The sequence below is a fragment of the Corallococcus sp. AB038B genome (assembly GCF_003668955.1).
In the GTDB taxonomy this organism is placed as follows: domain Bacteria; phylum Myxococcota; class Myxococcia; order Myxococcales; family Myxococcaceae; genus Corallococcus; species Corallococcus exiguus.
Genome location: NZ_RAWO01000019.1, coordinates 56,585 through 114,255, shown reverse-complemented (window position 1 = coordinate 114,255; position 57,671 = coordinate 56,585). Strand labels below are relative to the sequence as shown.

Genomic DNA, 57,671 nt, shown 5'->3' with positions numbered 1-57,671 from the left:
TCCGGGCCGGGGGCTTTCCCCCGGCCCTTTGCGTTCCTAGCTGCCGGTCGCGGACGACGCGGACTGGCGCAGGAGCGGAGCCTCGGAGACGAACTTCAGCTCCGGGTGCTTGTCCTCGGCGTGCTGGAGCGCCCAGTCGTCGCGGAAGAGCACCAGGGGCAGCCCGTCGCGGTCCTGCACCGTCTGGCGGTTGCCTTCCCAGTCGAACGACTTCGGCTCGAAGTTCTGGCCCACCACCCACCGGGCGTGGCTGAAGGGCAGCCGGTCCAGGGCGATCTTCGCGCCGTACTCGTGCTCCAGGCGGTACTGGAGCACTTCGAACTGGAGCGCGCCCACCACGCCGACGATGGGGTCCTTCATGCCCATGGCCAGCTGCTGGAAGATCTGCACCGTGCCTTCTTCGGACAGCTGCTCCAGGCCCTTCTCCATCTGCTTGCGGCGCAGCGGATCCTTGGAGCGCACCACCGCGAAGAACTCCGGGCTGAAGCGCGGCACGCCTTCGAACAACACGTCCTGCGCGCCCTCCGCCAGCGAGTCGCCGATGCGGTACTGGCCCGGGTCGAACAGGCCGATGACGTCCCCCGGCCACGCGTCTTCGATGGACGTGCGCTCGGCGGCGAGGAACTGGCTGGGCTTCGCGAGCCGCACCTCCTTGCCCAGGCGCGAGTGGAAGGCGTTCATGCCCTTCACGTAGCGGCCGGACACCACGCGCATGAACGCAATGCGGTCGCGGTGCGCGGGGTCCATGTTCGCCTGGATCTTGAAGACGAAGCCCGCGAACTTCGGGTTCGTGGGCTCGCGCGGGCCCTGCGTGGTGGGGCGCGACGTGGGCGCGGGCGCCAGGTCCAGGAACGCGTCCAGGAAGGGCCGCACGCCGAAGTTGGTCATCGCGCTGCCGAAGAACATGGGCGACAGCTGCCCCACGTCCGACTTCTCGCGCGTGAACTCGTCTCCGCCGATGTCCAGCAGCTCGATGTCCTCCTGGAGCTTCGCCAGCTCCGACTCGGTGAGCACCGACTTGATTTCCTCCGAGTCGATGGACACCGAGCGCTCCGTCACTTCCGACTCGCCGTGCGAGCCCTCCGCGGAGAACACGTGCACCACGCGCGCCTGCCGGTCGTAGACGCCCCGGAACTCCGGCCCCATGCCGATGGGCCAGTTCATGGGGTACGAGCGGATGCCGAGCACCTGCTCCAGCTCGTTCATCAGCTCCAGCGGTTCGCGGCCGTAGCGGTCCAGCTTGTTGACGAAGGTGAAGATGGGGATGCCGCGCAGGCGGCACACCTTGAAGAGCTTCTTCGTCTGGGGCTCCACGCCCTTCGCCGCGTCGATGAGCATCACCGCCGCGTCGGCGGCGGACAGCGTGCGGTAGGTGTCCTCGGAGAAGTCCTGGTGGCCCGGGGTGTCCAGCAGGTTCACCGCGTGGTCGCGGTAGCTGAACTGGAGCACGGACGAGGTGACGGAGATGCCGCGCTCCTTCTCCAGCTCCATCCAGTCGCTGGTCGCGTGACGACGCGCCCGCTTGGCCTTCACGCTGCCGGCCAGATGGATGGCGCCGCCGTACAGCAGCAGCTTCTCCGTCAGGGTTGTCTTTCCCGCGTCGGGGTGGGAGATGATGGCGAAGGTCCGTCGCCGGGCGACCTCCCTCTCGAGCTCATTGGCCATGATCCGAGGCCAACTATCACGGGCGGTCGTTCCTTGCAGCTGTGCAAGCAGCGCCTGGAGGTCCGGCCGGGCTCCGGCCCTCCGGGGCAGCCCTCCCTCAGGCCCACATCGGAGCACGCCATGCAGCGCATCCTCCATGCCACCGGCACCCCCTGGGAGCCCCGGGTGGGATACTCGCGGGCAGTGCGCACGGGCCCCTTCGTGTCCGTCTCCGGCACCACCGCCACGGACGCGGACGGCCAGCTCGTGGGTGAAGGGGACGCATACCGGCAGGCGGCCCAGGCGCTCGCCAACATCCGCGCCGCCCTGGAGGCGGTGGGCGCCCGGGTGGAGGACGTGGTGCGCACGCGCATGTACGTCACCGACATCTCCCGCTGGGAGGAGATTGGCCGCGCCCACGGCGAGGTGTTCGCAGCCATCCGCCCCGCCACCTCCATGGTGGAGGTGAAGGCGCTCATCGACCCGCGGATGCTGGTGGAAATCGAAGCGGACGCGGTGGTGGCATCCGCCCTACCCTGACGGCCCAAGCCCCCGGACAGCAAGGAGCAGGACATGACCATCACCATCACCGCCTTTGAACGCTCGCCGGATCGCGGCAGGGGACTGGCGCGGGACATGCGGGTGCGCTGGGCGCTGGAAGAGGTGGGACAGCCCTACGACGTCCGCCTGCTGTCGTTCGAGGCGATGAAGCAGCCCGCGCACAAGGCGCTGCATCCGTTCGGTCAGATTCCAACCTACGAGGAGGGCGAGCTCTCCCTGTTCGAGTCCGGCGCGATTGTCTTCCACATCGCGGATCGCCATGCCGGCCTGCTGCCGGGAGATGCGAATGGCCGCGCTCGCGCAGTCGGGTGGATGTTCGCGTCGCTCAACACGGTCGAGCCGCCCATCTTCGACCGCAGCATGGTGATGATTCTCGAGCGAGACCAGCCCTGGTACGAGCATCGCCTGCGCGCGCTGGACGACATCATCCGGAAACGGTTGGACGATCTCTCCGCGCACCTCGGCGACGCCGACTGGCTCGACGGCGCGTTCAGCGCGGCCGACCTCCTCATGGTGACGGTCCTGCGCAGGGCGCAGGGGTCGGGCATCGTCGATGCGTATCCGAACCTCACCGCCTATATCGCCCGCGCCGAAGCGCGCCCGGCCTACCAGCGCGCCTTCGCCGCGCAGCTGGCGGTGTTCAACGCCGCCACTCCGACCGGGTAACGGCCGCCTGGTTTCGCCGAGCGGGCCGCCCTGGGCTCAGAAGTCGGGGGTGACGTCGGTGGGCACGTCGTCCGGCGCGCCGGGGTTGCCGGGCTCGGGCGTCACTGCGTCGCCGGTGCCCTCCGGGGGCGTCACGTCGCCGCGCAGCTCCACCGCGGGGCAGGCCTGGAAGCTGCCCACGCGGCTGCCGGCCACCTCCGTGCAGTTCTCCGGGCGGCTTGAGTCCGAGCACTGAAGGAGGACGCGGTAGACCTCCTTCTCCTGCGAGTCCCAGCAGGCGCTGCCCACGAAGTAGGTGTTCGCCGCGATGTCGCCGCCCCAGGCGCGCACGTCCACGCGGCCTCCGCTGCCGGGGATGTGGCGCACGGAGGAGAGCACCTTCTCCTTCGCGGAGGTCGCGGTGCCGGGCAGGTTGTACGGGCCGAGCACGCGCACGCGGGTGACGCCGGTGGCCTCAATCTTGTGACCCACGAAGGCGCCGGTGACGGCCTCGTGCGTGGCGGGGTTCGGGGTGAAGCTGGCCAGCCGGTACGCCAGCGACTTGCTGCCCTTGCCGAAGTGGGCGAACGACATCATCAGCTTGCCCTGGCCCGCGTAGGACGGGGCCACCGCCTTGAGGTTGTCCAGGGAGATGGCCAGCGTGCCCCGGCCGCGGTGCGCGTCGCCGCTGCGCTTGAGCGCGCCCGCGGCGATGAGCTTGTAGGCGACGTCGTCCTTGCTGTTCAGCGGACGGGCCTCCAGCTTCCACTGGTAGCGCCCACCCACGCCCTCGCGGATGGAGAGCATGAAGGTGGCGTTGGCGCGGTCGGTGGGGCCGTACACCAGCACCTCGCCGGGCTGCTCGTTGGCGGCCTGCTTCGCCATGTCCGCGATGGGCACCAGCACCTGCCGGAGCGTGTCGTTGAGCGCCTTCACCTCCAGGCGGGCGCCCTCCAGCATCGCGGCGCCCTGCCCGTCGAGCGACGCCTCCACCTGCATCAGGTCCTGGGCCACGAGCGCGGCGCCGTCCTGCGCGAGCGCGCTCGTGTTGATCTCCAGCGACGTGCCCGCGAAGTCCGGCAGGGACTCCAGCGCCTCCTGATCATCCACCCCACCGCACGCCGTCGAAAGCACCAGGGCCGCACCCACCGCCAACGTCTTGTTCCAGCGCATCGTCATCCTCCAGGTCGAATAGGTTCGCATGACTGCCTGCTGTTCCTTCCAACCCAGTGGACCGGGCGCGGTTGCGGGGCGGGGAATTTTCCCCGCGCGCGGCCGCCATGTACGCGGGTGTCGGCTCACGGGGTGGCCGCCCTCCCGGGGAGCCCCTACCTTTCAGGGACCATGGGCGTCGAATGGAAGAGCAACATCGACATCGCGGACGCGCTGGAGCGGGTAGCGGACCTGCTGGAAACGCAGGACGCGATGCCCTTCCGGATAGGGGCCTACCGCAAGGCGGCGGCGACCATCGCGAACTGGCCGGACTCTGTCGCGCAGGTGCTGGCGGCGGAGGGAGAGGCGGGCCTGCGGGCGTTGCCCGGCGTGGGAAAGAGCATCGCGGCGACGGTCGCGGAGTTGGTGCGCACGGGACACGTGGGGCTGCTCGAGCGGCTGGAGGGTGAAGCGTCCCCCGAGGGCCTGCTCGCCAGCGTGCCCGGCATCGGCCCGGAGCTGGCGAAGCGCATCCATGAAGCGTTGGACATCACCACGCTGGAGGCGTTGGAGCTGGCCGCGCACGACGGGCGTCTGGAACGGGTGGAGGGTTTCGGGCCCCGGCGCGCGGAGCAGGTGCGCGAGGTGCTGGCGGCGCGGCTGGGGCGCAACCGGCGCGAGCGGGAGCGGGGACGAGAGCACGGGCGGGAGGACGGACCGCGACCCACCGTGGCGCTGCTGCTGCGGGTGGACGCTGACTACCGACGGAGGTCCGAGGACGGAGAGCTGCGTCGCATCGCACCCAAGCGCTTCAATCCCTCCGGCGAGGCCTGGCTGCCGGTGCTGCGCGAGCACGTGGACGACTGGAACTTCCGCGCGCTGTTCTCCAACACGGCGCTGGCGCACCAGCAGAACGCCACGGATGACTGGGTGGTCCTCTACTACGACCAGGACAACGTGGAAGGTCAGTGCACCGTGGTGACCTCCCACGCCGGCCCGCTCAATGGCAGACGTGTGGTGCGCGGGCGCGAGGACGAATGCCTCGCGTACTACGCCCGCAGGGACGCGGCGCACGAAGCACCGCACGCGGGGGCCTGAACACGGGGCAGGCAGCGCATGAGCCCGCCCCGTGTGCCTCGCCTTACGGCGCCGGTGTGTACACGTCGACAGCGGAGCGCGCGCCGCCGCTTCCACTACCGCCCGCGACCAGCACTCGGCCCGAAGGCAGCAGGGCCAGCCCATGGTGCGTGTTGCGCGTGGACTGGACGCCCGCGGGCGTCCACGCGTTCATCGCGACGTCATACACCTCCGCGGAGTCGAGCACGCCCAACCCCGAGCCGCCCTCCCCTGTCACCACCAGCACGCGGCCCGTGGTCAGCGCCGTGGCGTGCGGCAGGTAGCGCGGCATGTTCATGGACGCCACGGTCTTCCAGGTGCCTTGCGCGACGTCGTACAGCTCCGCCGAGCGCAGCGGTCCATCCACGCCCCAGCCGCCCGCCACCAGTACCTGGCTGCCATTGCCCAGCGGCACCGCGATGTGGCCGTAGCGCGCCACCGCCATGGACGCCGTGGGTCGCCACGTGCCCGTGGCCGGATTGAACAGCTCCGCGCTCGCGGTGATGGCGTCCGCCCCGGTGGAGCTGCCACCCATCACCAGCACCTCGCCCGAAGGCAGCGGCACGGCTGTGTGGTACGTGCGCGCGTGTCCCATGGCGCTCGTGGCGCTCCAGGTGCCCGTGGCCGGATTGAACAGCTCCGCGCTGGCAAGCGTGGAGGACGTGCTCGAGCCCGACGCGCCGCCCGTCACCAGCACCTGGCCGGAGCCCGGGAGCAGCGTCGCGGTGTGGCGGGCCCGTCCCGTCCCCAGGTCTCCCACCAGCGTCCAGGTCCCCGTGGCCGGCGCGTACACCTCCGTGGCGGACAACCAGGTGGAGGCGTCCCGCTGCCCGCCGCTCACCAGCACGCGGCCGTCATTCAGGGGCGTGGCGGAGTGCAGGAAGCGCGCGGTGCGCAGCGAGCCGGTGTCCTGCCAACTGTTCGTCGCCTCGTCGTACAGCACGGCGCTCACGAGCGCGGCGCCCGAGGAGGACGCCCCGCCCGCCACCAGCACGTCGCCCGTGTTCAGCCGGGTGGCGCTGAGCTGCGAGCGCGCGGAGCCGAGGCTCGCGGCCGTGCTCCACGGCAGGATGGACGGGCGGTAGCGCTCCGCGGACGCACTGCGCGAACCCGCCTGGGGGACTCCGCCCAACACGAGGACCTCTCCCGTCGGGAGCAGCGCGGAGGCGTGGCTGATGCGGCGCGATGACATCGTCGACGTCGACGTCCAGAGGCCGGTGGCCGGAGTGTAGAGCGCGGCGCTGTCCAGGTAGGGCTGGCCGCCCGTGGAGCCTCCCGTCACCAGCACCTGCCCGGAGGTGAGCAGCGTCGCGGTGTGGAAGACGGACTGGGACGGCAGCACGCCCTGGGACATCCAGCTGCCTGTGCCCGGGTCGAACAACTCGGATGTGTTCGTGGCGAGGCTGCCCGCGAAACCGCCCGCCACCAGCACCTGCCCGGAGAGCAGCAGCGTCGCCGTGTGCCCCGTGCGCTGCGTGACCATGGAGCCCACCGTCGTCCACGCGCCCGTCGCGGGATCATAGCGCTCCGCCGTCGCGAGCACGTTCCCGTTGGCGCTGTCCCGGCCGCCCGTCACCAGCACCCGTCCATCCGGCAGCAGCGTCGCCGCATGGCCCAGCCGGGCCGCGTTCATCTGGCCGGTGACGGACCAGGACTGGGTCGCGGGGGAGTAGAGCATCACGCTGGACAGCGCATTGCCAAAGCCGCTGTCGCCGCCCGCCACCAGCACCCTGCCATCAGGGAGCAACGTCGCGGTGTGCTGGGTGCGGGGCAGGTCCAGTCCCGTCGCCGCGGACCAGCTGTTGGTGTCCGGGTCGAAGAGCTCCGCGCCGGCCGAGGCCAGCACGGAGGTGCCTCCGCCCACGACCAGCACCTTGCCCGAGGCCAGCAGCGTGGCGGTGTGGCGCTGGCGGCTCGTGGCCATGGCGCCCAGCGAGAACCAGCGGCTGGTGCGCGGATCATACAGCTCCGCGGCGGACGTACCCCCGCCCGCGACAAGCACATAGCCATTGCGCAGCAGGGTGGCGGTCGCGTCCACGCGCACGGAGGCCATGGTGCCGGCGCTGCCCCACGAGGACGCGTCCAGGCGAGAGGCGGAGGTGGAGGGAGCGTCAATGAAAGACGGAGCTTCGGGGGCACAGGCTGTCACGCACGCAAGCGCGAGCGCGGCCAGCAGGCCGTGAAAACGGATACGGGTCATCGAGGGGGACTTCCTTCACTTCATGGGGGATGCGGCTTTCACCGCATGGGGGGCGGCCCCTTAACCCAGACGAAGGAAATACAACAACGGAATTCCTATCAATCAGCACCCCCAGGTATCATTGGGATTCATGAGAATGATTCTCGCCGCCGCGCTGGCCGCCGTCCTGTGGGGCTGCGGCGCGACCCAGCCCGTCGTCGAGACCCACTACCGCTCCCGTTCCCTCCAGGAGCAGGGCGACCTCCGGGTCGGCGAATACATCTCCTCCCAGTGGTCACTCCAGACCGCGTCCTATTGGATTGAAGGTCCGGAGGGTCTGGTCCTCATCGACACGCAATTGCTGCCCTCCGCGCTGCGCAAGGAGCTGGCGTTCGCGAAGGACGTCACCGGCAAGGAGGCGAAGCTCGCCATCGTCCTCCACGCGAATCCGGAGAGCTTCAACGGCACGGCCCTGCTCAAGGAGTTGGGAGTCCCGGTCGTCACCTCCGGCCCGGTGCGCGAGCGCATTCCCGCCGTCCACGAGAAGTGGGCGCCTTCCCTCTTCAAGCAGTACTGGAACGGCCGCTACCCCCGGGAGCTCGTGCTCGCGGACAGCTTCGGCGACAGCACCCGGGAGCTGAGCGCGGCGGGCGTCACGCTGAAGGTCCATGTCCTGGGCGCGGGCTCCAGCGCAGCCCACGTCGTCGTGGAATGGGAGGGCCACCTCTTCACCGGCGACCTCGTCGCGCGGGACACGCACACCTGGTTCGAAGGCGGCGACACCACCGAGTGGCTCCAGCGGTTGGACGAGCTGCGCGCCTTGAAACCGAAGTGGATCCACCCGGGGCGCGGCCTGCCCGGCGGCCCGGAGTTGCTGGACGCGCAGACCGCCTACGTCCAGGCTGTGCGAGAGGAAGTGACCCGCGAGCGGCGCTCGGAACACCCCAGCGGGGATCCACTCGCGGCGGTGGAGGCGAAGCTGAAGGAGCGCTACCCCGGCCATGCCTACGCCAGGCTGCTCCCCCACCTGGTGCGCGCGGAGTGGGCCCGGCAGGCGCCCCGGCGGCCCTGAGGCATCAGCTGCTCGCGGACGTGTAGTGGCGGATGGACATCAGCCACACCCAACGCGCCATTGCCGCGAACGCCACCGAGCCCACCACCGCGCCCACGAGCCAGGTCCACGGCAGCCGGCCCAGCAGCGCGAGCGCCGGGAACGTGGTCATCAACGCCAGCGGGATGATGAAGGTGAACACCCACGCCAGCGAGCCTCGGAACACCGAGGACGGCCAGCGGGCCGCGTCGAAGATGGACGTGAACAAGTACGTGAGGTTGTCCACCTTCACCACGAAGAAGGCAGCACTCACCACGAGGATCCACATCGAATACAGGATGAGCATGCTCGTCCCGAGCAACACCAGCGACGCGAACACGCCCGGCAGCGACGGCCAGCGCCCCAGTGACACGAACGCATAGACGAACAGCCCCACGCCGGACAGCACGTTCACCGCGCGCCACGGAAGGAAGCGCTGCGTGGACACCAGGAACTGCGCGTCCGCGGGCTTGAGCAGCACGAAGTCCAGCGTGCCCTTGCGGATGTGCTCCACCATGCCCGTGAGGCTGGGGCTGATGGCGCCCTCCAGCACGCCCTGGAGCAGCGTGAACCAGCCCACCACCAGCAGCGACTCCTGGAACGTCCACCCCTCGATGCTGGGCCGCGTGCCGAAGACGACGAACAGCGGCGCCAGCGCGGTGAACGTCCAGGCGAGTGAAGTCAGTCCCTCCGCCAGGAAGTCCGCGCGGTACTGCAACGCCAGCAACCCGGAGGCCTTCAGCTGCACGCCCAACAGGCGCAGGTAGCGCTTCGCGTTCACCACCGCCCTACCCTCCGAACGCCGCGAAGCGCGCCAGGCCCCGCCGCCAAACAGTCAAGGACACCATGCCCAGCCCCAGCACCCACGTCCACTGCGCCCCGAGCAGCGCCCACGCCTCCTTCGTCGAATGCGCCCCCGTCATCAGCTCCACCGGCAGCCCCATCTGGTAGCGGAACGGCAACCACTCCATGACGGTGCGCACGCCGGGCGGGAAGAACTCCACCGGGAACATGTACCCGGAGCAGACGAAGAACAGCACCATGTAGACTTCCATCAGCTTCTGGCTGCTCTCCAGGAACAGGCTCAGCGTGCCCAGCAGCACGTTCAGATAGAACGTGATCAGCCACGCGCCCACGATGCCCAGCGCGAACAGCCCCCAGCCCCCCAGCGACGTGGGCACGGCACGCTCGGCGCCCACCACCCACACGCTGATGCCCAGCACGGGCAGGACGATGGCGACGCGCAGCGGAATGCCCGCCAGAACCTCCGTCGCGTACGCGAGCAGCGGGGAGATGGGCCGTAGCAGCCGCATCGCCAGCGTGCCCTGCTTCACCTCGTAGCTGACCAGCCACGCCACCCAGGAGCTGGTCATCTGCCGCACGCAGAAGGCCGCGAGGAAGTAGCCCGTGAACTCCGCCTGCCCGAAGCGCCCCACCGGCCCGCCCCGCGCCACCGCCGACCACAGCGCCAGCATGATGAGCGGCATGGTGGTGGCCAGCACCCAGATGATCATCTCCGCGCGGTAGGCCACCGCCTCGGAGAAGCCGATGCGCAGCATCGTGGGCAGCGCCTTGAGGGCCGTGCGCAGGCTCACGCCGTCACCGCCTCCCGGGCGGCCTCCGCCCGGCGTGCCTTGCTCTCCTGGAACAGCTCGCTCATCACCTCTTCCAGGGGCGCGTTCTCCACCGTCAGGTCCGTCACCGGCAGCGTGGACAGCGCGCGGCCCACCGTGGCGTTCACCGCGTCCTGCTGGACCTGGAGCACCGCCGAACCCGGCTCGTGCGACACCACCTTGCCCAGCGGAGCCAGCAGGCTTGCGTCCACCGGCTGGCCCAGCCGCAGCACCACGCGCTTCTCCGGGCGCACGCGCTGCACCAGCGCGTCCAGGCTGCCGTCGTAGGACAGCTGCCCCTTGTCGATGACGATGACGCGCGGGCAGAGCGCCGCCACGTCGTCCATGTAGTGGCTGGTCAGGATGAGCGTGGCGCCCGTCTGCTCGTTGTAGGCCTTGATGAACGCGCGCATCGTCACCTGCATGGACACGTCCAGGCCGATGGTGGGCTCGTCCAGGAAGAGCACCCGGGGGCGGTGGATGAGGGCCGCCGCCAGCTCGCACTTCATCCGCTCCCCCAGGCTGAGCTGCCGCGTGGGCTTGCCGATGAGGTCCCCCAGCTCCAGCAGCGACACCAACTCATCCAGCGTCTGCTTGTACTGGAGGCGGGGCACGTCGTAGATGGCGCGGTTGAGTTCGAACGTCTCCGACGGAGGCAGGTCCCACAGGAGCTGCTGCTTCTGCCCCATCACCAGCATGATCTTCTTGAGGAACGCCTCTTCGCGCAGCCGGGGCACGTGGCCATCCACGGTGACTTCACCCTCGGACGGGTGGAGCAGGCCGGCGAGCACCTTGAGCGTCGTCGTCTTGCCCGCGCCGTTGGGGCCCAGGAAGCCCACGCGCTCCCCGGGCTTGATGTCGAAGGAGATGCCGTCCACGGCCTTGACGGTCGTGTAGCTGCGGTGGACGAGCGAGCGCAGGGCCGCCTTCAGGCCAGGCGGGCGCTTGTGGACCTGATAGTGCTTGCGCAGTCCGCGGACGGAAATCATGGCGGGATGGGTTTAACGCGGTCGCCTCCGGGTGGCGACCCCTGATGTGAAGGCAACGATGAGCAACGCATACAGCAAGGACCTGGAGCGATGGCTGCCCCGGCTCATCTCCGTGTGGCGCGCGTCCCGAGGCCGGGAGGACGGGCCGGAAGGACGCCTCACGCCGCAGGAGGTCAAGGAGGTGGGCGCGGGCGTGAAGCAGCTGTCCCACGGCCTCACCCGCGAGCGCCAGCTGGCCGGCGCCCGTTACATGGACGACCCGCGCCTGTTGGGCGCCTACCTCCTCTTCTACTGGCCGGTGTCCTACGCCCAGGCACGCCAGGTGCTGGGCGAGCTGCCGAACCGCCCGAGGCAGGTGCTGGACCTGGGCAGCGGCCCGGGCCCGGTGGCCTTCGCCGCCATGGACGCGGGCGCCAGTGAAGTGACGGCCGCGGACCGCAGCAAGCCCGCGCTGAACCTGGCGCGCGAGCTGGCCACGGAGGCCGGCGAGGCCATGGCCACGCGCGAGTGGGATCCGATGAAGAAGAACGCCACGCTGCCGGATGGCCAGTACGACCTCATCACGATGGGACACGTCGTGAATGAGCTGTACGGCGCGACGGACGAAGCGCTGAAGCCGCGCGCGGCGCTGCTGGAGTCGGTGCTCGCGAAGGTGAAGAAGGGCGGCAGCCTGCTGGTGATGGAGCCCGCGCTGCGCGAGACGAGCCGCAACCTGCTCAAGGTGCGCGACCTGATGGTGGAGCGCGGCTACGCCATCCGCGCGCCGTGCATGTATCGCGGCGCGTGCCCCGCGCTGGTGAAGGAGACGGACTGGTGCCACGCCGAGCGCGCGTGGCCCATGCCTCGCGTGGTGGAGGAGCTGGCGCGCGTGGCGGGCTTCCACAAGGAATCGCTCAAGATGAGCTACCTGCTGCTGGCGCCCAAGGGCGAGCCGTGGCCGGAGCCGCCGCCGGGCCGGCTGTTCCGCATCGTCAGCGAGTCGCTGGAGGGCAAGGGCCGCCAGCGCTACATCGGCTGCGGGCCGGAGGGGCGCGTGGGCCTGGCGATGCAGGAGCGCCACCGCTCGGAGAAGAACGAGAAGTTCTTCCACCTCCAGCGCGGAGACGTCATCGAGGCGACGGACCTGGAGACGAAGGGCGACGGCTTCGCGCTCGGGGAGAACGCCGAGGTGCGCATGGTGGCCCAGGCCGGACGCGGCGTGCCGCCCGCGCCCAAGCCGCCTGAACCTCCGAAACCTTGAGCGGAGACGACCAGGGCACGGTGGCCGCTCCGTAGAGGGATGCAGTCCTTCCCCCGGAGGCCCCGTGCCCCGCAGTCGCTTCACGCTGCCCGTCCTCCTCGCCTCCGGTGTGAAATTTTCCAGGAGCGCGATGGCGGCCCGCATCAGCGAGGCACCATCCTCGAAGGAGGACCGTGGCGACTCGTTCTCGGGCTGACGTGGTATCTCTGAACGGCTCGCCCCGTGGGCGCCGTCTGTTGTTAGGTTGCGCCGCACCTCATTCCCAAGGAAGGAACCCCGTGCCCGCACCCACGCCGCTGCGAACGCTCTATCCCGCCATCGAGCCCTACCGCACCGGCCAGTTGAAGGTCACCGGTGGCCACACGGTGCACTTCGAGGAGAGCGGCAACCCGAAGGGCAAGCCCGTGGTGTTCGTGCACGGCGGCCCGGGCGGCGGCACCGACCCGAAGCAGCGCCGCTTCTTCGACCCCAGCGTGTACCGCATCATCCTCTTTGATCAGCGAGGCTGTGGCCGCAGCACGCCGCACGCCAGCCTGATTGAGAACACCACCTGGGACCTGGTGGCGGACATGGAGCGGCTGCGCGAGCACCTGGACCTGGAGCGCTGGATGCTCTTCGGCGGCTCGTGGGGCAGCACCCTGTCGCTCGCGTACGCGGAGGCCCACCCGGAGCGCGTCACGGAGCTGGTGCTGCGCGGCATCTTCCTGTTGCGCAAGCAGGAGATCGACTGGTTCTACCAGCGCGGCGCGAGCGCGATGTTCCCGGACGCGTGGGAGCACTTCCTCGCGCCCATCCCCGAGGAAGAGCGCGGCGACCTGCTCCAGGCCTACGCGAAGCGGCTGATGGGTGACGACAAGCATTCACAGCAGGAGGCCGCGAAGGCGTGGAGCGTATGGGAGGGCCGCACCAGCTGCCTGTACCCCAACGCGGAGCTCATCGCGCGCAACGCGGGCGACGACTTCGCCATCGCCTTCGCGCGCATCGAGTGCCACTACTTCGTGAACAAGGGCTTCCTGCGCACGGACACCCAGCTGCTGGACGACGTGCACCGCATCCGCCACATCCCCACCGTCATCGTGCAGGGCCGCTACGATGTCGTGTGCCCGCCGGAGAGCGCGTGGGCTCTGCACCGCGCGTGGCCGGAGGCCCAGTTCGTCATCGTGCCGGACGCGGGCCACTCCGCCAACGAGCCCGGCAACACCTCCGCCCTCATCGAGGCCACGGACCGCTTCCGCGGCCTGTAACGGGCCGCGGGCACGGGCCGGGACGTCACATGTCCTGGCCTTCGGGCTCCGGGTCGTCCGATTGCCACTCGCACTTGCGGGCGTTCCACACGAGATGGGCCACGTGCTGGCCCGCCGTGGAGACGTTGAAGCGCTTCCACGCCTCCGGTCCCGGTTGATCCGCCATGAGCTCCACCAGCGACAGGTCATCCGCCCCGGGCTCCGTCAGATAGGGCGACTCCACCAGCTTCCCGCAGCCCGGCGCCATCAGGACCCCATCCGGCTTCTTCATGCTCACGATGGACGAGCCGACGGCCACCACCGCCATGGGCATCCCCAGGTCGGTGATCACCTTCTGGACGCGTGCATCCCGGACCATGCAGCTCGTGGCACTGTCCTTGAGGAGCAGCTCCGCCGTCGTGCTGCCCTGCTTCGCCTGGGCCTGAAGCGCCATGACGCGCTCCTTCGCCTGGGCTTGATTTTCCGGCGTGCACGGCCCCACGCACTGACCCTTCATCAGGACCTCCGCCAGCACGGCCGGCCCCTGAGCCACGCGCAGCAGCAGGTCCGAGGACTGGCACTCCATCACCGTGCGCGGGTTCAACCGGTGCTCGGTAAGCACCAGGCCCGGAGCGTTCGGGAACGGATGTGAGGCCGCCGCCTTCGCGTCCGTCTTGAGCGGCGACTTCAGCGCGTTGGGCGTGGGGCACGACAGCGCGGCGGTGCCGGTGAGCTGCCGCACTGACGCGTCCTGCACCCATGGCCGCACCAGGGCCATCGCACGTTCCGCGTCCTCCTTCGTGCCGCACACGCCCAGCACCGCGAACTGCTGCCCTTCCTCGAGCCCCGGAAGCGCCTTCGCGGCCATCACCTTGGGGAAGCCCTTCGCGGGCTTCACCCACGCCAACGCGCGGTCCTTCTTCAGCTCGGCCAGCTGCTTGGACAGCGCGGGCGCAGTCGCGTCCTGCCCCAGCACGACGGCCCAGGGCGCTTCCGCTCCCAGGGCCCCCGTGGAGGACAGGACACAGCTCAGGACGGCGAGGACACTCCAGACGGGACGGGGTGAGCGCATGAAGCGCGCACTCCACCCCATTCCGCGCTCAGCCGCGAGGGGTCAGCGACTTCGCCAGCTCCTCATAGAGGTGGATGGCGGAGCGGATGGCCTTCTCCCAGTCGCCCAGGTGCAGGCTCTCGTTCTCCGAGTGGGCGTACGTGTACGGATCCTCCACGCCGATGAGCAGCGCGGGCACGCCGCCCAGCTCCTTCGCGAACGGCTCCACGAACGGAATCGAGCCACCGCACCCGATGGTGACCGGCTTCTTCGCGTAGCCCTTCTCCAGCGCGCGGAACGCCGCCTGGAACGCCGGATGCGACGAATCCGTGTACCACCAGCCAGATGCCTGGTCCTCGCGGATCTCCAGCTCCAGGCCCCACGGGCACACCTTCTTCAGGTGCGCCACCAGCCGGCGCTGCACGTCCTCCGGATCCATGTCCGGCACCACACGAATGCCCACGCGCGCCCACGCGGACTCCACCACGATGTTGCGCGCGTCCTTGCGGCTGCTGGCCTGGATGGCGTTGATGGCCAGGCTCGGCTGACGCCAGTTCGTCTCCCAGGGGTGCCGCCCACCGCCCAGCAGTTGCACGCCCTCGCGCAGGCCCACCTGCTCGCGGAAGGTCGAGTTGTCGCCGGGCAGCGCCTGGATGCTCTGGCGCTCCGCCTCCGTCAGCGGCTTCACCTGCTCCATCACGCCTTCAATCGCGATGGTGCCATCCGCGTGCGTCAGCGACGCCAACATCCGGCACAGCGCCATCGCCGGATCCGGAATGGGCCCGCCCCACATGCCGGAGTGCACCGCCTGCTGAAGCCCCCGCACCTCCACGTCCACCGTCACCAGCCCGCGCAGCGCCGTGGTGATGGACGGCAGGCCCGTGTCGAAGTTGGTCGTGTCCGTCAACACGATGGCGTCCGCCGCTACCAGCTTCGCGTGCTTCTGGAGAAATGCACCCAGGTGGTCACTGCCCGCCTCCTCCTCGCCCTCGATGATGACCTTCACGTTGAGTGGGAGTTGGCCGGTGCTCTTGAGCCACGCGTCCACGGCGGAGGTGTGCACGACGATACCCGCCTTGTCGTCCGCCGCGCCGCGTCCGTACAGGCGGCCGTCGCGCTCCTCGGGCTCGAAGGGCGGGCTCTTCCAGGCCGCTTCGTCTCCCGCGGGCTGCACATCGTGGTGCGCGTAGAGGAGGAGCGTGGGCCGGCCCGGCGCCTTGAGCACCTCGCCATAGACATACGGATGCGCGCCCTCGATTTCGAGCAGTTGAACGTTTTCAAATCCACGGTCCTTCAACAGGGCCGCGGTGGCCTCCGCGCTCTTGCGCACGAGAGCGGCGTCGAACCCCGGAAAGGACACACTGGGTATGCGTACGAGGGCCTTGAGGTCCTCCAGGTACGCGGCCTTGTGGGCCTCGAAATGGGACAGCGCGGGATTGGTGGACATGCCCACCCCTTAACCCAAAAGCCGAGCAGGCACGTGGGATGCGCGCGCCCAAACGTCGCGCGTCTTATGTATCCTCCCGCCCATGCCCGGACTACCTACCCTGCTGTTGGTGGATGACGACAGCTTCGTGCGTCGCATCCTCAAGGACGTCATCGCGGACACGGGGATCGACCTGCGGCTGCTGGAGGCCGCGGACGGGGAGGAAGGGCTGGCGCTGGCGGCGAAGGAGCAGCCGGCGGTGATGTTCCTGGACCTCTTCATGCCGAAGAAGAGCGGGCTGGAGGTGCTGGGCGCCATCAAGACTGTTTCACCGGATACGCGCGTGCTGGTCATCAGCAGCATGGACGCGGAGCCCGTGGTGGAGCAGGCCATCGCCGCGGGGGCGATGGGCTTCGTGGGCAAGCCCTTCCATCCCCTGGAGATCGCCGCCGCCGTACGCCAGGCGCTCGCGTCCTGATTCCGCTGAGGTCCTCGTGTCGTCATCCGTTGTCGGTTACTGGGTGGGAGATTCGCTCGGCCGCGTGCTGGGCCCCCTGCAACTGCAGGCCTTCCGCGACCTCATCGCCTCCGGCCGATTGAAGACAGCCGTGCGCGCGTCGCGCGACGGCACGAACTGGGTCGCGCTCCAGGAGCTCCCGGAGGTCCGCGACCTGTTCACCACCGCGGCGCCCACGCCCTCCGTCGAAAACCAGCAGGCGGAGCGCCTTCGCAACCAGCTGCGCGGACTGCTGCACCTGCCGCCGCACGAGGTGTTCGGGCTCAAGCCGCAGGCATCCCTCGATGAGTTCCGGCTCGCCTTCTTCCGCATGGCGAAGCGCTTCTCACCGGAGCACCTGTCGTCGGATCTGCATCCGGAGCTGCGCAAGGTCTCCGTTGAAATCTTCGACTTCCTCTCGCGGCGGATCCGCGAGGCGGAGACGCTCTTCCTCCAGGGCGCGATGCAGCCTCCCGCGCCCCCGCCGCCCCGGCTGGACATGGGCGGCGCGCAGCCCTCCGCGCCGCTGCCGATGAGTGGATCCGCGGTGCCCGCGCGTCCGCCGCCGGTGATGACGCCGCAGGCCGCCGCGATTCCACCGACGCCTGTTCCGGGTTCCTTCACACGTCCGCAGGCCGCCGCGATTCCGCCAACGCCCGTTCCGGGTTCCTTCACGCGTCCCGCGGCAGCATCCATTCCGCCGACGCCTGTTCCGGGTTCCTTCACACGTCCGCAGGCCGCCGCGATTCCGCCGACGCCCGTGCCAGGCAGCATGACGCGTCCGGGGGTTCCTCCCGCGCCGCCCCGGCCTCCGCCGGTGATGACGCCCACGACGCGTCCGGTGACGCCGCCGCCGCCCACGCCGGCTCCCGCACCGCCGCCGCCCGCGCCCATCCGGCGCCCCATGGCCACCCCAGCGCCCTCGTATTCGAGCGCCGAGTTCGTGGGCCTGGAGCGCCGGTCGGACGACCGGCTCCACGCGGACGTGAAGGTGTCGATGAAGAACATGGGCATCTTCACCGACCACCGCATCATCAACCTGTCGTCGGGCGGCCTGTTCATCGGCACGGACCGGCCACTGCGGCTGGGGACGCAGGTGGAGCTCACCTTGCGCTTCGATGATCCGGAGCGGGTGATGACCCTGCGCAGCTCCGTCATCTGGGAGAACTCCCTGGACGACGGCAAGAACCCCAAGGGCTACGGGTTGCGCCTGAGCTCGCTGCGCGCGGAGGAACGGGACTTCATCCAGCAGTACGTCCGCCGCCCCAAGAAGCCCTGACAGGTTCCCGGGCGGGTGGCTCCGCTCGGGATTAGAACAACTGGCCCAGGAAGACCGCGCTCATCGCCACGAAGGCGACCCACACGGCCATGACGGACTTCAATTCCAGGTCCCGGCGGTCCAACTCGTTCGCGAAGTTCATGGTGTCTCCTCCAGTGCTCAACGCCTTCATCCCTTCCTACGGCACACCCGCGCGGCGATTGCCTCCGGGCTCCCGTTCCCCTGGAACGCAGGGGCGGCGATGAGCGTCTCCGACTCGCTGGATGGCCTGCTGCCCGCGCTGCCGGTGCCGCTGTTCGTGATTCGCGGGGACCGGCTGGTGTTCGCCAACACCGCGCTGCGGACGCTGCTGGGTCTGCGCGAGGACGAGCTGCCGTCACTGCTGGAGTTCTCCGCGCGCTTCGGACCGGAGGAGCGCTCCTGGGTGGAGCCCCTGTGCGAAGCGCTGATGCGCGGCGAGCAGCCCACGCCGGTGCGGCCCGCGTTCGTGCGCATGCGCGGCGCGGATGGACGCCTGCACCTGCTCTCCCCCGTCACCGCGCCGGGCCGCGTGCCGGAGGAGCAACTGGTGCTGCTCCTGGACGCGGAGGGCGGGGACGCGGTGCGCACGCTGTCCACCATGCTGGTGGCCACCGCGGCGGAGCTCCTGCGTTGCCGCGACGAGGACGCGGTGTTGGAGCTGGCGGTGGACGCCCTTCACCGGCAGGGCTTCTACGTCTCCGTGATGTTGCTGGAGGGGGACTTCCTGCGCCACGGGCCCATGCGCCAGGAGGCGGAGAGCCTGGCGGCGGCGTCGCGGCTGTACGGACAGGACGTGCACGCGGTGCGCCTCCACCGCTCGGGGATGCCGCACCTGGCGGAGGTGCTCACGAGCCGCCGGGCGGTGTTCCATCCGGACGCGTTCAGCATGGCGCGGCGGCTGCACACGCCGGAGGTGGCGGACACCATCCAGCGCATCTACCCGCCGGGCTCACGCGCGCTGGACGCGCCCATCTACGTGGGGGACGAGCCCTTCGGCGTGCTGGCGGTGCAGTCCACCACGCTGACGCCCGCGAACGCGGGGGCGCTGGAGCTGTTCGCGCAGCTCATTGGCGGCGCGCTGGAGAACGTGCGGCACCACCGCGCTGCGGAGGCACGGCTCGCGGAGGTGTCCCGCCTGCAGAACGAACTCATCGCCAGCGAGCGGCTGACGGCGCTGGGCGAGGCGGCGGGCGTCGTGGCCCATGAGGTGCGCAATCCCCTGGGCGCCATCCTCAACACGGTAGCGGTGCTCAAGCGTGAACCCCGCCTGGGGCCCGCGGGAGCCTCCGCCGTGGAGATGCTGGAGGAGGAGGCCATCCGGCTGGAGGACATCGTGCGCGACCTGCTGGACGCGGTGCGCCCGCTGGAGCCCCGGCCGCGCCCCGTCTCGCTGGGCGAGCTGGTGCACCGCGCGCTCGCGCAGCTGCTCCACGGCCGTGAGGAGCTGCCCAAGCCGCGCGTGGCGTTCGACGAGGCGCCGGACGTTCCGGACCTGTCCGGCGACGAGACGCTGTTGCAGCTGGCCGTCACGCACCTGATGCGCAACGCCATCCAGGCCTCGCCGCGCGGAGGCACGGTGCGAGTGGAGGTGCGCCGCGTGCCGGACGGCGTCTCGCTGAGTGTGGAGGACGAGGGCCCGGGCATCGCGGGCTTGGATCCGCAGCGCGTCTTCGAGCCCTTCTTCCTCACCCGCGCCAACGGCCGCGGCCTGGGCCTGGCCATCGTGCGGCGCGTGGTGCTCGCGCACGGAGGCAAGGTGCGCGCGGGCGCGCGTCCCGAAGGCGGCGCGCGCTTCGAGCTGGTGCTGCCGCTCTAGCTCAAGCACCCGAGAGCAATCGCAGGCAGCGCAGGCAGCCGTTCTTCGAGCTGCCGCGCGCTCTTCAGTTCCTGCGTCGCCCCACCGGCTCGCTTCGAGCGGGTGCTACCGCTCCAGCTCAGCCGCCCGCCAGCACCAGCAGACAGCGCAGGCCGCCGTTCTTCACCTGGAGCTGCCTCGCGCCCTTCAGTCCCAGCGCCGCCACCAGCTTCGGATCCTCGGGGACGATGAGCGCCTTGCGCCAGTCGCGGAACGCGCCGTTCATCGTCGCGCCCAACGCACGGTAGAGGTCCGGCAGGTCCTCCGTTTCGCCCACGCGCTTGCCATAGGGCGGGTTGGCCACCACCAGCCCGGGTGCGTCCGGAGGGGCCTTCAGCGTGCGCAGGTCATGCCGCTCCAGCGTCAGCGTCACGCCCGCGCGTCTGGCATTGCGCCGCGCCGTACCCAGCGCACCCGCGTTGAGGTCGTATCCGCGCATGGGCGCGCGGGGCTCCGCCAGCCCCTCGGCTTCCGCTTCCGCGCGGCGGTGCGCCCAGGCCGCCTTGTCGAAGGACGGGAAGGACTGGAACGCGAACGTGCGCAGCAGGCCCGGCGCGCGGCGCTGGGACATCCACGCTCCCTCCACCAGGAACGTGCCCGAGCCGCACATCGGATCCACCAGGGGCACGTCCCCCGCGTAGCCCGCGAGCCGGAGGATGCCCGCGGCCAGCGTCTCGCGCAGGGGCGCACGCCCCACCTCCTGCCGGTAGCCGCGCTGGTACAGGGGCGCTCCGGACGTGTCCACGCTCACCGTCCAGCGCTCTCCTTCGCCGCGCACCAGCAGCGTGAGCTCTGGCCCCCCACCCTCCTCGTCCAGGTGTCCCGCGACCGTCACCTCGCACGGGTCCCAGGCCACGGCCGCGGACTCCAGCACCACTGCGGGCCCCGGGGCCACGGAGCGGTGCAAGGTCACGGACAGCCGCAGCGGCATCTTGCCGTCCCAGACGCCCGCCATGGGCAGCGCTTGCAGCCCATGCACCAGCGCGTCCGCGGTGGGCGCCGTGAAGGTGCCCAGGCGCAGGAGCACGCGGCTCGCGGTGCGCACGCGCAGGTTCGCCGTCTGGTGCAGACCGGACGGGCCCTCGCACTCGATGCCGCCCTCCGCGCGCCGGAAGGACAGCCCCAGCTCGCGCGCCTCCGACTCCAGCGCGGGCTCCAGGCCCGGCAGCGTGGACACGTAGATGGACTCGCCCGTCCGGGCCTGAACGTCCGTCACGCCGACCGCGTCCGTGCGGAGGAACCCACGTCCATCGCGGCCTGCTCCAACGCGCGCTCCATCTGGTTCAGGTCATACGGCTTCGGCAGCAGCACCACACGCTCCAGCGCCTTGCCGTCCTCCGCCGACACCGCGCGAGAGTCTCCGGAGGCAATGATGATTCGCAGGGCTGGATACAGCCGCACGGCCTCGCGCGCCAGCACCACGCCGGACTTGCCCGGCAGCGTCACGTCCGTGAAGAGCAGGTCGAAGGCATCCTTCGCCAGCGCCTCGCTCGCCGCCTCCGCGCTCTCCACCGCGAGCACCGTGTGCCCCAGGTCCGTCATCAACTCGGACGCGGACTCGCGGATGTCCGCGTCGTCCTCCACCAGGAGGATGCGCAGCGCACCGTTCGCCTTCGCCTCCACGGGAGCGGGCGTGGGCGCGCGGTACGGCTTCGCCGCCAGCCGCTGCTCGCGTCCGCGCAGGAGCACGCGAATCTTTCGCGCCAGGTCCTCGCGCCGGTACGGCTTGGACAGAAGGCTCACGCCCGGATCCAACCGGCCGCCGTGCACGATGGCGTTCTCCGTGTAGCCAGACGTGAAGAGCACCTCGATGTCCGGCAGGTGCGCCTTCGCCAGCCGCGCCAGCTCCGGGCTTCGCACCGGCCCCGGCATCACCACGTCCGTGAAGAGCAGGTCCACCGGCAGGCCGCTCTGGATGACCGCGAGGGCGCTCTGGCCGTCGTGTGCCTTGAGCACGCGGTAGCCCAGCTCCGTGAGCACCTCCACCACCGTGGCCCGCACCGCCGCGTCGTCCTCCACCACGAGGATGGTCTCCGTGCCGCCCTCCACCGGCCCCGTCCCGGCCTCCGCAGGCTGCGCCGCCGCCTGGAAGGTGCGCGGCAGGTAGATCTTGATGGACGTGCCGTGGCCCAGCTCGCTGTAGATTTTGACGTGGCCGCCGGACTGCTTCACGAAGCCGTACACCATGCTCAGGCCCAGGCCCGTGCCGCGCCCCTCCGGCTTGGTGGTGAAGAACGGCTCGAACGCGCGCTGCATCACCTCAGGCGTCATGCCGGCGCCCGTATCGGAGATGGCCAGCAGCACGTACTGCCCCGCCGTCACCTCCGGGTGCATCATCGCGTAGTGGTCATCCAGCATCGCGTTGCCGGCCTCGATGGTCAGCTTGCCCCGGCCGTCCATGGCGTCGCGCGCGTTGATGGCCAGGTTGAGGATGACGTTCTCCAACTGGTTGCGGTCCACGGACGTGTTCCACAGCCCGCCCGCGATGACCGTCTCCACCTCCACGTCCTCGCCCAGCGCGCGGCGCAAGAGGTCGTCCATGTCGCGCACCAGCCGACCCAGGCTGAGCGCCGTGGGCGCCAGGGGCTGCCTGCGCGCGAACGCGAGCAACTGCGACGCCAGCCGCGCCCCACGCTCCACCGCGCCCAACGCCGTCTCCAGGCGCCGCTGCGCGCGCGTGTCACCCACCGTGTCGCGCTGGAGCAACTGGAGGTTCCCGCTCACCACCTGGAGCAGGTTGTTGAAGTCATGCGCCACGCCGCCAGTGAGCTTGCCCACCGCCTCCATCTTCTGTGCCTGGAGCAGCGCGGCCTCCGCCTGGCGGCGCTCCGCCTCGCTCTCCTCCAGCGCCCGAGTGCGCTCGCGCACCAGCTCCTCCAGGTGCTCGCGGTGGCGGGACAGCTCGTCCTCCGCCCGCTTCTGCGCCGTCATGTCGTGGCCCTGGACGAAGATGCCGGAGACGCTGCCGTCCGCCTCGATGACGGGCTGGTACACGAAGTCCAGGAAGGCCTCCACCAGCGGCCCCCCGGGCTCGCGCTGCAACTGCAGCCCCATGTTGTGCCCGACGAAGGGCTCGCCGGTCGTGAACACCCGGTCCAGCAGCTCGAAGAAGCCCTGCCCGGCCACCTCCGGCAGCGCCTCCCGCACCGTCTTGCCCAGCAGGTCCCGGTGCCCCACGAGCTGGAGGTAGGAGCGGTTGGCCAGCTCGAACACGTGCTCCGGCCCCTTCAGCGAACACATGAAGCCCGGCGCCTGTTCGAACAGGCGCCGCAGGTGCCGGCGCTCGTCGTCCAGCACCCGGTTGGCCTCCTGCACCGCCTGGGCGCGCGCGAGCACTCCGCTCATCAACTGCGTCCGCGGCCCGCCCCCATCCAGTGACGTCTCCGGGCCGCGCACGGCCTGCTTGAGCTGATGCAGCTCCGTCACGTCCATCGTGTGCTGGAGGATGAAGGCCACCTCGCCCCGCCCGTCCAGGAGGGGCGTGTGCGTGGCGCTCCAGTAGCGCTCCTCCAGCACCACGCCGCCGTCCGTCTGGCGGGGCACCCGGTAGGGAATGATGGCCAGCGTGTCCGGCACCCGCTCCGTCAGCACGCGGCGGAACGAGTCGCGCAGCATCCGGGTGCTGGCATTGGCCGGGTCGTCCGGGTCGTGCGGGAACGCATCGAAGGGGGTGCGCCCGACCAGGTTCTCCAGCCGGCTGGCGGTCACCCGCAGGTAGGCCGAGTTCGCGGTGACGTACCGCAGCTCCCGGTCCAGCAGCATGTAGGGATTGGGCGACAGCTCGAAGAGCGTCTGGAAATCGAAGGGTGCCTGCATCCATTCACGGGGAGGTCCAGCAACCTCCCCGCCTTTCCTGGGGCCGCCGCGAACGCGGAAAGGGGTTCCCGTCCAGTGTACGGACATCCCCTCCATTGCACCGGTCAAAAGGCTGGGGGCCCCCGTCTTCCCGGACGCCAGGCCTCCCCGGGGGCAGCCTTCTGGGCACCACTCAACATCTGTCCCACCCAGGCACCCATTGGACCTGCCACATCCGTCCGGGCTGTAAGATTGAGCGGGTCTTTCAGACCTCTCAATTCCCATGCTATGAGATTATTACCGCTAAGGCGGTGTAATCCCACATGAACCGGGGTGTGCGGCAGGGGGTCGCCTTGGACGGGGGAGGAAACGACCTCCCGGCCTTCCGCCAGAGCACTCGCGCCCGGCAGGAGGTCTGTCCCCAGATGCTCGCCGTTCCAGAACCGTTGTCGCTGGATGACTTGGAAGCGGTCACCTCCCGTGCGTTCGACCGTCGCGCACTGACGTCGTCGGTCCGGGAGCTGTCGGTGGTGGCCAACGCGCGCGGCCTGTGGGCGGTGACGCGCCAATGGCTCACCATCGCGCTGTCGGTGGCGTTCGTGGTGCAGGTGGACCGCTGGTGGGCGTGGGTGCTGGCCGCGGTGGTCATCTCCTCGCGGCAGCACGCGCTGTTGAGCCTGGTGCACGAAGCCTCGCACCACCACCTGCTCTCGAACCGCAAGGCCAATGACGTGCTGGCGGACCTGCTGTGCGCGTTCCCCATGAACATCACCACGGAGGGCTACCGCAAGGAGCACGCGGAGCATCACCGCTATGTCAACACGGAGAGGGACCCGTACTGGCGAACAGCGCAGCGCGACCATGCGTGGATGTTCCCGCGCACGCGCTGGGGCATGGCGCTGGTGCTGCTGGGGGACATGGTGGGCTTCTTCACGCCGTCCCACGTGCGCATCATGATTCCCTGGTCCTATACGGGCCGCGCGATGGGCAAGGGAGGCCCGCCGCCGTCCCGCGCGGAGCACCTCCGCTACGCGCTGTGGCTGACCAGCTTCATCACCTTCCTCACGCTCACGGGCGGCTGGCTCCACTACCTGCTCTTGTGGTCCATCCCGTCGCTGACGCTGATGATGATGGCGTTCCGCATCCGCGCGGTGGTGGAGCACCCCTTCACCGCCGCCACTCCGGATGAGACGCACGAGACGCGAGACGTGGCGGCCGCCACCTGGTTCGAGCGCTCCTTCATCGCGCCCTTCAACGCCAGCTACCACCTGTCCCATCACCTCTTCCCGTCCGTGCCCTACTACCACCTGCCCGCGCTGCACGAGCGGCTGAAGCAGACGAACCTCTACCGCCCCGGGGAGAATCATTTCCAGACGTACCTGGGCGGGGAGACGAGCGCGTGGAGTTTCCTCACGTCGCTGGGCAGGAATGAAGGGCGTGGTCCATTGCCTGTGAAGGATTGAAGCCGTATCCATCACAGCGTGGCTTGCTTTCCCCTGGAGGCGCCCCCGTGGCGCCTCCAGGCGTGGGAAGGGCCCGCCCGCCCCAGCCGTCACCAGGCGCGTTTCCCTCTGAAGCCAGACGCCCGCCGCGCCGCTGACACAGCAGCCTGGCGTCCTGGCGACGTGCCGAAACACCCCACCCCATGGCTTGAACACAGACGATGAATCGCGGTGTTTCTCCGCCTGCGATTCGCCAGGTCCCCCCTTGCACGTCCGCCAATCCAGGCGCGGCGACAGGGCGACCGGGGGACCCCTGCCACGCGCCGCGAGCAGGGGGATGCGGTTCCCCCGGCCCCGCTCTTTTCACCTGGCAGCAGGAGAGAACTTGAGAAGGCAGCTCATTGGGTTCCTCGTGGCGTTGGGCGCCATGCACACCGGCTGCGGTGGCGCGCCGGACTTCACGTCCACCGCGGGCGACGACGACTCGCTGGGGAATTCCGGGGACGCGCTCGCGAGCGCGACCACGATGTTCGACGATGCGCTCGGCTCGGGCTGGCAGGACTGGTCCTGGGCGACGCACAGCCTCAGCGCGACGAGGCCCGTGTACGCGGGCACCCGTTCCATCTCCGCGACGTTCGGCCCCTGGACGGGCCTGTACTTCCACCACGCGGGCGTGCCCACCACGGGCTATGGCTTCGTGGAGTTGCAGGTGAACCCCGGCGCGACGACGAACCCCGCGCTGGCGCTCTACGCGAGCGTGGGCGGCGTGGCGAAGTCGCCCGTGGCGCTCAACTCCACCTGTACGGGCGGCACGCTGAAGGCCAATGCGTGGACGCTGTGCCGCATGCCGCTGGCCACCCTGGGCGCGGCGAACACGACGCTGGATGGCCTGGTGGTGATGGAGAACGCGGGCCGCTCGCTGCCCGTCATGTACCTGGACAACGTGCGCCTGGCGGCGGGCACCACCGCGCCTTCCGCGCCCACGGCCCTGAAGGCCACGGGCTCCGCCACGGACGTGGCCCTCACCTGGGGCACCGTGACGGGCGCCTCCGGCTACCACGTGTATCGCGCCACGTCGCAGACGGGCACGTACACGCGGCTCACCTCTTCCGCGCTCACCGCCGCGTCCTACAAGGACACGAGCGCCGCCGTGAACACGACGTACTGGTACACCGTCACCGCGCTGAACGCGGTCGGTGAGAGCGCGAAGTCCGCGGCGGTGTCCGGCAAGCGGACCTCCACCACGGGCGTGAGCGTCAGCGTCACCCCTGCCAGCGTGACGCTGTCGCGAGGCGGCGTGCAGACCTTCACCGCGCTGGTGACGGGCAACACCAACACGGCCGTCACCTGGAGCGTGCAGGAAGGCGCCACCGGCGGCACCGTCACCACCAGCGGCACGTACACCGCGCCCCAGACGGCGGGCACGTACCATGTCGTGGCCACGAGCAAGGCGGACACGACGAAGAAGGCCACGGCGGACGTGGTGGTGACGGGCCCGGTGGGCAACACCAACAAGTGGGTGTCCGGCTACTACACGGGCTGGAACGCGGATGACTACCCGCCGGAGAAGGTGGACTTCAGCGCGATGACGCACATCATCGTGGGCCGCGTGACGCCGAACACGGACGGCACGGTGGACGCCATCTTCGACAACTCGAATGGCTCCGCCATGGCGAAGACGCTCTCCACGCGCGCGCACGCCGCGGGGCGCAAGGCCATCATCATGGTGGGCGGCGCGGGCGAGCACGACAACTGGGTGGGCGCGGCCTCTTCCGCCAACCGCGAGAAATTCGTCCAGAGCCTGCTCAAGGCGATGGATGACCATGGCTACGACGGGCTCGACATCGACTGGGAGCCGGTGGAGGAGGTGGACAAGCCGAACCTGCTCGCGCTGGTGCAGCGGCTGCGTCAGGTGCGGCCCAACATGCTGCTGACGTTCCCCATTGGCTGGATCAACAACAACTTCGCCACGGACGCGTCGCTCAAGTGGTACCCGCAGCTGGCCCAGTACCTGGACCAGGTGAACGTCATGTCCTACGAGATGATTGGCGTCTGGGACGGCTGGGATTCGTGGTTCACGTCCGCGCTCAAGGGCGAGTCCGGCACCCACCCGACGTCCGTGGAGTCCAGCCTCAAGGCCTGGGTGGCCGCGGGCATCCCCAAGGAGAAGCTGGGCATGGGCATCCCGTTCTACGGCCTCGCGTGGCGCCACATCACCGGCCCGCGACAGGCCTTCACCAACTGGTCCGACTACGTGGGCGGGGACAACTCCTTCACGTACAAGAAGATTCTGGCGCTCTCCAAGACGGGCACGCTCCAGTGGGACGCGGCGGCGCAGGCCAACTACGTCACGTTCAACACGCCGGTGGAGGACGGGACGGTGCGCTGGATTACGTACGACGGTCCGGAGGCCATCCAGGCCAAGGGCCAGTACGCCAAGGCGAACGGCTACGGCGGCACCATCATCTGGACCATCAACCAGGGCTGCACCGACCCCGCGACGGGCACCAACCCGCTGCTCACCGAGGTCAAGAAGGCGTTCCTGCAGTAAGCGGGACGACTTGAAAGCAGACGGCCGCGTGGGCACCTGCCCGCGCGGCCGTTTTCGTTGCAGCGTGACGCGGACTACGCGGAGGGCGGCACCGCGGAGGGCGGAGCCGTGGGGGCCACCGGCTCCGGGCCACCCGCATAGACGCCCTGGTACGCGGGCGGCAGCAGCGCGGCCACCCGGCGCATCATCGCGTCCACCAGCGCCTGGCGCGCGTCGGAGGAGCCGGACACCTCCGGCTCCAGGTCCGCCATGCGGAAGGCGGGCCCGAAGGTCACGGTGACGTCCGCGTGGAAGAGCCGCTCGCCGCCCATGTCGGAGTCGTTGATGGGCATCAGCTTCTCCGTGCCCGTGAGCGCCACCGGAACAATGGGCACGCCCGCGCGCTTGGCGATGAGCCCCACGCCCTTCTTCGCCTCGAGCAGGCCTCCGGCGCGGCTGCGGCCCCCTTCCGGGAAGATGAGGACGGACTGGCCGCCCTTGAGCAGCTCCACGCAGCGGCGCAGCGCTTCGATGTCCGGCGAGTTGGGCGTGATGTCGATGGTGTCCATCGTCTCCGCCGCCAGCCGGGTCATCACCGTGCCGTGCAGCTTCACGCCCGCCAGGAAGACGACGCGCCGGGGACGCAGCGCCCGGTAGAGCGTGAAGCCGTCCGCGTTGGACAGGTGGTTGCAAATGAAGAGGCAGGGGCCGTCCGGCAGGTCCTTCAGGCCATACACCTTCGCGTGGGACAGCCGTCCCCACACGCCGTGCATCAGGCCGCGCACGACGTGGCGGCGCAGCCCGTAGGGGAGCAGCGACATCAGGGCGAAGAGAAGTCGAAGCACGGGCCGGCCCACGTCCTTTCCGGGTGCCCCTGGTCAACAGGGGGAGCGATGGCTGGACGTCCTTCTAGAAGATGTAGTCCCGCCCGGTGGGGTGGGTCAGCGGTCCTCCCTGAGCGCTGGACCGCCCGCCCGCCCTTTCGTCATCCAGCCAACGAAGTGCCGGCCCCGCGGGCCCGGTGCGCGGGACGCGCCGCCCGCGAGCCCGTCCGCGCGGCCCCGTACCCTGCGTGTTATGGGGAGGCGCATGAGCGTTGAAGCCACGCCCACCCGAGCAAAGCGGCCCGTCGAGTACGAGGCCACCGTCACCGGCCTCCGGATGGAGACCCACGACACGGCGACGCTGTCGCTGGAGCTCGGCTCGGGGGAGGGACCGCTCGACTACAAGGCCGGCCAGTTCATCAACATCGACCCGCATCAGTTCCGGTCGCTCGCGCAGCAGTGCGCGTACCTGCAGGAGCAGAAGGGGCGCAAGGAGCCGCCGCGCTCGTACTCGCTCGCCTCCGCGCCGCACGAGCGGCACGTGGCCATCACGGTGAAGGACGAGGAGTTCATCCCCGGCGTCACCCGCTACCCGCCGCTCCTGTCGCCCCTGCTGGTGCACGGGCGGCTGGTGGGCGCGAAGCTGAAGGTGACGGGCTTCATGGGACCGTACGTGCTGCCGGACGACGTGACGGAGCGGGCGGACCACGTGCTGCACGTGGTGGCGGGCTCCGGCGCGGTGCCGAACTTCGCCATCGTGAAGGACGCGCTGCACCGCGGGCTGAAGCTGCGGCACACGTTCCTCGCGTCCAACAAGACGTGGGGGGACATCCTCTACCGCGAGGAGCTGGCCGCGCTGGAGCAGGCGGCGCCGGACCGGGTGCGGGTGGTACACACGCTCACGCGCGAAACGGATGAGGCGAAGTATGGGCCCCAGGTGCGCAAGGGCCGCGTCGCGGAGGCGCTCCTGCGCGAGCTGATTCCGGCGCCTGACACCTGCATCGTCTACGTGTGCGGGCCCGCCATCACTCCGTGGGACCGGCGCAAGGCGCTGGAGACGCGCACGCCCGCCACGCCGCGCTTCATGGAGGCGGTGCTGGGCCACCTGCACGAGCTGGGCATCCCGGACAAGCGCATCAAGCGCGAGGCCTACGGCTGACGCATCAGTGCGTCGTGACGTCCTCGGGAGGCAGCTGGTCCAGGAACGTCAGCACGTGCTCGGCCGTCTCGCGGGGCTTCTCCATGGGGAACAGGTGCGAGGCGAGCGGCAGCGTGTCCACCCGCGTGCGCTTCATCTCCTGCTCCGCCCGCGCCAGCGCGTCGGGCAACAGCGTGTCGGAGCGCTCACCGCGCAGCACCAGCGTGGGCGTCGTGTTGTCGCGGATGAGCTTCCATGGGTCCGCGGGGAAGGTCTCGAAGATGCGGGCCTCCCACTCGCGCGGGAAGCGCAGGCGGAAGTCGCCCGCCTCCGTGGGCACCAGCCCGTGCGTGATGTAGTCGCTGAAGCAGTCCGCGTCCCAGTCCTTGAACAGCTTGCGCTGGCGATACGCGGTGGCCGCCTCCTCGCGCGTCGCCCAGCGGTCCCTCCGCCGCAGCGCGCCCTGCACGATGGCGGTGCGGTCCATGCGGCCCAGCAGCTTCATCAGGCGCAGCGCCCACAGCCGGGACCCGGTGATGAGCACGGGGTCCAACGCCACCACCGCGCGGAACAGCCCCGGGTTCGCGGCGGCGGCCATCAACGTGCTCGTGCCGCCCACGCTGTGCCCCACGCCCAGCACGCCAGAGCGTCCCCGCGCCTTCAGCTCGCGCGCGAGGTCCTCGCCCAGCTCCTTCCAGGTCGTGAGTGCCTTCGGGTCCTGGCCCGGCACCAGCGGCCGCATGCGCAGCGACACCACGTGATAGCGGGTCGTCAGCCGCGCGAAGAGCTTCCGGTACGTCTCCGGAGGAAAACCGTTCGCGCAGGCGAAGTGCAGGAGCGGCCCGCTCCCACCCCAGTCATCCAGCTCCAAGGCCATGCCCCTTCCCATCAACACCCTCCACCGCGTCGCGGCGGAGGGACTTCACGGCTCGTCCCACTCACATCCGGTGCCCTGACGGCCACCGGCCGGCCCCATCCCGGGACGAGACTCCGTACCCCGACATTCAGACACCGCGAACGCCGCCCTGGGTCCTGCCGCCGAGCCCGACCTCCGGCATCGACGTCATCTTGACCGGTACCCCTGACGTGCCCACGTCCTCCGACATTCTCCCGGACGCGTCCTCAAGGAACCCGGGCCTCTGGAATGTCGTCCCGTGCGCATCGCACGGACGGAGGGCATGTAACGCCCGCCCGGCCGCCTCGCACGGCCGGGTCGGCGGTCCCTCCCGGTGCGGGGGAACACGCCTCCCCCTCCCGTGAGGTCACCTGCCCCACCCTACGGTCCAGGTGGGGCCCGCTTGCGTTCAGGATTCGGACGGCGCCGCGGGCGCTGCGTCCGACGTGGGCTCCGGAGCCGGCTCCGCTTCCGACACGGGCTCCGACGCCGACTCCGCGCCACCACCGGCCGCGCCCGCGGGCTTGATGCCCAGCAGCCGCGTCAGCCGGGGCTGCACGCCCGTCTCCGCCAACAGCGCCTGGAGCTGCAGCCGCGCGCGCCGGTTGTCCCCGTGCACCCGCCGCCCGAGGATGAGCTCGTTCTTCAACGAGTGCTCCCACCCGGTCAGCTCCGTCACCGTCACCTGGTAGCCGTACGCCTCCAGCGTCAGCGCGCGGATGACGTTCGTCAGGTGAGAGCCGAACTCGCGCCGGTGCCACGGGTGCTGGAAGAGCAGCGACATGGAGCCGGCCGGCTTCGCCTTCTTCTCCTTCAGCTGCGCCGCCACCTCCGCCTGACAGCACGGCACCACCGCCACGTGGTCCGCGCCGTGTTTGATGGCCGCCACCAGCGCGTCGTCCGTGGCCGTGTCGCACGCGTGAAGGGCCATCAGCACGTGGATGCGCTCCGGGTACTCCGCCGCGTCGATGTGCGCCGTCTGGAAGCGCATCCGGTCGAAGTGCAGCCGCTCGGCGCGGCCCTTCGCGCGCTCCGTCAGGTCCGGCCGCCCCTCGATGGACAGCAGCTCACCGCCCGCCGCGTCCTTCAGGAACAGCTCGTAGACGACGAAGCCCAGGTACGCGTTGCCGCTGCCCGCGTCCACCACCAGCGGGTTCGCGTGGCGCGTCTGCACGTCCTCCATGGCGGGCCGTAGCAGGCCCACCAGGTGGTTGACCTGCTTGAGCTTGCGCAGCGCATCCGCGTTGAGGTTCCCCTCGCGCGTGAGCAGGTGCAGCTCACGCAGGAGCGCTTGGGACTGGTCCGGAAGCAGCTCCTTGCGGACCTGCGGCGCCTTGACGTTGCGTCTCAGACGGACACCACTTCGGTGACCTCCGGGATCATCTCCCGGAGCCGGCCCTCGATGCCCATCTTCAGCGTCGCCGTGGACGACGGGCAGCCCGCGCACGAACCCTTCATGTGCAGGTACACGATGCCGTCCTCGAAGCGGTCCAGCGTGATGTCACCGCCGTCCTGCGCCACGGCCGGGCGGATCTCCTCGTCCAGGATGACCTGGATGCGCTGCTCCACCGTGCCGTCCGCGGACGCCGTCTGGCGCGCCGCCGCGACGGCCGCCTCGTCCACCACCGGCAGGCCCTCCGACAGGTGCGTGTCCAGCGTGGACATCACGGAGTCGTTGAGCTCGTCCCACTCGCCGGACTCGCCCTTCGTCACCGTGACGAAGTTCGTGCCCAGCATCACCGCCGTCACGCCCTGGATGTCCATGAGCCGCAGCGCCAGGGGCGACTTCGCCTGCGCTTCGTCCCGGTTGGTGAAGTTCACCGCGCCACCGCCCAGCAGCTTGCGGTCCACCACGTACTTCAGCGTGCTGGGGTTGGGGGTCCACTCGAGCTGGATGTTCACTGACATTCTGTTCTCCCTACGAAAGTCCGCTTCCTCTAAAGGGCGCCGGGCCCCATAGCAACCTGTCCGGCTGTCAGGCAAACGCCTCGCGCTGGCCATTCACTCCGGATGGAGCCCCGCCCGCCACCGATGTAAGACATGGCCCCATGCCCTACCCGCCCCGCCTCGCCCACCTGGCCACCAAGGCCGTGGTGGTGGCCAAGCTGAGCCCCACCTACGCGGACGCCCACCGCGTGGACGCCGAGGAGGCCTCCCAGCGCCTCTCCACCGCCCTCTCCGGGCGCCTGCTGACCTCCCTCCTGGAGGCCACCTGGACGCAGATGCTCGGGAGCACGAAACGTCTCAAGGAAGACGGCCTCCTGGAGAAGGTGGCCGCCACCCTGAGCGACCGGCCCCAGCGGCCTGGCAAGGTCGCCAACGTGACGGCCGGGTGGAGCGCCTTCCTCATCCTGGTGGACCTGGAGGTGGGCACCGCCAGCGACGCCGCCCGCCGGGTCATGGAGTCGGACGAGGGCCGCAAGCGCGCAGCCGCGGGGCTCACGGAGGTGGCCGGCTTCCTCGCCCAGGAGCTCACGCGCGGCAAATAGGGTGGCCGGTCGGTCGTGGCGGCAGCCGCCACCCGCCGTTATAGGCTGGCGCTCGCCACGTCCATGTCCGCCCCGCTCCCCACCACGCTGCGCCTGCTCACATCCATTACCGACGTTCCCTCGTCGGCCTGGGACGCGCTCGTGGACCCGGGGTCGGTGCCGTTCCTGGAGTGGGGCTTCCTCGCCGCCCTGGAGGAGAGCGGCAGCGTGGTGCCCGAGCGAGGCTGGCACCCGCGCCACCTCACCCTGTGGCGGGGCTCACGCCTGGTCGCCGCCGCGCCCGCGTACCTGAAGGACGACAGCCACGGCGAGTTCGTCTTCGACGCCGCCTGGGCCACCACCGCCGAGCGCGCGGGCATCCGCTACTACCCCAAGCTCGTCCTGGGCGTGCCCTTCACGCCCGCCACCGGCCGCCGCGTGCTGGTGGCCCCCGGCGAGCACGCCCCGTCCCGCGAGGCGGAGCTGTACAACGCCGCGCTGGAGTACGCGCGCGCGGAGGGGCTCTCCAGCGTCCACGTCCTCTTCCCCACCCCGGAGGAGCTGCCGGTGCTGGAGGCGCAGGGCTACGCGCTGCGCCTGGGCGTGCAGTACCTGTGGCGCAACGCGGGCTACCAGACGTTCGAGGACTTCCTCGACCGCTTCCGCTCCAAGCGGCGGCACCAGATTCAGCGTGAGCGGCGTGAGGTGGAGGACCAGGGCATCACCCTGCGGACGCTCCGGGGCGACGCACTGGAGGAGGTGGACGCGGCCTGCGCCCACCAGCTCTACGTCTCCACGGTGGACCGCTATCCGTGGGGCGTGCGCTCGCTGACCGAGGACTTCTTCGCCCGCCTGCTCGCCGGCTTCAAGCACCGGTGCGAGTTCGTGGAGGCCCGGCGGGAAGGCCGCAGGGTGGCGGGGGCGTTCAACTTCACCGGGCCGAGCACGCTGTACGGCCGTTATTGGGGTGCGTTCGAGGAACATCCGTTCCTGCACTTCAACGTGTGCCTCTACCACCCGGTGGAGGACTGCATCGCCCGGGGCCGCGAGCGCTTCGAGCCCGGAGCAGGCGGCGAGCACAAGCTCACCCGGGGTTTCGAGCCGCACCTCACGTACAGTGCGCATCTGTTCCTTCACCCCGGCCTGGACCGGGCGGTGCGCGGCTTCCTGGCGCACGAGCGGGCAGCCGTCGAGAGCGGCCTGCCACTGTGGTGGGCGGAGACGGGTTTCAAGGAGCGGGTCTAAGCGGTTTCAAGCAGGGCCCGCCAATGGTTCGCGAAGCGAAGGCAAGGGAGTCCGCAAGCCCATGGCTCAGAAGCACCAACACGATGACGGCCAGGTCGTCACGGAGGCCGTCCCCAAGCAGAAGCTGAAGAGGCCGACGCTCTACAAGGTCCTCCTGCACAACGACAACTACACCACGCGCGAGTTCGTCGTGGCCGTGCTCAAGGAGATCTTCCACAAGTCGGAGACGGATGCCGTGCAGATCATGATGCACGTTCATTACAACGGCATCGGTGTGGCGGGCGTTTATACCTACGACGTCGCCGATACGAAGCTCAAGACAGTGGAGGCCGCGGCGAGGGACAACGGGTTCCCCCTGCGACTGTCCATGGAACCCGAGGAAGGCTGAACCGTGGCAGGACCATCGATTGCCAAAGAATTGCAGGCCAGCTTCCGCACCGCGCTCGACGAGGCGCGGAAGATGCGCCACGAGTACCTCACCCTGGAGCACCTGCTCCTGGCCCTCACCCGTGAGTCACGCACCCGCGAGGTGCTCAAGGGCTGCGGCGCGAACGTCAAGCGCCTGCAGGAGAACCTGACCTCCTTCCTGGAGGAGACGGTCGAGCGCCTGCCTGACGACGTGGACGCGGAGCCGCAGCAGACCATCGGCGTGGAGCGCGTGCTCCACCGCGCCGCCATGCACGCGCTGTCCGCGGAGCAGAAGTACATCGACGGTGGCGACGTGCTGGTCGCCATGTTCCGTGAAGAGGAGAGCCACGCGCTCTACCTGCTGCAGCAGGAGGGCGTCACCCGCCTGGACCTGCTCAACTTCATCTCCCACGGAACCACCAAGGACGGCGAGTCCGAGGGCGAGCCGCGCCCCACCCCCGCCGGTGACGACGACGACGGCGAGTCCCAGAAGAAGAGCCCGCTGGAAGCGTACGCCGTGCAGCTCAACGTGGAGGCGAAGGCGGGCCGCATCGACCCGCTCATCGGCCGCGACAAGGAGCTGGAGCGCACCATCCAGGTGCTCTGCCGCCGCCGAAAGAACAACCCGCTCTACGTGGGTGAGGCCGGCGTGGGCAAGACGGCCATCGCGGAGGGCCTGGCGCTCTTCATCACGGAAGGCCGCGTGCCGGCCGCGCTCAAGGACGCGGTCGTCTACTCGCTGGACATGGGCGCGCTGCTCGCGGGCACCAAGTTCCGCGGCCAGTTCGAGGAGCGGCTGAAGGGCGTGCTCAAGGCCCTGCAGGAGCTGCCGGACGCCATCCTCTTCATCGACGAAATCCACACCATCGTCGGTGCCGGCGCCACGAGCGGCGGCTCCATGGACGCGTCCAACCTGCTCAAGCCCGCGCTGGCGTCGGGCCGGCTGCGCTGCATCGGGTCCACGACGTTCCAGGAGTTCAAGGCGTCCTTCGAGCGCGACCGCGCGCTGTCCCGCCGCTTCCAGAAGATTGAAGTGGACGAGCCCAGCGTGGAGGACACCATCAAGGTGCTGGAGGGCCTGCGCAGCCGCTACGAGGAGCACCACCACGTGAAGTACGGCGAGGGTGCGCTCCAGGCGGCGGCGGAGCTGGCGGCCAAGCACATCAACGACCGGTTCCTGCCGGACAAGGCCATCGACGTCATCGACGAGGCCGGTGCCGCCGAACGGCTCAAGCCGGAGGGCGTGCGCACGGGCGTCGTCAGCGCGCACGACGTGGAGCAGGTCGTCTCCAAGATGGCCAAGATTCCGGCCAAGAGCGTGTCCGCGAGCGAAGGCGTCCAGATTCAGAACCTGGACAAGGAGCTCAAGGGCGTCATCTACGGGCAGGACAAGGCCATTGAAGAGATGGTGGGCGCCATCAAGCTGTCGCGCTCCGGCCTGCGCGCGCCGGAGAAGCCCATTGGCAGCTTCCTCTTCTCCGGCCCCACGGGCGTGGGCAAGACGGAGCTGGCGAAGCAGCTGGCGCAGAGCCTGGGCGTGGAGTTCCTCCGCTTCGACATGAGCGAGTACTCCGAGAAGCACACGGTGAGCCGGCTCATTGGCGCGCCTCCGGGCTACGTGGGCTTCGACCAGGGCGGCCTGCTCACGGACGCCGTGCGCAAGCACCCGTACGCGGTGCTGGTGCTGGATGAGATTGAGAAGGCCCACCCGGACCTCTTCAACATCCTGCTCCAGGTGATGGACCACGCGACGCTCACGGACAACAACGGCCGCAAGGCGGACTTCCGCAACATCATCCTCATCCTGACCACCAACGCGGGTGCGCAGGAGATGAGCACCAAGGCCATGGGCTTCGGTGACACCCAGGTGGTGGTGGACGGCTCGCGGGCGAAGAAGGCCATCGAGCGCACCTTCACGCCGGAGTTCCGCAACCGGCTGGACGGGTGGATTCTCTTCTCCGGCCTGCCCCCCGAGGTCATCCTCAAGGTCGTGGACAAGGAAGTGCGCCTGCTCCAGAAGGTGCTCGACGAGAAGAAGGTCAAGCTGGAGCTCACGCCCGCCGCCCGCGCGTGGCTGGCCGAGCACGGCTACGACCCGGCCTTCGGTGCGCGCCCCATGGCGCGGCTCGTGGACAACACCCTCAAGAAGCCGCTCGCGGAGGCGCTGCTGTTCGGCTCCCTCAAGAGCGGTGGCGTGGCCCGCTTCGACGTCGTGGACGACGCCGTGAAGCTCCAGGCGGAAGCCACCGAGGCCGTGCCGGCGTAAGGCGCCGCCAGGCCCTGAAACATCCGAGGCCCCGGGCCCCCTTCATGGGGACTCGGGGCCTTCGTGTTTCCTACTACGGCTTGGACTCGACCTTGTACGCGCCCACGGCGTTGGAGAGCTGCTCGGAGATGATTTGCAGCGTGGTGGCCGCCTCACCGGTGGAGCCGATGCGGGCCACGGTGTCGTCCATCATCTTGGACAGGTCATTCACCGCCAGGGTGATTTGATTGATGCCCACGTTCTGCTGATTCACCGCGGCGGCGATCTGCCGGACGGCGGCGGCGTTGTCCTGGACGATGGAGGACAGCTCGCGCAGGTTCTGCCCGCTGTCGCGCACCTGCGCCAGGCCCGCCTCCATCCGCTCCGCGCCGCGCTCGGTGATGCGCACCGCGGCGGTGACGGAGTTGGCGATGTCGTCCAAGAGCTCCCGCACCCGCGTGGTCGCCTGGATGGACTGATCCGCCAGGGCGCGGATTTCGCGCGCCACCACGCTGAAGCCCTTGCCGTGCTCACCGGAGCGCACCGCTTCGATGGCCGCGTTGAGCGCGAGCATGTTGGACTGGTCCGCCAGGTCCTTCACCGTCTGGGTGATGCCGCCAATCTGTCGCGTGCGCTCGCCCAGCTCGAGAATCTTCTCCGCGATTTCGCCCACCTGCGCGCGGATGTCGTTGAGGCCCGCCATCGTCTGCTCGATGGAGGCCTCGCCCGCCCTGGCCAGGGTGTCCGCGCGCTCGGCGACGCTGAGCACGCTCTCCGCCTTCTGCGCGGCCAGCGTGGACGTCTGCTTGATTTCCTGCGCCGTCACCTGCGTCTCCTGCAGCGCGGCGGCCTGGCGGGAGATGGTCTGCGCCTGCTCGGTGGAGGACGCGTTGAGGTGGTCCGTGGACTGGGTGAGCGCGGTGGCGGCGTGCTGGAGGTTGACCGTCACCTCGCGCAGCTTGCCCACCATCTGGGAGAAGGAGTTGGCCAGCCGCCCCACCTCGTCGTTGCCGCGCGCACGGATGTCGCGGGTGAGGTCGCCGGACGACACGATGTGGCCCGCCACGGAGGTGAGCTCCGCCAGCGGCCGCACGATGCTCCGGCCGAACAGCGCCGCCAGCACCACGCCGCACGCCTCCAGAAGGAGCGCGAACAGCAGCATCTCCCAGCGCAGCGCATCCACTCTCGCGTCGATGAACTCGCGCGCCATGCCCACGTGCACGGTGCCCAGCCGCCCCTTCTCCGCCACGGCCGCGGACACGTCCAGCGCGCGCAGCGTCTTGCCGCCGCGCAGGATGCGCACCTCCGGCACCACGCGCGTGCGGCCCGTGCCCATGCCGGGCTGCGCGTCGAGCGCGGCCTTCAGGTTCTCCGGGAAGGCGCCCTGGAACGAATGCACCAGCACGAAGCCCGTGGGGTCCTGGATGAAGATGTAGGCCAGGTCCTCGCGCTCGCGGAACGTCTCCAGCAGCGGCTGGAGTGAGCTCATGCCCGCGGACACGCCCTGCTCCGCCGCGATGGCCAGGCTCAGCGCCACGGCCTCGCCCTCACTGGCGTGGCGCTCCTCCAGGTTGGACTCCAGCTGGCGGGTGGCGATGAGGGTGAGCAGCAGCGCCACGGAGGCGCTGATGACGGCCGTGACGAGCACGAACTTCGGCGCGAGTCCGAGCCCGCGCAGGAAGGAGACGGGGAGCGCGGTGGCTGGCTTCAAGGGAGTACTCCAGGGGTGGCGTCCTCAAGCGGCCGACGGTCGGCCATGCGACGCCAGGAACAACGCAGGCGACTGCGGTTCCTAGGTGGGAAACGGCTCACCGGGGCCCCCCCTCCGGGCCACGGGCAGGACGGAACGACGGACGCTGACAGCTCTGCAGGATGAGGTCCGCCACCAGCGCCAGGGGCGTGCCCCCGTCGGTGGCCTTCAACTCCACGGCGGCGCGAGGCATGCCGTAGACGACGCTGGACGCCTCGTCCTGCGCCAGGGTGACACCTCCGGCCTGACGGATGGCCAGCAGGCCCCGCGCGCCGTCCTCACCCATGCCGGTGAGCACGCCGCCGCCGCTGCGCCGGCCGTACGCCATGGCCAGCGAGCTCAAGAGCACGTCCCCGTTGGGACACGGCCCGCCGGTGCTGCGCTGAAGGCGCGCCAGGCCCACGCTGTCCACCAGCAGGTCATGGCCATCCAGCGGGAAGTACACGCGGCCCGGCTCCAGCCGCTCACCGTCGCGCGCCACGCCCACCTGGAGCTCACACACCTGGGACAGCCAGCGCACCATGCCCTGCGTGAAGCCCACGGTGATGTGCTGCGCGACGAGCATGGGCACCGGCAGGTCGCGGGGCAGCTTGGACAGCACCTCCGCCAGCGCGGGAGGCCCACCGGTGGACGCGACGATGCCGAACACGTCCACCCGCGCCCCGCTGGGCATGGGCGGCGGCGCCACGACGCGCGGACGGCGGGAGATGACCGGCACCTCCGCCATCAGGCACACGGAGTGGGCCAGGTCCCGGCCCCAGCGGCGCAGCTCCTCCGCGTTGGTGACGTTGGGCTTGCCGATGAGCTCCAGCGCTCCGGCGCTCATCGCTTGAAAGCCCAGGTCCACGCCGCGCTGCTCCGCCACGGCGCTCACCACCAGGATGCGCGCGGGGGCCTGGGACATGATGTGCCCGATGGCCGCCGGACCATCCAGGCCGGGCAGCAACAGGTCCATGGTGATGACGTCCGGACGAAGCAGGCGCGCCAGCTGCACGGCGCGGTTGCCGTCCCCCGCCCGGCCCACCACTTCAATGCGCGGCTCCTCCGTGAGCAGCGCGGTGAGGGTGTTGGCCATGGTGGGCGAGTCATCCACCACGAGCACGCGAATGGGCTTCTTCGAGCTCACGCGCGGCTCCCCCTGCGGCTCATCACGTCCAGAACCTCCGCGAGCAGGCGGCCCGCGGCGCACTCGCGCTTGCTGAGGAAACCGTCCGCTCCGGATGCCAGGCCCCGCTCGCGCGCCACGATGGTGTCGTGCGCGGAGACCAGGATGACGGGCAGCGTGTGCGTGTCCTTGCGCTCGCGAAGCCGTGCGATGAGCTCGATGCCGTCCATCTCTTCCATGTCCAGGTCGCAGATGACGACGTCGTAGGTGTCCGCCTGCAGCCGCTCCAGCGCCCGCGCCCCGCTGGCCGCCAGGTGCACCTGGAAGCCGCCCGCCTCCAGCATCGCCCGGTGCAGCGCGCGCGCGGTGAGCGAGTCATCCACCACCAGCGCCCGCCGGCTCACCGCGGACACCGTCACCTTCTCCGAATCCGACACCACCCAGTCCGGCCGGAGGATGAGCAGCAATTCCCCCCGGCTGAGCGTCGCCGCGCCCTGCCAGGCCGCCACGTCGCGCACCTCCGACGGCAGCGGGCGGATGACCAGGTCCCGGTCCCCCACCACCGCGTCCACGCCCAGCGCCACGCGCTTGCCGCCGCTCTGCACGATGAGCAGCGGCTGGCCTTCCGTGGGCGGAGACGACGCGCGCAGCCCCAGCCGCGCGCCCAGGTCCACCACCGGCAGCAGCTGCCCCTGGTGTTCCAGGTGCGTGCGGCGCTTGCCCACGCGAAGCATGTCCGGGCGCGCCAGCTGCGTGGACTCCACCGCCAGCATGGGCAGGCCCACGAACTGCTCCAGCGCGCGCACCATCAGCACCGGGGAGCTGCCCAGGTCCACCGGAAGGGTCAGCACGAAGCGCGTGCCCTGCCCGCGCGTGCTGGACACCTCGATGCGGCCCTGCAGCGACTCCACCGTGGCGCGCACCGCGTCCAGGCCCACACCGCGCCCGGAGGTGTCCGTCACGTCCGAGCGCGTGCTGAAGCCCTCGCGGAAGATGAGCTCGCGCACCTGGTTGTCATTGAGCCGCGCCACCTCTTCCGCGGTGACGAGCCCGCGCTTCTCCGCGGCCTTGCGCACCTGGGCCAGGTCGATGCCGCGCCCGTCGTCGCTCGCCTCCAGGTACAGGAGGTTGCCCTGCTGCTCCACGCGCAGCGTGAGCGCGCCCTCGTGGTGCTTGCCGGCCTTCTCGCGCTCGGCGGGCATCTCCAGGCCGTGGTCCACGGCGTTGCGCAGGATGTGCACGAGCGCGCCCTGGAGCTTCTCCAGCAGGCGCCGGTCCAGCGACACCTCCGCGCCCACCACCGACAGCCGCGCTTCCTTCCCCAGCTGGCGGGACAGGTCGCGCACCATGCGCTGCAGCGGGTCCAGGATGGTGCGAGTGGGGCGCGTGGTGATGGCCTTGAGGCCGTCCTCCAGCGCGTCCACGACGTCGCTCGTCTCCTCGCCGTCGGTGCGCAGGGAGCGGCCCGTACCGGACAGCAGCGTGCGCGCCTCCGCGGTCTCCGCCAGCAGGCCCTGCTTCGCGAGCAGCGTGGACACCCGCTCCAATTCCCGGCTGCGCTCCTCCACCCGCAGGCGAACCTCGCGCAGGCGCTCCACCTCGCGCATCAGCGACGTCACCTGGTTCGCGCTCACGCGCCACCCGGCGTCGGAGGACTCCCCCGCGGGCTCCGGAGAGAACAGCGCCTCGGCCGGGACAGGCGGGGTGCCGGCCGCGGAGGGCGGGCCACCGGCCACGACAGGCTGCGCCTGAGCGAAGGCGCCCCCCGGCAGCACCGCGGCCTCCTCCGGGGGCGGCGCGGCGGAGACCAGTTGGGCCAGCGCGGCGGCGGGGTTCGGCAGGTCGTCCCCGCGTCCGTCCGCGTGCGCCTGGGCGCGCAGCATGAAGAGGTCCAGCCCGTGCAGCAGCACGTCCACCACCGGGCGCGGCATCTTCTGCGTGTGCGCCTTGAGCGGCGCCAGCGCGTCCTCCAGCTTGTGGGCGATGTCGCCCAGGTCCTGGAGCCCCAGCGACGAGGCGCTGCCCTTCAGGGTGTGCAGGTGACGGCCCAGCCGCGTGTAGATTTTCGCGAGCGCGTCGTTCTCCAGCCCCTCGCGCTCCAGCTCCAGCAGGTCCATGGTGACCTTCTGGATGACCTCCTGGGCCTCCACCGCGAAGCCCGCCACCAGCGGCTGCAGCATCGGATCAACGGGCATGGCGCACTCCCCCGTCGGACCGGCCGAACAGGCGCTTCGGGTCGATGAGGTGGATGAGCTGCCGGTCGTGGGTGAAGACCTCCACCACCGGCCCCTCCGCCCGGGCGCGCGCGGCCTCCACGGACGCGAGCGACAACGTCGTGGGGCGCGGAATCGCCTCGCAGTCGAGCGCGCACAGCTCGCCGTCGCCCCGGTCCACCACCAGCAGCACGGCTGGATCCTGCCGCCACCCGTGGCCGCCCAGCAGCGATGCCAGGCTCAGCGCGGACAGCACCTGGCCCTGGAAGCGCAGCACGCCAATCACAGCGGGCGCGGACAGCGGCACCGGCGTCACCATGCGCAGGGGAAGCGCGGCGCGCAGCGACTCCAGCGGCAGCGCGTAGCGCTCCTCGCCCAGCGGGAACTCGGCGATCCAATGGACCGCCTCCTCCACCGTCGACTCGCCCTGCTCGCGCAGGCGCGCGGCCCGGCGTGCGAGCAGGTCCCGCGTCTCCGACTCCAGGGTCTCGTCCACCACCAGCGGCGTCCCCTTCATTCCAGCGCCCCCAGATTCAGGTAGGCGTCAGCGGACGCCAGATAGAAGCGCGCGGGCAGCGCCTCCGGTCCATCCACCAGCGTGTCCGGTGGCAACTGCCCCGCCCGCGTGCGCAGCGCGCGCATCAGCGGGAAGGCCGCGTCACGGGCTCCCGCGCGCTCGCGCAGGAGCGCCAGCTCCAGGAGGCCCGGCAGGTAGTCCGGCGCCTGCTTCACGAGCAGCTCCAGCACCGCCGTCGCCCCGGCCACGTTGCCCTCTTCAATCCGCTCCAGCGCCTGCAGGTGCATCCGCGAGGGCGAGGGCGGAGGGACGGGCGGCGGCGTGGGCGAGACCGGCATGGGCGCGGACAGCCGACGGGGCGCGGGCGTCATGCGCGGCGCGAGCGCGGGCTGCGCCACGGGCAATTGCGCGAAGGTGCGCTCCTCCGGGCGGGGCTTGCGGAAGGCCTGCAGCTCCGGAGGCCCCTCGCGCGTGAGCCCCGGCGGCGTGCGGTCCACCTCCACCGTGCCCAGGAACATGAGGCCCCCCGGCACCAGCGCCCGCGCCAGGTGGACGATGGCCGCGTCGCGCGCGGACGGAGAGAAGTACGTGAGCACGTTGCGGCAGAGGATGAAGTCGAAATGCCCGAAGCGCTCCGGCAGCGGCGCCAGCAGGTTCGCCGGCGCGAAGCGCGTCACCTTGCGGACCTCCGGGAGGATGGACACCTGCCGCCCGTTGTGGAGCTCGTAGACGGGGTGCAGCGCGGGGGCGGACTCGCGCCGGGACCACGCGCCGTAGGTGCCGCGCCGCGCGGCCTCCAGGCTGGCCTCGTGCAGGTCCGTGCCCACCACCTCCACCGGCATCCCCGGGGGCGCGCACGCCAGCAGGCACGCGCCCAGCGAATAGGCCTCCTCACCGGTGGCGCACCCGGCGCTCCAGCCGCGCAGGTGCATGGCGCCGTGGCGCAGCGCCGTCGGAATGCCCTCATGGGTGATGTAGCGGAAGTGCTCCGGCTGGCGGAAGAAGTACGTCTCCCCCACCAGGACCGCGCGCACCAGCGTGTAGGCCAGCGGCGAGCCCAGCTGCTGCAATTCGCTCAGGACCTCCGTGGGCACGCGCCCCCGGGCCAGCTCCGCCCGCAACACGCGCTCCACCGCCTCCTGGGCGATGGCGTCGTCCCGGAAGCCGGTGGTGTCCGCCACCACTTCCCGGGCACGGGCCAGAAGCCTCGGGTCGAGCCCCGCACTCATGCGCTCCGCTCTTCCTCCACCGGCGCGAGCAGCGCGGGCAGGTCGCGCAGGAGTCCCCGCGTGATGAACACCTTCGGATCCAGGATGGGCAGCGCGCGGCCACCCGCTCGCAGCATGCCCACGAGCCCTTCCTGCAGCAGGCCGTGCTCGGCGCCGCCCACCTTCTCGCGCCGGTCGATGTCGCTCGCCTGGAACTCCTCCGGGTCCTTCACGGTGTCCACGGTGAGCGCCAGCGACACGCCCTCCGTTTCGATGACCACCAGCATCCGCTCCGCGATGGACACCTTGTGCTGCACGCCCAGCCGCAGCGCCACGTCCAGCACGCACACCGCCTGGCCGCGCAGCTCCACGTACTCGCGCAGGTACGACGGCCCCGTGGGCAGCGGCCGCGTCAGGGGCTGCAGCAGGACCTCCTTCACGGAGTCCAGCGGCACGGCGAACTCGCGCTCGCCCACGTTGAGCCGAAGGATCAGCATGGCCCCGGAGCGCGAGCGCCGGCGCGCGTTCTCCAGCGCCTCGCCCACGCGAAGGAGCAGCTCGTCCGCGCGGAAGGGCTTGGCCAGGAACGCCTCCGCGCCCAACCCCAGGCACGCCTCCGCGCGCTGCTTCTCCGACGAGATGATGATGACCGGGATGTCCGCCGTGCCCGAGTCCGCCTTCATCCGCTGGAGCACCTCGTCCCCGTCCATCTCCGGCATGGACAGGTCCAAGAGCACCGCCGCCGGGTGCAGCCGCCCCACCTTGTCCAGCGCCTCACGGCCATTGCTGGCCGTGTGGATGGTGTAGTGCCCGGAGAGGATGGCCCGCTCCAACGCCAGGATGGCGTCGCTGTCATCCACCAGCAGCAGGGTCGGCAGACTCACGGGTTCAGCCCCCGCTCAGGAACTGACGCACCGTCTTGGTCAGCTCATCATGCGACACGGGTTTCTGGATGAAGGCGTTGGCCCCCGCAGCTGAACCGCGCTGACGCAGGTCCTCGCCCTTCTCCGCCGTCAAGAGGATGACCGGCACCTTCTGCACCTGCGGCTGCGCGCTGGCGCGAACCTCCTTCACGAAGGTGATGCCATCCATGTTCGGCATGTTGATGTCGGCGATCACCACGCTCACCGGCACCAACCGCAAGAGCTGCAACGCGCGCTGCGCGTCCTCCGCCTCCACGATGCTGACCTTGAGGTTCATCAGGTAGATCTTGAGGATGTTGCGGACGGTCGGGCTGTCGTCCACCAGCAAGACGTTGGTGCTCACTGTGCCACGGCTCCTCGCACAAGCTCCGCGGAGTGCGGGATGCGCCTGCGCTGCATGGGTGATCCTACCGTGAGCGCTCCGACGGGCGGAAGCGGGGGGCTCCCGTCCGCCGGGATGCCTGGCAGGCGTTTGTCTGGATTTTCCAGCAAGGTGGGTTGGATTCAGCCTTCCTTCGGAGTGGGGGTCGTGGGGACCCCGTCGGCCGGTGCTTCCACCGTCTCTACTGGGGGTGCGCCCACCGCGTGGTAGCCGCCGTCGACGTGAATCATCTCGCCGGTGGTGGAGGACAGCCAATCGGACAGAAGTGCACAGGCCGTCTTGGCCACGTGGTCGTGGCTGTCCTTGTCGCTCCAGCCCAGCGGCGCCTGCTTGCCCCAGTACTGCGCCAGCGCCTTGAAGCCCGGGATGCCCTTGGCCGCGATGGTGGCGAGCGGCCCCGCGGCGAGCGCGTTCACGCGGATGCCCTTGGGCCCCAGGTCGCGCGCCAGGTAGCGCACGGTGGCCTCCATGGCCGCCTTGCACACACCCATCCAGTCATAGATGGGCCACGCCTGCCGGTTGTCGAAGTCCAGCGCCACGATGGAGCCGCCCTGCGTCATCAGCGGCACGCACGCCACCGCCAGCTCCTTCACGGAGAAGGTGGAGATGCGGAACGCGGTCTGCGCGCTCTCCCACGGCGTGTTGAGGAAGTTGCCGCCCAGCGCGTCCTCGGGCGCGTACGCGATGGCGTGCAGCACGCCGTCCACGCGGCCCCATTTCTGTCGCAGCGCCTCTGTCAGCGCCGGAAAGTGCGCCGGGTTCGTCACGTCCAGCTCCAGCACCTCCGTGCCGGGCTTGAGCCGCTTCGCGCTGCGCTCGGTGAGGGACTTGGCCCGGCCAAAGCCGGTGAGGATGACCTCCGCGCCCTGCGCGATCGCATGCTCCGCGACGCCAAAGGCCAAGGACTGCGGGGTGAGCACGCCGGTGATGAGCAGCTTCTTGCCCTGAAGGAGCATGTCGGTACGTTCTCGGAAAAAGTGGGTGGAAAGCGGGGGCGAGTGCTTACCACTCCTGAACCGCCATGGGGGCCCCCGGACCCCGTGTCCCGTGTGCCTCGGATGTACGTCTGTTCAGCATGCCAGGGGTCCTGGCGTCTCCTTTGAGCTCATCCCAGCAGAGGGAATCCGGTGCTCGATGAAGCTGCGCTCACGCGGGGCATGATTCCATCTGCTCCCTGGAGTGAAGCCGGCCAGCCGGCCATGACGCGGTTCAACAAACTGAGGCGAAAACCCCCCAACGCGTCCCCCATCCAGTAAAAGACCCCCGCCATGGCGAATTTCCAGGACAGTTTCCTCTCTGGTGGAAACATCGACTTCATCGAGGGGCTCTACTCGCGCTTCCTCGAGGATCCGGGCAGCGTGGACGCGAGCTGGCGCGAGGTGTTCGAGCGCAACAACGGCACGGGCCGCCCCATCTTCAACACGAAGTTGCTGGAGGCGCCGACACCCGCCGCACCGGAGGCCAAGGGCAAGGGCAAGGGCAAGCCGAACGACGCCGCCGTGCCGGCCGCCGCCGCGCCGCAGGCTCCGGTCGCTCCGGCGCAGGACATCGGGCTGCAGTCGAAGGTGGATCAGGCCATCACCGCCTTCCGCCTGCGCGGCCACCTGCGCGCGCACCTGGATCCGCTGGAGCGTCCGCGCCCGCAGCTGGGCCACGTGGCGGACGTGGCGCTGATGGATGAGAACCACTTCGCCCCGAAGGAGTTGGAGCAGGCGGTGGAGTGCAACGGCGTCTTCCCGCAGCAGCGCGTGCGCCTGGCGGAGCTCGTCACGCGCCTGCGCCGCACGTACTCCAGCTCCATCGGCGTGGAGTTCATGCAGATGCTCGACAGCGAGCGTCGCCGCTGGCTCATGAAGCGCATGGAGCACAGCGACAACCGCACGCCGTTCTCCGTGGAGGACCAGCGGCACATCCTCACCAAGCTGTCGTACGCGGAGGGCTTCGAGAACTTCCTGCACACGAAGTACGTGGGCGCCAAGCGCTTCAGCCTGGATGGCGGCGAGTCGCTCATCCCCATGCTGGACGCGCTGCTGGAAGTGGGCAGCGACATGGGCCTGAAGGAGCTGGTCATCGGCATGGCCCACCGCGGCCGCCTCAACGTGCTGACCAACATCCTGGGCAAGAAGCCGGATCAGATCTTCAGCGAGTTCGACGGCCCCAAGGACCCCAAGGCGTACCTGGGCCGCGGCGACGTGAAGTACCACATGGGTTTCTCGTCGGACCACGCCACGCGCGCCGGCAAGAACGTGCACCTGTCGCTGGCCTTCAACCCCAGCCACCTGGAGTGCGTGGGCCCCGTGGTGGAGGGCCGCGTGCGCGCCAAGCAGGACCGCGGCGGGGACACCGAGCGCACGCAGGTGATGCCGCTGCTCATCCACGGCGACGCGGCCTTCATCGGCCAGGGCATCACGTCGGAGACGCTCAACTTCTCCGGCCTCAAGGGCTACACCACGGGCGGCACGGTCCACGTCGTCATCAACAACCAGGTGGGCTTCACCACCGACCCGTCGGACTCGCGCACCAGCATCTACTCCACCGCCATCGCGCAGATGCTGGACATCCCGGTGTTCCACGTGAACGGGGATGACCCGGAGGCGTGCGTCCACGCGGCGCGCCTGGCGGCCGAGTACCGCCAGACGTTCAAGAGCGACGTGGTCATCGACCTCATCTGCTACCGCCGCTACGGCCACAACGAAGGCGACGACCCGTCCTTCACCCAGCCGGCGATGTACGACCTCATCCGCAAGCACCCGCCGGTGCGCGCGCTGTACGCGAAGGCGCTGGCGGAAGGCGGCCGCATCAGCGCGGAGGAGTCGGACGCCATCAAGCAGCGCTGCTTCCAGGACTTCGACGCGGCGCTCACCCGCGCCCGCCAGGAGAGCCAGTTCAAGGAGCCCAACGCGCTGGAGGGCCTGTGGAAGACCTTCAAGGGCGGCCTCCTGAAGAACGCGCCCCAGGTGTCCACGGCGGTGGCCAAGCCCACCCTGCGTGACGCGCTCCAGAAGCTGGCCACGGCGCCGGAAGGCTTCAACGTGCACCGCGACGTGGAGCGCACGGTGCTCAAGAAGCGCCAGGGCATGCTGGAGAGCGAAGAGCTCCAGTGGAGCGAGGGCGAGTCGCTGGCGTACGCGACGATCCTGGCGGAGGGCTACGGCATCCGCCTGTCCGGCCAGGACAGCGAGCGCGGCACCTTCAGCCACCGCCACGCGGTGCTGCACGACACGCAGACGGGCGAGGAGTTCACGCCCCTGCGCCAGTTCGCCACCGGCAAGGCGACCTTCAACGTCTGGAACAGCCCGCTGTCGGAGATGGGCGTGCTGGGCTTCGACTACGGCTACAGCCTGGACGTGCCGGACGGCCTCACCCTGTGGGAGGCCCAGTTCGGTGACTTCGCCAACGGCGCGCAGATCATCATCGACCAGTTCATCGCCGCGGCGGAGAGCAAGTGGCGCCGGCTCTCCGGCATCACGCTGCTGCTGCCGCACGGCTACGAAGGCCAGGGCCCGGAGCACTCCAGCGCGCGTCTGGAGCGCTTCCTGGACCTGTGCGCGGAGGACAACCTCCAGGTCTGCTACCCCACCACGCCCGCGCAGATCTTCCACCTGCTGCGCCGCCAGGTGCTGCGCCCGGTGCGCAAGCCGCTGGTCATCATGTCGCCCAAGAGCCTCCTGCGCCGTCCGGAGGCCACCAGCCGCATGGACGACCTGGCCACGGGCGCGTTCCAGGAAGTGATCCTGGACGCGAAGGCGGACGCCGCGAAGGTGAAGCGGCTGCTCTTGTGCAGCGGCAAGGTCTACTACGACCTGGCCAAGGCCCGGGACGAGCGCAAGGACGACTCCATCGCCATCGTGCGCGTGGAGCAGCTCTACCCGTTCCCGCAGGACGAGCTGTCGAACCTGGTGGCGAAGCTGCCGGCGCTCCAGGAGCTGTACTGGGTGCAGGAGGAGCCGCGCAACGCGGGTGGCTGGCACTTCATGTTCCCGCGCCTGCACGACCTCCTCTCCGGCCGTTCTCAGCAGCAGACGGTGAAGCTGGGCTACATCGGGCGCGCCGAGGCAGCCAGCCCCGCCACCGGTTTCACGAAGACGCACGATTACGAGCAGCAGCTCATCATCGAAGAAGCCATCCTCCGAGGACCCCAGAATGGCCGTTGAACTGAAAGTCCCTCCGCTCGGCGAATCCATCACCGAGGCCGTCGTCGGCAAGTGGAACAAGAAGCAGGGTGAGTCTGTCACCGCGGACGAACCGCTCGTCGTGCTGGAGACCGACAAGGTCACCATCGACGTGCCGGCTCCCGCCGCGGGCAGCGTCGCGTCCATCGCCTTCAAGGAGGGCGACAAGGTCCGCGTGGGCGACGTGCTGGGCACCATCGAGGCCGGTGCCGGCGCCGCCGCTTCTCCCGCCGTGGCCGCCGCCACGCCCGCGCCCGCCCAGGCCGCGGCGCCCGTGGCCGCTGCTCCGGCCAGCAGCGACACGCGCATCACCCCCACCGCCAAGAAGATGGCGGAGGAGAACCGGGTGGACGTGGGCCAGCTGAAGGGCTCCGGCACCGGTGGCCGCATCATGAAGGAGGACGTGCAGGGTCAGCTGAACCGCCCGTCCGCGCCTCCGGCCCCCGCCGCGCCGTCCGGTCCCCGCCCCAACGCCGCGCGCGAGGAGCGCGTGCGCATGACGCCGCTGCGCAAGCGCGTCGCTGAACGCCTGCTCCAGGCGCAGTCCAACGCCGCCCTGCTCACCACCTTCAACGAGGTGGACATGGGCGAGGTGATGGCGCTCCGCAAGAAGTACAACGACAAGTTCCAGGCGAAGCACGGGGTGAAGCTCGGGTTCATGAGCTTCTTCATCCGCGCGTCCGTGGAGGCCCTCAAGGCGTTCCCGCAGATCAACGCGGAGATCGACGGCGAGGACGTCATCTTCAAGCACTACTACGACATCGGCGTGGCCGTGAGCGGCAGCCGTGGCCTGGTGGTGCCGGTGGTGCGTGACGCGGACAAGCTGTCGCTCGCGGACCTGGAGAAGACGGTCGGTGACTACGGTGGCCGTGCGCGCAACGACAAGCTCACGATGGCCGACCTCACGGGCGGCACGTTCACCATCACCAACGGCGGCATCTTCGGCTCCATGCTGTCCACGCCCATCCTGAACCCGCCGCAGACGGGCATCCTGGGCATGCACAACATCGTGGAGCGCCCCGTGGCCCGCGACGGCCAGGTGGTCATCCGGCCCATCATGTACATCGCCCTCACGTACGACCACCGCCTGGTGGACGGCCGGGAAGCGGTGCAGTTCCTGGTGCGCGTGAAGGAGTGCATCGAGGACCCCGAGCGCCTGCTGCTCGACATCTGACTTACTCCCCCGCACATGACGCCGCGGGGGCTCAAGTCGGGCAATCCCGGAGGGCCGGCTGGACTTCCAGTCGGCCCTTTCACTACAAATAGCTCTGTCTCCCGGTCGTCGGGCAGAACGGGCGGCCTTCCCCACGGCTGCCCTGCAAACGCAAGGAAGCGCAATGGCAACTGGTACCGTGAAGTGGTTCAACGACGCGAAGGGCTTCGGCTTCATCACCCAGGACGGCGGGGGCGAGGACGTGTTCTGCCACCACACCGCCATCAACATGGATGGGTTCCGCACCCTGGCCGAGGGCCAGAAGGTGGAGTTCGAAGTCACCAAGGGCCCGAAGGGCCTGCAGGCGCAGAACGTCCGCGCGGCGTGAAGTGACGCGTCTCAGCCATTCCTCACGGACTGGTTGAAGCAACAGAGGCCCGGTCCCTTGAGGGAACCGGGCCTCTGCCTTTCCAGGCCTTGAGCCGCGCTCAGGCCTACTTCTTCAGGTTCTGCTCGAAGTGGGAGATGACGCGTTCGTACTGGCGCTCGGTGATGAGCGGATCCGGGACCATGTGCGTGAGGCCGGACAGGGGCAGCAGTTGGTGCGGCTTGCCCGCGCGGAACAGCGCGTCCGACAGCTTCAGCGTGTGGAAGAAGTACACGTTGTCATCCGCGGTGCCGTGGATGAGCAGCAGCGCGCCAATGGGGCTGTCCTTCTTCGCGTACGTCAGCAGGCTGCTGACCTCGTAGGCCTGGGGCGTCTGTTCCGGCAGGCCCAGGTAGCGCTCGGTGTAGTGCGTGTCGTAGTCGCGCCAGTCCACCACCGGGGCGCCGGACACCGCGGCCTTGAAGAAGTCCGGGCGCTTCAGCGCGGCGAGCGCCGCCATGTAGCCACCGAAGCTCCAGCCGGTGATGCCCACGCGGCTCAGGTCCATCTCCGGCACTTCCTTCGCCAGGGCCTGCACCGCCTCGATCTGATCATCCAGGGTGATGGTGGCGAAGTCGTTCTTCACCGCGCGGTTCCAGTCCGACGTGCGCAGCGGCGTGCCGCGGCCGTCCACCTTCACCACCAGGAAGCCGTGGTCCGCGAACCACTGGCTGAGCAGGTGCGCGGCCATGGACTGGTGCACCACGGTGACGGTGGGCCCCGCGTAGACCTCCACGATGACGGGCAGCTTCTGGCCGGGCTTGAAGTCGCGCGGCTTCACCAGCGAGGTCCAGAACTTCTTCGGGCCCACCTGGCGGATTTCGAAGTTCGGCGTGAAGGACGGCTCCTGCGCAACTTCAGGCAGCTCGCCCAGCTTCGTGCCGTCGCCCTTGAGCACCACGGTGCGCGGCATGGCCTTGGGGCCCTGCGTGTTGAGGACGACCAGGCCGCCGTTCTTGGAGACGAGCCCGTTCTCCACGGCCGGGCCGGTGGTGCCGGTGGCCACCTGCTCCGGGGCGCCGCCAGACTTCACGCGCCACAGGTGGCTTTCGGTGGGGTTGGGGCCGCCGGTGAAGAAGAGCGTCTTGTCCGCCTGGACGAAGCGGGACAGGTTGCGGAAGCCCGCGTCCGGCTTCACCACGGAGCGGTCCAGCTCACCGCTCGCCTTGCGCAGCTCCACCTCCGGGCCGCCGTTGCGCTCGGTGTACCAGAGGAAGCCGGAGCCATCCTCCAGCCACAGCGGGAAGTCCTGGGCCAGCTCCACCCAGGCGTTGTCCTTCTCCGTGAAGAGGACGCGCGTCTTGCCCGTGGCGGGCTCCACCGCCAGCACCTGCTCCTCCGTCTGGAGGCGGTTCTGCACGACAATCGTGAGCGGCCCGCCCTTGTCCCACTTCACCGTGGCCAGGTACGGGTACTTCTGCGCGTCCCACTGCGCCCACACCGTCTTGCCGCCGGAGACGGGGGTGACGCCCAGGCGCACCTTCGCGTTGGCCTTGCCGGGACGCGGGTACGGGAAGATTTCCCCGCCCTTCTCCGGGTGCATCACGTCCACGATGGTGAGCTTCTCCACGTCGGCCGTGTCGGACTCCGTGTAGGCAATCGACTTCGCGTCCGGGCTCCACCAGTAGCCGGAGAAGCGGCTCATCTCCTCCTGCGCCACGAACTCCGCCAGGCCGTGCGTCTTCTGGGCCGTGCCGCCCTGCGTGACGCGCTTCTCCTGATTGGCCGCGATGTCCACCCGGTACACGTCGTGCTCGCGCACGTATGCCACCTGCTTGCCGTCCGGAGACAGGCGCGGGTCGATGACACCGGGGCCCGTCTTCAGCTCCGTGGACTTCCCCGTCGCGCGGTCCACCACGTAGAGCCGGCCGGAGAGGGGCACCAGCAGCTGGGTGCCGTCCTCGGAGAGGCTGTAGGAGGTGAAGCCCCGGGCGCTGACGCGCATGCGCTCGCGGCGGGCCTTCTCCTCGGGGGTCAGCGTCTCCTCGGTGCCCTTGAGCAGGGCTTCCGGCGTGAGCAGCTCACGCGCCTGGCCGCCGGCCACGTCGAACGCGTAGAGCATCTGCACGTTGGACGTGGGGGACGTGCGCAGGAAGAGGACGGACTTCTCGTCCGGGGTGATGCGCGTGCCCACCGGGCGGCCGCTCTGGAAGCGGCGCGTCTCGGCGTACTGGCGCAGGAAGGTGTCCGGCTGCTTTTGCGAAGGGGCCATGGCGGAGGGTTTGCGTTCCTGGGCGATGGAGGGAGCGCTGCTCATGAGGAGAAGCGCGGCGGCGGTAAGGACCTGACGCATGCGTAGCTGAATCCCCGCGCGGGGCGGGGCTCCTTTCGCGGGAAGGTGCGGGCAAGCCTACACTCCGGCCGCCGCGCGGCCCTCCCAACGTCCGGCCCTGGAGAGGATTCCCACCGGAAGCGGACGATACCGGGCGGGGCCTCCGGCTACTTCAGGTTCTGCTGGAAGTGGGTGATGACGCGCTCGTACTGACGCTCCGTGACGAGCGGGTCCGCCACCATGTGCGTGAGGCCGGACAGGGGCAGCAACTGGTGCGGCTTGCCGGCGCGGAAGAGCGCGTCCGACAGCTTCAGGGCGTGGAAGAAATAGACGTTGTCGTCCGCGGTGCCATGAATCACCAGCAGCGCGCCAATGGGCCCTTCCTTCTTCGCGTACGTGAGCAGGCTGCTGACCTCGTAGGCCTGGGGGTTCTCGTCTGGCAGCCCCAGGCACCGTTCGGTCGCGTGCGTGTCGTAGTCGCGCCAGTCCGTCACCGGCGCGCCCGCGACGCCGGCCTTGAAGAAGTCCGGGCGCTTCATCACCGCGAGCGCCGCCATGTAGCCGCCGAAGCTCCAGCCGGTGATGCCCACACGGCTGAGGTCCATCTCCGGCACCTCCTTCGCCAGCGCCTGCACCGCTTCAATCTGATCATCCAGGGTGATGGTGGCGAAGTCGTGCTTCACGGCGCGGTTCCACTCGGCGGTGCGCAGGGGTGTGCCGCGTCCATCCACCTTCACCACCAGGAAGCCCTGATCCGCCATCCACTGGTCCATCAGGTGCAGGGACATGGACTGGTGCACCACCGTGATGATGGGACCGCCGTAGATGTCCACGATGACGGGCAGCTTCTTGCCGGGCTTGAAGTCACGCGGCTTCACCAGCGAGGTCCAGAACTTCTTCGGGCCTACCTGGCGCACCTCGAAGTCCGGCGTGAAGGAGGGCTCCTGGGCGATGGAGGGCAGTTCGCCCATCATCGTGCCGTCGCCCTTGAGCACCAGCATGCGCGGCATGCTCTTGGGGCTCTGCCTGTTGAGGACGACGAGGCCCCCGTTCTTGGAGACGAGCCCGTACTCCAGGGCGGGCCCCCGGGTGCCCGTGTCCACCCGCTCCGGCGTTCCACCGGGCTTCACGCGCCACAGGTGGCTCTCCGTGGGGTTCGGGTCGCCGGTGAAGAAGAGCGTCCGGTCCGCCTGCACGTAGTGGGTGAGGCTCCGGAAGCCGGCGCCCGGCTTCACCACGGAGTGGGCCAGCTCACCGTTGGCCTTACGCAGCTCCACTTCCGAAGCGCCGTTGCGGTCGGTGTACCAGAGGAAGCCGGAGCCATCCTCCAGCCACAGCGGGAACTCCTGGTGCAGGTCGATCCACGCCGCATCCCGCTCCGTGAGGAGCACGCGCGTCTTCCCGGTGACGGGCTCCACCGCGAGCAGCTGCTCTTCCGTCTGGAGACGGTTCTGCACGAGCAGCGTCAGCGGCCCACCCTTGTCCCACTTCACCGTGGCCAGGTACGGGTACTTCCGCGCATCCCACTGCGCCCACACGGTCTTGCCACCGGTGACGGGCGTGATGCCCAGGCGCACCTTCGCGTTCGCCGTGCCCGCACGGGGAAAGGGGAAGGAGGCGGCAGGGCGCTCTGGATGCATCACGTCCACGACGGTGAGCTTCTCCACGTCGGCCGTGTCGGACTCCGCGTAGGCAATGAACTTCGCGTCCGGGCTCCACCAGTAGCCGGAGAAGCGGCCCATCTCCTCCTGCGCCACGAACTCCGCCAGACCGTGCGTCTTCTGCTCCGTGCCGCCCTGCGTGACGCGCTTCTCCTGATTGGCGGCCAGGTCCACCCGGTACACGTCGTGCTCGCGCACGTACGCCACCTGCTTGCCGTCCGGGGACAAGCGCGGGTCGATGGCGCCGGGCCCCGTCTTCAGCTCCGTGGACTTCCCCGTTGCGCGGTCCACCACGTAGAGCCGGCCGGAGAGGGGCACCAGGAGGCGTGTGCCGTCCTCGGAGAGGTTGTAGGAGGTGAAACCCCGGGCGCTCACGCGCATGCGCTCGCGGCGTGCCTTCTCCTCGGGAGACAGCGTCTCCTCTGCGCCCTTGAGCAGGGCTTCGGGGGTGAGCAGTTCCCGCGTCTGCCCGCTGGCCACGTCGAACGCGTAGAGCATCCGCACGTTGGACGTGGGGGACGTGCGCAGGAAGAGGACGGACTTCTCGTCCGGGGTGATGCGCGCATTCACGGGCCTCCCGTTCATGAAGCGCCCTGTTTCAGCGTATTGGCGCAGGAAGGACGACGGCTCCTGGGCCAGGACGGGCATCCCCAGGAGGAGCAGCGCGACGGTGACGAATGGACGCATGCGTGATTGAACCCCGAGGGACGGGGCTCCTTTCGCGGCAGGATGGACATCCTCTGAACGCCGGAGCCTGGAGGGGATTTCGTCCCGCATGAATTCGAAAAATGACGACGCCCTGCGCCACCTGCGCCTCGCGGGGGTGGTGCGGCTGGGCCTGGGCGGAGGCCGCGGTCCGACGGACGCCTATGTGTTCGACCCGCATCGGCTCGCGCTGCCCGCGTGGGCGTGTGCCCTGGGCGATGAGGGCCCCCCTGCCCTGCTCGTCACGCTGGACCGGCACCTGGACATCGTGGTGCCGGAGCGCCCCGCGGACATGCCGGACCGCTCCGCCGGCCTGCGCGCGCTGGACGAGCATGCTCGGTGGAAGCTGGACGTGCGCAACTACGACCACATCCTCGCGGCGATGGAGGCGAACCTCGTGGGCGACGCGTTGATCATCGCGCGCACCCGGCCCCGAGGCTCGTTCGCCGCGGACACCTACGTGGACACGCGCGGACGCTCGCACCGCATCGTGACGGTGACGACCGTGGACCGAGCGGCGGAGGCATACCTGCGCCCCGGCCCCACGGACGCGGTGCGCGATGTGCTGGAGGCAGCGTCCGCCGTGCTGCTGGACGTGGACCTGGACTGCTTCACCAGCTTGAGCGACGCGGACCCCACCACCGTGCTGCCATGGCCGAAGGCCATCATCCGCGAGTTCCTCCTGCCGCTCGACTCGGAGCCCTTCTGGGACGCGGTGCTGGGCAAGGCGGTGGCGCTGACGCTCGCGCGCGAACCCCACCACTGCGGCGGACTGCTCGCGTCCGGAGAGCTGTTCCGCGACGTGGCGGAGGTCCTCTTCCGCGAGCTGCTGCGCGTCGAGCCTCCCTGAGGGCTCAGGGCGAGTCGAGGAAGTTGGGCCGGTAGTCCGTCACCTGCCCGCTGCTGAGCGACAGGCGGCTGCCCACGGGGGGACGGTCGCCGTTGAGCACGTAGCCGAAGTCGATGCGGAACGGGAACACGTTGAACTGGGGGAACAGCACCCGCAGGCCCACGCCCACGGTGGTCACCATCTCCGGCCGCTCGTTGAACGCGCTGCCCGAGTCGAGGAAGAACACGCCGCCCACGTGCACCGTGCGCACGACGAGCGGCGCGGTGCGGTACTCCAGGTTCACCAGCAGCAGGCGCCTGCCGGAGTACGCATCCACCGCCGCGCCGCGCAGGCCGTTGCTGCCGCCCAGCAGGCTCACGCGCTCGGACAGGTCGTCGATGTTCACGTCCAGCAGGCCTCGCGCCACGAAGCGCCCCCCGAGCACGCGCGGCGACACCTGCACCAGCTCCGCGGCCCAGCGGCGGTTCGTCCAGCCCTCCTTCACCCCCGGCTGACTGGCGCTGAATTGCTGGCGGATGGAAGCCGCCGCGGACGCGGTGGTGAGCGCGTCACCCCAGTGCACGCGGTAGCGCAGGGACAGGCCTCCTTCCGCGAAGTGCGCGGCGGACGGGAACACCGGCGGCGCGTAGCGCAGCGTGGCCAGCACCGAGTGCCCCAGCTGGAAGTCCTCCGACAACGTGTAGGAGTCCACGTTGCGAAGCACGTCGTAGCGGGCCTCGAAGGCGCTGAGGGAGAAGTTCGCGTACCCCGCGTCCTCCGCGCGCGGCAGGTAGTTGCGGCGGAACCAGTCCGTCTGCGCGTCGGTGAGCTGCGACGCCACCGGCGCGGCGTAGGCGTAGTGGTAGGCACCCGCGCCCATGCCCACGTTCCACTTGTAGCGCTGGCCGTAGGAGCGCGTGTACGTGGCGCCCGCGGCCACCTCGCGCGCGTTGTAGATGTACGGCACGGGTTCGCCGTCCGGGAACGGGAGCTGCCAGATGTCCGCGCCCCGGAACTGCCGCGCGGTCTCCATGTTCCACGCCACGGACGTGCTCAGGCTCCACGGCGTGGCCAGCGAATACAGCGGCCGGCTGACGACCAGGCTCCCGCGCGAACCCTCCGCGCGCCCCGTGTCGCGGTTGATGAGCACCGCGGCGGATTCCGTCAGCGACCAGCGGCTGCCGAGCACGCGCCGGTCCGTGTAGCTCTGGCCGAAGCTGAACGTGTCCAGGCGCATGATGAAGTCCAGCGCCACCTTCTTGCCGCGCCCCAGGAAGTTCTGCTCCGTGCCCTGGAGGCGCAGGTAGAGCAGCAGCGAGCCCACGGCGGAGAACTCGTTGTTGAGCCGCAGCGACCACAGGTCCTTGGTGACCAGCAACAGCGCGACTTTGTCGGGAGCACTGCCCTTCACCGGCACCGCGCGCACCACGGAGAACAGGCCCAGCTTGCGCAGGTTGCGCACCGACTCCGCGACGAGCGCCTCCGAGTACGGCTGCCCCGGCGAAATCAGCACCTCCTGCCGGACGACTTCATCGCGGGTGCGGACGTGGAAGATGTTGAGCAGCGATGGATACGGATCCATCGGCGCGACGACTTCCTCCGCGGTGACGAGCACCTCCTCCAGCATCTTGCCCTGGGGCGCGGGCTCCACCTGGCGCTCGACCTCGCCCAGGCCCCAGGCGATGAGCGCCTCCTCGTAGTTCTTCGTGCGCTCCGCGTCCGTGGTGACCACGGGCGGCTGCGGGCCCTCCGGCCCCACCGGGACCTCTTCCGAGCGGGGCGGC

Annotated in this window: 45 protein-coding genes (1 of these 45 cut by a window edge); 20 read left to right on the top strand and 25 right to left on the bottom strand. The window is 69.9% G+C overall.

What is annotated here, in order from left to right; all coding sequences use genetic code 11:
* Positions 1-36: 36 nt before the first annotated feature.
* Positions 37-1,665, bottom strand: a complete 1,629-nt coding sequence (locus D7Y04_RS40815; RefSeq protein WP_120596041.1) for a peptide chain release factor 3 — start codon at positions 1,663-1,665, stop codon at positions 37-39.
* 120 nt (positions 1,666-1,785) lie between these two features.
* Here D7Y04_RS40815 and D7Y04_RS40810 point away from each other — a divergent pair, with 120 nt between their 5' ends.
* A complete protein-coding gene (locus D7Y04_RS40810; protein WP_120577503.1) occupies positions 1,786-2,184 on the top strand; it encodes a RidA family protein in 399 nt (132 codons plus the stop codon).
* Positions 2,185-2,217: 33 nt separating this feature from the next.
* Positions 2,218-2,871 (top strand): glutathione S-transferase family protein, encoded by a 654-nt coding sequence (locus D7Y04_RS40805; RefSeq protein ID WP_120596042.1) that lies wholly within the window; start codon positions 2,218-2,220, stop codon positions 2,869-2,871.
* Between the two features lie 36 nt (positions 2,872-2,907).
* Here D7Y04_RS40805 and D7Y04_RS40800 read toward each other — a convergent pair whose 3' ends face one another.
* On the bottom strand, positions 2,908-4,053 hold the full coding sequence (locus D7Y04_RS40800; RefSeq protein ID WP_147477306.1) for a hypothetical protein: 1,146 nt from the start codon (positions 4,051-4,053) through the stop codon (positions 2,908-2,910).
* Between the two features lie 141 nt (positions 4,054-4,194).
* Here D7Y04_RS40800 and D7Y04_RS40795 point away from each other — a divergent pair, with 141 nt between their 5' ends.
* A complete protein-coding gene (locus tag D7Y04_RS40795) occupies positions 4,195-5,100 on the top strand; it encodes a helix-hairpin-helix domain-containing protein (protein ID WP_121762845.1) in 906 nt (301 codons plus the stop codon).
* 43 nt (positions 5,101-5,143) lie between these two features.
* Here the strand turns inward: D7Y04_RS40795 and D7Y04_RS40790 are convergent, their stop codons facing one another.
* The gene (locus D7Y04_RS40790) at positions 5,144-7,318 is read right to left on the bottom strand and encodes a kelch repeat-containing protein (RefSeq protein WP_233601809.1); all 2,175 of its coding nucleotides are present in this window, start codon (positions 7,316-7,318) and stop codon (positions 5,144-5,146) included.
* A gap of 136 nt (positions 7,319-7,454) precedes the next feature.
* Here D7Y04_RS40790 and D7Y04_RS40785 point away from each other — a divergent pair, with 136 nt between their 5' ends.
* Positions 7,455-8,369, top strand: a complete 915-nt coding sequence (locus tag D7Y04_RS40785; RefSeq protein WP_121762844.1) for an MBL fold metallo-hydrolase — start codon at positions 7,455-7,457, stop codon at positions 8,367-8,369.
* Positions 8,370-8,373: 4 nt separating this feature from the next.
* Here the strand turns inward: D7Y04_RS40785 and D7Y04_RS40780 are convergent, their stop codons facing one another.
* Genes D7Y04_RS40780 through D7Y04_RS40770 form a run of 3 tightly spaced genes read right to left on the bottom strand, consistent with a single transcriptional unit; the run spans position 8,374 to position 10,989 of the window.
* Positions 8,374-9,168, bottom strand: coding sequence for an ABC transporter permease (locus D7Y04_RS40780; protein WP_120596057.1), 795 nt, complete (start codon positions 9,166-9,168; stop codon positions 8,374-8,376).
* 7 nt (positions 9,169-9,175) lie between these two features.
* Positions 9,176-9,982 carry an ABC-2 family transporter protein gene (locus D7Y04_RS40775; protein ID WP_121762843.1) on the bottom strand — a complete coding sequence of 269 codons (807 nt, stop codon included), beginning with the start codon at positions 9,980-9,982 and terminating at the stop codon, positions 9,176-9,178.
* A complete protein-coding gene (locus D7Y04_RS40770) occupies positions 9,979-10,989 on the bottom strand; it encodes an ATP-binding cassette domain-containing protein (RefSeq protein WP_120596046.1) in 1,011 nt (336 codons plus the stop codon). The genes D7Y04_RS40775 and D7Y04_RS40770 overlap by 4 nt, the downstream gene beginning before the upstream one ends.
* Before the next feature lie 58 nt (positions 10,990-11,047).
* On the opposite strand from D7Y04_RS40770, the gene D7Y04_RS40765 reads away from it, so the two are divergent.
* Together D7Y04_RS40765 and pip are read left to right on the top strand one after the other, a co-directional pair.
* Positions 11,048-12,229: a small ribosomal subunit Rsm22 family protein gene (locus D7Y04_RS40765; protein WP_120577494.1), complete on the top strand. Its 1,182-nt coding sequence runs from the start codon at positions 11,048-11,050 to the stop codon at positions 12,227-12,229.
* Between the two features lie 278 nt (positions 12,230-12,507).
* On the top strand, positions 12,508-13,473 hold the full coding sequence (gene pip, locus D7Y04_RS40760; protein ID WP_121762842.1) for a prolyl aminopeptidase: 966 nt from the start codon (positions 12,508-12,510) through the stop codon (positions 13,471-13,473).
* A 25-nt stretch (positions 13,474-13,498) separates the two neighbouring features.
* Here the strand turns inward: pip and D7Y04_RS40755 are convergent, their stop codons facing one another.
* Entirely contained in the window at positions 13,499-14,524 is a 1,026-nt protein-coding gene (locus tag D7Y04_RS40755) for a hypothetical protein (protein WP_121762841.1), read from the bottom strand.
* 28 nt (positions 14,525-14,552) lie between these two features.
* Positions 14,553-15,950 (bottom strand): M20/M25/M40 family metallo-hydrolase, encoded by a 1,398-nt coding sequence (locus D7Y04_RS40750; RefSeq protein ID WP_171807775.1) that lies wholly within the window; start codon positions 15,948-15,950, stop codon positions 14,553-14,555.
* An 82-nt stretch (positions 15,951-16,032) separates the two neighbouring features.
* On the opposite strand from D7Y04_RS40750, the gene D7Y04_RS40745 reads away from it, so the two are divergent.
* From D7Y04_RS40745 to D7Y04_RS40735, 3 genes are all read left to right on the top strand, one after another.
* On the top strand, positions 16,033-16,407 hold the full coding sequence (locus tag D7Y04_RS40745; RefSeq protein ID WP_121762840.1) for a response regulator: 375 nt from the start codon (positions 16,033-16,035) through the stop codon (positions 16,405-16,407).
* A gap of 16 nt (positions 16,408-16,423) precedes the next feature.
* The gene (locus D7Y04_RS46655; protein ID WP_121762839.1) at positions 16,424-17,704 is read left to right on the top strand and encodes a TIGR02266 family protein; all 1,281 of its coding nucleotides are present in this window, start codon (positions 16,424-16,426) and stop codon (positions 17,702-17,704) included.
* A 241-nt stretch (positions 17,705-17,945) separates the two neighbouring features.
* Positions 17,946-19,541 (top strand): ATP-binding protein, encoded by a 1,596-nt coding sequence (locus D7Y04_RS40735; protein ID WP_120596051.1) that lies wholly within the window; start codon positions 17,946-17,948, stop codon positions 19,539-19,541.
* A 118-nt stretch (positions 19,542-19,659) separates the two neighbouring features.
* Here D7Y04_RS40735 and D7Y04_RS40730 read toward each other — a convergent pair whose 3' ends face one another.
* Both D7Y04_RS40730 and D7Y04_RS40725 read right to left on the bottom strand, forming a co-directional pair.
* A complete protein-coding gene (locus D7Y04_RS40730) occupies positions 19,660-20,796 on the bottom strand; it encodes a class I SAM-dependent RNA methyltransferase (protein WP_121762838.1) in 1,137 nt (378 codons plus the stop codon).
* On the bottom strand, positions 20,793-23,396 hold the full coding sequence (locus D7Y04_RS40725; RefSeq protein WP_121762837.1) for a response regulator: 2,604 nt from the start codon (positions 23,394-23,396) through the stop codon (positions 20,793-20,795). Before D7Y04_RS40725 ends, D7Y04_RS40730 begins: the two co-directional genes overlap by 4 nt.
* A gap of 404 nt (positions 23,397-23,800) precedes the next feature.
* On the opposite strand from D7Y04_RS40725, the gene D7Y04_RS40720 reads away from it, so the two are divergent.
* On the top strand, positions 23,801-24,838 hold the full coding sequence (locus D7Y04_RS40720; protein WP_233601808.1) for a fatty acid desaturase family protein: 1,038 nt from the start codon (positions 23,801-23,803) through the stop codon (positions 24,836-24,838).
* A gap of 364 nt (positions 24,839-25,202) precedes the next feature.
* Positions 25,203-27,368, top strand: a complete 2,166-nt coding sequence (locus tag D7Y04_RS40715; protein ID WP_121762836.1) for a glycosyl hydrolase family 18 protein — start codon at positions 25,203-25,205, stop codon at positions 27,366-27,368.
* A 74-nt stretch (positions 27,369-27,442) separates the two neighbouring features.
* Here D7Y04_RS40715 and D7Y04_RS40710 read toward each other — a convergent pair whose 3' ends face one another.
* Entirely contained in the window at positions 27,443-28,192 is a 750-nt protein-coding gene (locus D7Y04_RS40710; RefSeq protein ID WP_121762863.1) for a 1-acyl-sn-glycerol-3-phosphate acyltransferase, read from the bottom strand.
* A 244-nt stretch (positions 28,193-28,436) separates the two neighbouring features.
* Here D7Y04_RS40710 and D7Y04_RS40705 point away from each other — a divergent pair, with 244 nt between their 5' ends.
* Positions 28,437-29,330 (top strand): oxidoreductase, encoded by an 894-nt coding sequence (locus D7Y04_RS40705; RefSeq protein WP_121762835.1) that lies wholly within the window; start codon positions 28,437-28,439, stop codon positions 29,328-29,330.
* Between the two features lie 4 nt (positions 29,331-29,334).
* On the opposite strand, the gene D7Y04_RS40700 is transcribed toward D7Y04_RS40705, so the two are convergent.
* The 3 genes from D7Y04_RS40700 to D7Y04_RS40690 all read right to left on the bottom strand — a co-directional run bounded on the left by D7Y04_RS40700 (position 29,335) and on the right by D7Y04_RS40690 (position 32,112).
* Positions 29,335-30,186 (bottom strand): alpha/beta fold hydrolase, encoded by an 852-nt coding sequence (locus D7Y04_RS40700; protein WP_233601807.1) that lies wholly within the window; start codon positions 30,184-30,186, stop codon positions 29,335-29,337.
* A 427-nt stretch (positions 30,187-30,613) separates the two neighbouring features.
* A complete protein-coding gene (locus D7Y04_RS40695) occupies positions 30,614-31,438 on the bottom strand; it encodes an SAM-dependent methyltransferase (RefSeq protein WP_171807781.1) in 825 nt (274 codons plus the stop codon).
* Between the two features lie 113 nt (positions 31,439-31,551).
* Positions 31,552-32,112, bottom strand: a complete 561-nt coding sequence (locus D7Y04_RS40690; RefSeq protein WP_120600256.1) for a NifU family protein — start codon at positions 32,110-32,112, stop codon at positions 31,552-31,554.
* A gap of 140 nt (positions 32,113-32,252) precedes the next feature.
* Here D7Y04_RS40690 and D7Y04_RS40685 point away from each other — a divergent pair, with 140 nt between their 5' ends.
* The 4 genes from D7Y04_RS40685 to clpA all read left to right on the top strand — a co-directional run bounded on the left by D7Y04_RS40685 (position 32,253) and on the right by clpA (position 36,591).
* Positions 32,253-32,693: a hypothetical protein gene (locus tag D7Y04_RS40685; protein WP_121762833.1), complete on the top strand. Its 441-nt coding sequence runs from the start codon at positions 32,253-32,255 to the stop codon at positions 32,691-32,693.
* Between the two features lie 63 nt (positions 32,694-32,756).
* A complete protein-coding gene (locus D7Y04_RS40680; RefSeq protein ID WP_121762832.1) occupies positions 32,757-33,917 on the top strand; it encodes a GNAT family N-acetyltransferase in 1,161 nt (386 codons plus the stop codon).
* Positions 33,918-33,978: 61 nt separating this feature from the next.
* Positions 33,979-34,305 (top strand): ATP-dependent Clp protease adaptor ClpS, encoded by a 327-nt coding sequence (locus D7Y04_RS40675; RefSeq protein ID WP_120577101.1) that lies wholly within the window; start codon positions 33,979-33,981, stop codon positions 34,303-34,305.
* 3 nt (positions 34,306-34,308) lie between these two features.
* Positions 34,309-36,591, top strand: coding sequence for an ATP-dependent Clp protease ATP-binding subunit ClpA (clpA, locus tag D7Y04_RS40670; RefSeq protein ID WP_121762831.1), 2,283 nt, complete (start codon positions 34,309-34,311; stop codon positions 36,589-36,591).
* Between the two features lie 73 nt (positions 36,592-36,664).
* Here the strand turns inward: clpA and D7Y04_RS40665 are convergent, their stop codons facing one another.
* The 8 genes from D7Y04_RS40665 to fabI form a co-directional block, all read right to left on the bottom strand.
* Entirely contained in the window at positions 36,665-38,281 is a 1,617-nt protein-coding gene (locus D7Y04_RS40665; protein ID WP_121762830.1) for a methyl-accepting chemotaxis protein, read from the bottom strand.
* A 97-nt stretch (positions 38,282-38,378) separates the two neighbouring features.
* Positions 38,379-39,446, bottom strand: coding sequence for a chemotaxis protein CheB (locus D7Y04_RS40660; protein ID WP_120595266.1), 1,068 nt, complete (start codon positions 39,444-39,446; stop codon positions 38,379-38,381).
* Positions 39,443-41,620 (bottom strand): response regulator, encoded by a 2,178-nt coding sequence (locus tag D7Y04_RS40655; protein WP_121762829.1) that lies wholly within the window; start codon positions 41,618-41,620, stop codon positions 39,443-39,445. Before D7Y04_RS40655 ends, D7Y04_RS40660 begins: the two co-directional genes overlap by 4 nt.
* Positions 41,610-42,155, bottom strand: a complete 546-nt coding sequence (locus tag D7Y04_RS40650) for a chemotaxis protein CheW (RefSeq protein ID WP_120577106.1) — start codon at positions 42,153-42,155, stop codon at positions 41,610-41,612. Before D7Y04_RS40650 ends, D7Y04_RS40655 begins: the two co-directional genes overlap by 11 nt.
* The gene (locus D7Y04_RS40645; protein WP_121762828.1) at positions 42,152-43,384 is read right to left on the bottom strand and encodes a protein-glutamate O-methyltransferase CheR; all 1,233 of its coding nucleotides are present in this window, start codon (positions 43,382-43,384) and stop codon (positions 42,152-42,154) included. The genes D7Y04_RS40650 and D7Y04_RS40645 overlap by 4 nt, the downstream gene beginning before the upstream one ends.
* Positions 43,381-44,247: a response regulator gene (locus D7Y04_RS40640; RefSeq protein ID WP_121762827.1), complete on the bottom strand. Its 867-nt coding sequence runs from the start codon at positions 44,245-44,247 to the stop codon at positions 43,381-43,383. The genes D7Y04_RS40645 and D7Y04_RS40640 overlap by 4 nt, the downstream gene beginning before the upstream one ends.
* Before the next feature lie 4 nt (positions 44,248-44,251).
* A complete protein-coding gene (locus D7Y04_RS40635) occupies positions 44,252-44,629 on the bottom strand; it encodes a response regulator (RefSeq protein WP_120577109.1) in 378 nt (125 codons plus the stop codon).
* 161 nt (positions 44,630-44,790) lie between these two features.
* On the bottom strand, positions 44,791-45,624 hold the full coding sequence (gene fabI / locus D7Y04_RS40630) for an enoyl-ACP reductase FabI (RefSeq protein WP_121762826.1): 834 nt from the start codon (positions 45,622-45,624) through the stop codon (positions 44,791-44,793).
* Between the two features lie 312 nt (positions 45,625-45,936).
* Between fabI and D7Y04_RS40625 the strand changes: the two genes are divergently transcribed.
* The 3 genes from D7Y04_RS40625 to D7Y04_RS40615 all read left to right on the top strand — a co-directional run bounded on the left by D7Y04_RS40625 (position 45,937) and on the right by D7Y04_RS40615 (position 50,381).
* Positions 45,937-48,822, top strand: coding sequence for a 2-oxoglutarate dehydrogenase E1 component (locus D7Y04_RS40625; RefSeq protein ID WP_121762825.1), 2,886 nt, complete (start codon positions 45,937-45,939; stop codon positions 48,820-48,822).
* Positions 48,812-50,014, top strand: coding sequence for a 2-oxoglutarate dehydrogenase complex dihydrolipoyllysine-residue succinyltransferase (gene odhB / locus D7Y04_RS40620; RefSeq protein WP_121762824.1), 1,203 nt, complete (start codon positions 48,812-48,814; stop codon positions 50,012-50,014). The genes D7Y04_RS40625 and odhB overlap by 11 nt, the downstream gene beginning before the upstream one ends.
* A gap of 163 nt (positions 50,015-50,177) precedes the next feature.
* Complete coding sequence (locus D7Y04_RS40615) at positions 50,178-50,381, top strand: cold-shock protein (protein ID WP_014397260.1); 204 nt, start codon at positions 50,178-50,180, stop codon at positions 50,379-50,381.
* A gap of 106 nt (positions 50,382-50,487) precedes the next feature.
* Here the strand turns inward: D7Y04_RS40615 and D7Y04_RS40610 are convergent, their stop codons facing one another.
* Positions 50,488-52,713: a S9 family peptidase gene (locus D7Y04_RS40610; RefSeq protein WP_121762823.1), complete on the bottom strand. Its 2,226-nt coding sequence runs from the start codon at positions 52,711-52,713 to the stop codon at positions 50,488-50,490.
* 146 nt (positions 52,714-52,859) lie between these two features.
* Positions 52,860-55,040, bottom strand: a complete 2,181-nt coding sequence (locus D7Y04_RS40605) for a S9 family peptidase (protein WP_121762822.1) — start codon at positions 55,038-55,040, stop codon at positions 52,860-52,862.
* Between the two features lie 88 nt (positions 55,041-55,128).
* Here D7Y04_RS40605 and D7Y04_RS40600 point away from each other — a divergent pair, with 88 nt between their 5' ends.
* Positions 55,129-55,908 carry a UPF0489 family protein gene (locus D7Y04_RS40600; RefSeq protein WP_121762821.1) on the top strand — a complete coding sequence of 260 codons (780 nt, stop codon included), beginning with the start codon at positions 55,129-55,131 and terminating at the stop codon, positions 55,906-55,908.
* Positions 55,909-55,912: 4 nt separating this feature from the next.
* Here D7Y04_RS40600 and D7Y04_RS40595 read toward each other — a convergent pair whose 3' ends face one another.
* On the bottom strand, positions 55,913-57,671 hold the 3' portion of the coding sequence (locus D7Y04_RS40595) for a BamA/TamA family outer membrane protein (RefSeq protein ID WP_121762820.1). The gene runs 176 nt beyond the window's last position; only the last 1,759 of its 1,935 coding nucleotides appear in the window; its start codon lies beyond the right edge, outside the window; its stop codon occupies positions 55,913-55,915.

Excerpts from the sequence above, each read along its gene's own strand:
- D7Y04_RS40815 (WP_120596041.1), bottom strand. The coding sequence starts at position 1,665 with ATGGCCAATGAGCTCGAGAGGGAGGTCGCCCGGCGACGGACCTTCGCC.
- D7Y04_RS40810 (WP_120577503.1), top strand. The coding sequence starts at position 1,786 with ATGCAGCGCATCCTCCATGCCACCGGCACCCCCTGGGAGCCCCGGGTG.
- D7Y04_RS40805 (WP_120596042.1), top strand. The coding sequence starts at position 2,218 with ATGACCATCACCATCACCGCCTTTGAACGCTCGCCGGATCGCGGCAGG.
- D7Y04_RS40800 (WP_147477306.1), bottom strand. The coding sequence starts at position 4,053 with ATGCGAACCTATTCGACCTGGAGGATGACGATGCGCTGGAACAAGACG.
- D7Y04_RS40795 (WP_121762845.1), top strand. The coding sequence starts at position 4,195 with ATGGGCGTCGAATGGAAGAGCAACATCGACATCGCGGACGCGCTGGAG.
- D7Y04_RS40790 (WP_233601809.1), bottom strand. The coding sequence starts at position 7,318 with ATGACCCGTATCCGTTTTCACGGCCTGCTGGCCGCGCTCGCGCTTGCG.
- D7Y04_RS40785 (WP_121762844.1), top strand. The coding sequence starts at position 7,455 with ATGATTCTCGCCGCCGCGCTGGCCGCCGTCCTGTGGGGCTGCGGCGCG.
- D7Y04_RS40770 (WP_120596046.1), bottom strand. The coding sequence starts at position 10,989 with ATGATTTCCGTCCGCGGACTGCGCAAGCACTATCAGGTCCACAAGCGC.
- D7Y04_RS40765 (WP_120577494.1), top strand. The coding sequence starts at position 11,048 with ATGAGCAACGCATACAGCAAGGACCTGGAGCGATGGCTGCCCCGGCTC.
- D7Y04_RS40755 (WP_121762841.1), bottom strand. The coding sequence starts at position 14,524 with ATGCGCTCACCCCGTCCCGTCTGGAGTGTCCTCGCCGTCCTGAGCTGT.
- D7Y04_RS40750 (WP_171807775.1), bottom strand. The coding sequence starts at position 15,950 with ATGTCCACCAATCCCGCGCTGTCCCATTTCGAGGCCCACAAGGCCGCG.
- D7Y04_RS40745 (WP_121762840.1), top strand. The coding sequence starts at position 16,033 with ATGCCCGGACTACCTACCCTGCTGTTGGTGGATGACGACAGCTTCGTG.
- D7Y04_RS40735 (WP_120596051.1), top strand. The coding sequence starts at position 17,946 with ATGAGCGTCTCCGACTCGCTGGATGGCCTGCTGCCCGCGCTGCCGGTG.
- D7Y04_RS40725 (WP_121762837.1), bottom strand. The coding sequence starts at position 23,396 with ATGCAGGCACCCTTCGATTTCCAGACGCTCTTCGAGCTGTCGCCCAAT.
- D7Y04_RS40720 (WP_233601808.1), top strand. The coding sequence starts at position 23,801 with ATGCTCGCCGTTCCAGAACCGTTGTCGCTGGATGACTTGGAAGCGGTC.
- D7Y04_RS40705 (WP_121762835.1), top strand. The coding sequence starts at position 28,437 with ATGAGCGTTGAAGCCACGCCCACCCGAGCAAAGCGGCCCGTCGAGTAC.
- D7Y04_RS40700 (WP_233601807.1), bottom strand. The coding sequence starts at position 30,186 with ATGGCCTTGGAGCTGGATGACTGGGGTGGGAGCGGGCCGCTCCTGCAC.
- D7Y04_RS40690 (WP_120600256.1), bottom strand. The coding sequence starts at position 32,112 with ATGTCAGTGAACATCCAGCTCGAGTGGACCCCCAACCCCAGCACGCTG.
- D7Y04_RS40685 (WP_121762833.1), top strand. The coding sequence starts at position 32,253 with ATGCCCTACCCGCCCCGCCTCGCCCACCTGGCCACCAAGGCCGTGGTG.
- D7Y04_RS40680 (WP_121762832.1), top strand. The coding sequence starts at position 32,757 with ATGTCCGCCCCGCTCCCCACCACGCTGCGCCTGCTCACATCCATTACC.
- D7Y04_RS40675 (WP_120577101.1), top strand. The coding sequence starts at position 33,979 with ATGGCTCAGAAGCACCAACACGATGACGGCCAGGTCGTCACGGAGGCC.
- D7Y04_RS40655 (WP_121762829.1), bottom strand. The coding sequence starts at position 41,620 with ATGCCCGTTGATCCGATGCTGCAGCCGCTGGTGGCGGGCTTCGCGGTG.
- D7Y04_RS40650 (WP_120577106.1), bottom strand. The coding sequence starts at position 42,155 with ATGAAGGGGACGCCGCTGGTGGTGGACGAGACCCTGGAGTCGGAGACG.
- D7Y04_RS40645 (WP_121762828.1), bottom strand. The coding sequence starts at position 43,384 with ATGAGTGCGGGGCTCGACCCGAGGCTTCTGGCCCGTGCCCGGGAAGTG.
- fabI (WP_121762826.1), bottom strand. The coding sequence starts at position 45,624 with ATGCTCCTTCAGGGCAAGAAGCTGCTCATCACCGGCGTGCTCACCCCG.
- D7Y04_RS40625 (WP_121762825.1), top strand. The coding sequence starts at position 45,937 with ATGGCGAATTTCCAGGACAGTTTCCTCTCTGGTGGAAACATCGACTTC.
- odhB (WP_121762824.1), top strand. The coding sequence starts at position 48,812 with ATGGCCGTTGAACTGAAAGTCCCTCCGCTCGGCGAATCCATCACCGAG.
- D7Y04_RS40615 (WP_014397260.1), top strand. The coding sequence starts at position 50,178 with ATGGCAACTGGTACCGTGAAGTGGTTCAACGACGCGAAGGGCTTCGGC.
- D7Y04_RS40610 (WP_121762823.1), bottom strand. The coding sequence starts at position 52,713 with ATGCGTCAGGTCCTTACCGCCGCCGCGCTTCTCCTCATGAGCAGCGCT.
- D7Y04_RS40605 (WP_121762822.1), bottom strand. The coding sequence starts at position 55,040 with ATGCGTCCATTCGTCACCGTCGCGCTGCTCCTCCTGGGGATGCCCGTC.
- D7Y04_RS40600 (WP_121762821.1), top strand. The coding sequence starts at position 55,129 with ATGAATTCGAAAAATGACGACGCCCTGCGCCACCTGCGCCTCGCGGGG.